Genomic DNA, 57,671 nt, shown 5'->3' with positions numbered 1-57,671 from the left:
AGCTTGGTGTCAGGTGCGCGTAATATGATCGGCATCGGTGTCGCGACAGCGGCAGCGGGTACGGTTGTCGGAGTGGTAACACTAACCGGTATCGGCCTTGTCATGACCGATTTCGTTCAGTTTATCTCTGGCGGTAACATCATTCTAATGTTGCTATTCACAGCAGTGATCAGCTTGATCTTAGGTATGGGCTTACCAACAACAGCGAACTACATCGTGGTATCTACCTTGATGGCTCCAGTCATTGTGACCCTAGGTGCAGCGCACGGTTTGATCATCCCATTGATAGCCGTTCACTTGTTTGTGTTCTATTTCGGTATTCTAGCGGATGATACACCTCCGGTAGGTCTGGCAGCATTTGCCGCCGCCGCCATTGCTAAATCAGACCCAATACGCACTGGTATTCAAGGTTTTACCTACGATATTCGTACTGCAATCTTGCCATTCATGTTCATTTTCAATACCCAACTACTGCTGATGGGCATTGAGTCTTGGTGGCACTTAGCACTCACTATTTTCTCTTCTGTGACTGCGGTACTGATCTTTGCCGCAGCAACACAGGGTTGGTGGTTCACCAAGAACAAATGGTGGGAATCGGTGCTATTGATCGTTCTGACCTTCTCTCTCTTCCGCCCTGGTTTCTGGTGGGACATGGTTTATCCAGAGAAAGTTCTTTCACCTGGAGTTGAGATCGCTCAAATCACCGAAGATCTATCTGTGGGACAATCACTAGAATTGAGAGTAGGTGGCGAAAACTTAGCAGGTAACTATTCTGAAAAGACCGTTCGCCTTCCGTTCGACGATTCTGCAATAACCAGTGAAGACCGCATCGCTTCAATGGGCTTGATGCTGATACAAACTGACGACAAGATGATTGTCGATATGGTTGAGTTTGGCAGCCCAGCAGAAGCCGCTGGTATTGACTTTGATTGGGAAATTAAATCCGTTATTCAAAATGCAGAGCGACCAATGAAAGAGTGGGTATTCTTACCTGCCCTGCTGATTTTGATTGCTTTAGCGATGAATCAAAGAAGACGTGCTCGTCAGAATGAAATTAGTGCGTAATAAATAGAGCCACTCTATTTAGCGTCTTACTTACGTAGAAAGATGATGACAGCGCTTAGTATGGCTAAGCGCTGCTTAAAAAGAGATGAATACATGTATAGACAAATCCTTGTTCCTGTTGATCTTAACGACAAAGGCTTTTCTGATAAAGCCGTCGAGCTGGCAGTATGGCATGCAAAACACAGCAATGCTGAGATCCACCTTCTGAACGTACTGCCGGGCATTCATATGTCAATGGTCGCGTCCTACTTCCCAAAAGATGCCGCTAACCAAATGAAGCTCGATGTTAAAAACCAGCTCAAAGAGTTTGCCGACAAACACATCGATGATGACGTGGTGTATAAGGTTCACATGGCTGAAGGTAAAACCTACACCACAATTCTCGACTACGCAGAAAAACTGGGGGCTGACCTTATCGTGATGCCGAGCCACAAGCGTTCGAAAATCGATAAAGTTGTGTTGGGTTCCGTCGCGAGCAAAGTGGTACAGAACTCACCAATCAATGTGTTGGTGGTTAAGCCTCAAGGCCAACTGATTTAGTCGGTAGGAAATAGGTTGACGAAAAAGGTTGGCGAATGACCAACCTTTTTTATGTCTGCCGTTTGGTGTCCGGCGTTGATGATGTGTATTAAATCACTAAATTTTGCGGCGTACCTGCGACAAATCCATCAATGTTATCCATTAAAATATCTGACAACTTTTGAATAGCACTATCACTGCCCCATGCGACATGCGGGGTTAACAGCAAGTTTGGCAAGTGACTGTTGGCCAGTAATGGATTCGACTTGTCTGCGGGCTCTTGTGTGAACACATCGCTACCGGCACCTGCAATCTCATGATCTTTCAAAGCTTCAACTAAGGCTTGTTCATCGACTAACCCACCACGTCCAGCATTAATCAATACCGCATTGGGTTTCATCATGGCTAGCTCTTGCTGTGAAATCAGGTTGCGAGTCTCATCGTTCAATGGACAGTGCAAACTGATCGCATCCGAGCGCTGTAAGACGGTTTCAAAAGGTAAATACCCTTCTCGACAAGACTTGGCTCCTTTACGCTCTGCAAATATCACCTCCATGCCAATTGCCTTCGCCAGTGCCGCCGTTGCTCGTCCTAAGCTACCGCTACCAATTAAGCCTAATGTACTGCCAGCAATGTCTTGAATCGGATGGGTAAAGAAGCAGAACTGCTTACTCTTTTGCCACTCACCCGCCTCGATATCTTGATGATAACCAACAAGGTTGCGCTTTAGTGTAAACAGCATTCCAATCACGTGCTCAGGGACCGATTGAGTCGCATAGCCTTGCACGTTAGCGACCGCGATATTGTGTGTTCGGCAGTACTCAACATCAACATTATTCACCCCGGTCGCAGAAACAGCGATCAACTTAAGCTGCTGTGCCTGCGTGAGGTTACTTTCATTAAGCACAACCTTATTGGTGATCACAACATCCGCCCCCGCGACCCGCTCAGACACTTGCTCTGGCGAGGTGAAATCATACTCAACCCATTGATAATCAAAGTTGAGTGGCTTTAGGTGAATTTGCGATGGGATGGTGGCTCTGTCGAGAAAAACGACTTTCAATTTAGGCATTGTGCATCCTTAAATAGGTATTCATAACACCATTCTAAGCTTTTAGCTTACTGTAGTCTGGAAGCTCTGGCGCAATTTCAAAGTGCTGCTCGATTTGTGGTAAAGCCTGAGGGTAAAACTCACACGGCACAAAAGCCTTAAATAGACGATGATTGACAGGGTGATAAAAGCTGAGTTCGCAAGCGTGCAGAGCAAGCCTGTCACTATAGCGAAAAGCCTCTGGCATTGCATAAAACTCATCACCCACAATAGGGAAACCGAGCGCCATACAATGCACTCGTAACTGATGAGAGCGCCCCGTAATAGGCAGTAGCTTCAATAAGGTTGTTTGTACCTCCTCCTGCTCAACCACATAGCGAGTCTGAGATGGCTTACCCTGCTCGAAACAAACTTTCTGTCTAGGTCGATTCGGCCAGTCGCACATAAGAGGCAGGTCAATCAAGCCTTCTTTCTCTTCAACCTTACCCCACACTCGTGCGTAATAGAGCTTATGAGTCAGTCGATATTGAAATTGCTTCTTCAAATAACGCTCAGCTTGTTTGTGTTTAGCGAACAGCATCAAACCAGAGGTCGACATGTCCAGTCGGTGTACAACCTGAATCTCCGGAAATTCGGCAACCAAGCGACTCCACATACTGTCGTAATGCTCTGGCAACCTTCCCGGAACAGAAAGCAGGCCTGCAGGCTTGTTCACCACCAGAATATCGTCATCTTGATAAACAATATCCACCCAAGGATCTCGTGGGGGAGTGTACTCTTGTAACGCCATTTCAGCCTCTGGTTATGGATATGGATATGGATATGGATATGGATAAATAATTTTTGGTCATTTTGTATATTTAAAAATACAATTTGCACCATTTTAGTACATATATGTTGACGACTTTACAAAACGTGGTATTGATAAGGGAACGGATAACAAGCAGTCAGCCCCAAGGAAACATAATGGAAAGCACGGTTAAAACCACCCCCGAAAAAGCAGTAACCTCCGCCCCGCTATCAAGCTTAATTAAATCTCTTGGCCCAGGCGTGATGATGGCTGCCGCAGCTGTCGGTGGCTCACACTTAGTCGCATCAACCAAAGCCGGTGCAATCTATGGTTGGCAGTTGGCTGCACTGATTATTCTTGTAAACCTGTTTAAGTACCCATTCTTTAGAGCAGGTATCCAATATACGCTAGGGACAGGTCAAAGCTTAGTGGAAGGCTATTCCAACCTAGGCCGCCCTTACCTTGTGATATTTTCGATCCTGAGCACCGTTTCTGCAATCGTCAACACCGCGGCCTTGCTGCTATTTAGTGCAAGCCTGCTCAGCTACTTCATCCCGTTTGATTTGGCGACCACCACCTTGTGTATGATCGTGCTCGCGACCTGCTTGATCATTCTGTTTGCTGGCCATTACCGCGCACTTGATACGCTGTCTAAAGCGATCATGGCGATCCTAATCATCACTACCTTAGTCGCTGTTGCGATCGCGATTGGCTCACCAGTCGAACCAGATGCGGCTTTTGTTCCACCTTCACCATGGTCATTAGCGGCCATCGGCTTTATCGTGGTGACCATGGGTTGGATGCCAGCCCCTATCGAGATCTCAAGCATCACCTCAATGTGGCTAAAAAGCCAAAAAGAGAAGCAACAAGTGACGGCACAATCGGCACTGTTCGACTTCAATGTTGGTTACATTGGCACTGCATCACTGGCGCTGGTATTTGTTGCGCTAGGCGCTCTAGTATTGCATGGAACAGGCGTTGAACTGTCTCGCTCCGGTGTTGGCTTCACTCATCAGTTAGTGGGAATTTACGCCTCTACCATTGGTGAGTGGTCTCGTCCTTTAATCGCGATTATTGCCTTCTTCTGTATCTTTGGTAGTACGATCACCGTTATCGACGGCTACTCACGTGTACTGGCCGAGTCACAGCGTCTGTTATTCAAAAAAGAAGCAAGTTCAGCCATGCTGCAAGGCTGGATCGTCATCGTATCGATCAGTGCGCTTGCGATTGTGATGTTCTTTAGCGCAGCACTGATGCCAATGCTTGATTTTGCCATGGTACTCGCTTTTGTCACGACGCCCTTCTTCGCACTGCTTAACTTCATTTTGGTAAACAAAGCCAAGCTGCCTGAGGCGCTAGCGATGGGTAACAAGCTCAAGTGGCTTTCGATTGCAGGCCTTATTTACCTGTTTGGTTTCTTAGCGGTGTTTGTCTGGTGGAAATGGTTAATGTAATCCCTCAGCCAATACATCTTTCAACAATCAATACATATTTCAACAGTCAATACACCTTTCAAACGCTAGATATAAATAAGGCCTTCATGATGAAGGCCTTATTTCATTGAAGCATTTCGCTAATTCAAAACTAGTTGTGGGAAACCACAATCAGGCGTAATGAATCAAGCTGAACCTGAGCCTTACCGATGTAACCCGTCAGTTCGTTGATTTGAGCTTCGATGACTTCTAGCTCTTCATCACGAATGTTAGGGTTAACCGCTTTAAGTGCTTGTAGGCGCTCTAACTCACCGTTCAAGTTGGTCTGCATCTCTTTCTGAGCTTGCTGACGAACCTCTTCTACCTTCGGCAGTACGTGCTTCTCACCCGCTTCGATGAGCTTGTGAATCTCACCTTGTACCGAGTTAACCAACTTGCTCGCTAAGTGACGGTTTACCGGGCTGAGCTGGCGGTTGAAGCTATCGAACTCAACCTGAGCAGATAAGTCGTTACCACGGCCATCCATCATCAAGCGAATCGGTGTTTTAGGTAAGAACTGGCTAATGCCGCTGCGTTTTGGTGCTTGTGCATCGACAAGGTAAACCAACTCAAGCAGGATAGTTCCCACGGGTAGCGCTTTATTTTTCAGTAGCGATACCGCAGATGCACCGACCCCTTCGCTCAGTAGCAGATCAATACCGCCCTGAATCATTGGGTGTTCCCAGCTAATGAAGTTCATGTCTTCACGAGAAAGCGCTGTATCACGGTCAAAGGTGATGGTTGCGCCTTCGTATGGTAAGCCCGGATAGCTTGGCACCATCATGTGTTCAGATGGCGTTACCACCAACGCATTTTCGCCCTTGTCGTCTTGGTTCAAGCCAATGGTGTCGAACAGGCTCAGTGCAAAAGAGACTAGGTTAGTATCACCGTCAGTCGACGCGATCTTTTCTGCGATCTCATGCGCTTTGTCGCCGCCGTTTGAGTGCATCTCAAGTAAGCGATCTCGGCCTTTTTCAAGATCCGATTTCAGGCTTTGATTAAGCTTAGCGGACTCTTCAATCACTTCATCAAGCTGCTCGGTGTTACCAGAAGCCAGCATCTCGATCAGCACATCAGAGTACTTATCATAAACCATACGACCCGTTGGGCACGTCTCAGCAAATGCGTTCAGACCTTCGTCAAACCAACGCGCTAGAATCGCCTGCGATGTCCCTTTCAAATAAGGAACATGAATGTCGATATCACGCAGCTGACCAATACGATCCAAACGGCCAATACGTTGCTCAAGCAAGTCTGGGTTGAACGGTAGATCAAACATCACCAATTGGTTGGCAAACTGGAAGTTACGACCTTCAGAGCCAATCTCGCTACAGATAAGAACCTGAGCGCCGCCCTCTTCTTGAGCAAAGTAAGCCGCGGCTTTATCACGCTCTAGAATCGACATCCCTTCGTGGAATACCGTGGCACGCACTCCTTCACGTTCACGTAGCGCTTGCTCTAATTGAAGCGCCGTGCTTGAACGCGAGGCAATGACTAAGATCTTTTCACTGCGCTTATCTTGGATCTTTTCGATCAGCCAATTGACGCGTGAATCAAACTGCCACCAGCTTGAGTCTTCACCCTCAAACTCTTGGAAGATCTCTTCTGGGTACAGCATCTTAATCGCACGTGCTTCGGGAGCCATTTTGCCACCGATCATGCCAGAGACACGCATCGAAGTGGTGTACTGGGTTGGAATGTCCATCGGCAGTAGGTTGACGTTACGCTTAGGGAAGCCTTTGATTGCCGCACGCGTGTTTCTAAATAGAACACGGCCTGTACCATGGCGATCCATCAGGTTATCGATCAATTCTTGACGTGCTAACGACTGCTCTTCTTCGCTGCTGTCGCCTTCGATAATGCGGAACAACAGTTCCACATCTTGCTCAGAAAGCAGTTCAGTTATCTGATTTTTCGCGCTATTTTCAAGCTTCAGCCCAGAGAAGAGTGACGTAACGGCATCAGCCACAGGTGCGTATTGATCTTCTTCTTCAACGAACGCTTCGTAATCATAGAAGCGATCAGGATCAAGCAGACGCAGACGGGCAAAGTGGCTTTCACGACCAAGCTGTTCTGGGGTTGCGGTTAGCAGCAGCACACCTGCGGTATTTTCAGCTAAACCTTCAATCACTTGGTATTCGCGGCTTGGCTTGTCTTGACTCCACTCAAGGTGGTGCGCTTCATCGACCACCAGTAGATCCCACTCACCTTCAAGCGCTTGCTCATAGCGTCTGCGGCTCTTACGCAGGAAGTCCAAAGAACACAGCACGTATTGCTGAGTATCGAATGGGTTATCCGATTCCGCGAAGGCCTCAATACAGCGCTCTTCGTCAAAGATAGAGAAGTGCAGGTTGAAACGACGCATCATCTCGACCAACCATTGGTGTTGCAGCGTTTCAGGCACCACCAACAAAATACGTTCAGCACGGCCAGACAACACCTGTTGGTGAATGATCATGCCTGCTTCAATGGTTTTACCTAGGCCGACTTCATCGGCTAGTAGCACACGTGGTGCGTGACGACGACCCACTTCATGAGCAATGTATAACTGATGTGGGATCAAGCCAGCACGCATGCCACATAAGCCACGCATTGGGCTCTTGTGTTGCTGGTATTGATTGGTCAGTGCGCGGTAACGCAATACGAAGTTGTCCATGCGATCAATTTGACCGGCATACAACTTATCTTGCGGTTTGTTAAAGCGGATCTGGTTGCTAAGGAAAATCTCACGCAGTGCCACGTCCGCTTCTTGGGTGTCTTCACGAGAACCCAAGTAGGTAATTAATCCTTTATCTTCAACAACTTGCTCAATAGATAAAGACCAACCTTCTTGGCATTCTATGATGTCGCCGACATTAAATGTTACTCGGGTTACGGGAGCATCAGTGCGTGCATAAACACGATTCTCTTCTGATGCGGCAAACATTAGTGTCACTGTGCGAGCATCCATTGCTACTACGGTACCTAAACCTAAATCGCTCTCCGTATCGCTTATCCAGCGTTGCCCCAAAGCAAATGTCATGAATCGACTACCTCAATCTTATAGTTGGAATATGGCCATGTTAACTGCAGTTTCAATCAAGAGCATTGTCGCTCTTGAACTAAAAATATAGCCAAAAATGCCTAGTTTGCTGCCACTTTTTAATCGCGCTCGCAATAATAAATATATTGAGAAAGTGGTGCAGAAAAAGGTCGCTAATCTTACTCGATGCCGTGATTTACGTCACGCTTAAAGGCCATCATTTGCTGCTTTTTTTCTGTTTTCGCCTGTGCCATCAAACTGTCAAAAATCCATGGTTAATCTATAGATAGCAGATTGCTGCTCTCAAACGAATGCCCCATATCCACTGACAAGGATAGGGCATGATTCCTCTAGATGAAGCCTAGGTGAATCGTTGACTACCACCAAAGTGAGCAACTAATCTTTAGATGAGCTTTAGCTACGTTCTATGAATGCAAAGCAAGCCGCGCAGCGGCAAGGAGATGCTATGGGCGAGACCAACCGCAAGCTATTTGTTTTAGACACCAATATCTTACTTCACGAACCCTTCGCTATATTTTCTTTCCAAGAGCATGATGTGGTTATCCCGATGACCGTGCTGGAAGAACTCGACAGAATCAAAGACAGTAAAAGAGACGTAGCTCGAGATGCAAGAGTGGCGATTCGAACCCTCGAAGATTTATTTCGCGACACGACCCCTGACCAAATATCAGAAGGCATTCCCTTTTCTAAAGAGATCAACGCGTCGGGCAGTCTTTCTATCCTCGCTGACTACGAACTTCAAGAAAGCATCAAAGCCTTTGCCGATGACAAGGCCGGCGACAATCGAATCCTCAATGCGGTTCTCTATCTGCAAAACAAACGCGCGCCCCGTGAAGTGATTCTCATCACCAAAGACATCAACATGCGCTTGCGAGCAAAAGGGGCTGGTGTTCGCTTTGTTGAAGACTATCAAACCGACCAATTGATTGATGATATCCAATACCTGACTAAAGGCTTTCAGCAACTCAAAGGTTCATTTTGGGATGGTATCGACAATGTCGAGAGTAAAATGTTAGCTGGCAAGACGCTGCACACCCTCGCAAGAGCACCTTTCGAGCCAACCTTCCTTAACCAATATGTGATTGACGAGGAGAGTGACTTTGCCGCTCGCGTCGAAGAGATTGAACCAGAAAGCATCACGCTTAGAGACCTCAGTCGTGAAAGACTGATGAACCGTAGAGCGTGGGATATTACGCCAAAGAACGTCTATCAAGGGATGGCGATTGATGCCTTGCTCGACCCTGATATTGATCTGGTGATCCTGACAGGTGCGGCAGGCAGTGGTAAGACGCTGTTAGCCATGGCCGCTGCACTTGAGCAAACCATTGAGCGTAAGCAATTCGATAAGATCATCGTCACCCGCAATACTCCCGATATCGGCGAGTCGATAGGTTTCCTTCCCGGTACCGAAGAAGAAAAAATGCTGCCTTGGTTGGCCGCGGTGACCGATACACTGGAAGCGCTGCACAAGAATGACCACTGCGCTGAAGGCTCAATGAAATACATCTGTGATAAAGCCAACATCCAGTTCAAATCGATCAACTTTATGCGTGGCCGTTCCATTCAGAATGCGTTTGTCCTGCTGGATGAGTGTCAAAACCTCACCGCTTCACAAATCAAAACCATCATCACCCGCTGTGGTGAAGGTACTAAGATCGTCTGCTCAGGCAACCTAGCGCAGATCGACTCTTCCTACTTAACCCCTGTGACCTCAGGGCTCACCTATATGGTCGAGCGTTTTAAAAACTTCGAAGGCAGTGCCAATATCCACCTCAACGGTGTGGTGCGTAGCCGACTGGCTGAGTTTGCTGAAGAGAATATGTAAGTGCTTACTCACGAGGTTGTTATCGAATTATAAACGACTCTCAACTTGTAACCTAATCTCCATCGACAACCGGCCTCCACCGCTAACCCAGAAACAAAAAGCGCCTCATATTGGAGGCGCTTTTCAATCGAATGCTTTGCGTAAATATGGCTACTTTACAGAAGCTTACTCAGTACCACCGACGGTTAGCGAGTCGAGTTTCAATGTTGGTTGACCAACCCCCACTGGCACACTTTGACCCGCCTTACCACACACACCAACACCACGGTCGATGCTTAGGTCATTACCGACCATAGATACCTGCTGCATGGCTTCGATACCAGAACCGATTAGTGTCGCGCCTTTCACTGGGTGAGTGATCTTGCCGTTTTCAATCATGTAGGCTTCTGAAGCTGAGAATACAAACTTGCCAGAAGTAATATCCACCTGACCACCACCAAAGTTCGGTGCGTAGATGCCTTTCTCAACCGTAGCAATGATCTCTTGCGGCGTGTGCTCACCCGGTAGCATGTACGTATTGGTCATACGCGGCATTGGCAGGTGCGCATAAGACTCACGACGACCATTACCTGTCGGTGCTACACCCATTAGACGAGCGTTGAGCTTATCTTGCATGTAACCCTTTAGGATGCCGTTTTCGATGAGGGTGTTGTACTGACCGTTAACCCCTTCATCGTCGACGTTCAATGAACCACGCAGATCGGTTAATGTGCCGTCATCCACAATAGTGCATAGGCTTGATGTCACTTGCTCACCGACTTTGCCAGAGAACACAGAAGACTCTTTGCGGTTGAAGTCACCTTCTAAACCGTGGCCTACCGCTTCATGCAGTAGAACGCCCGGCCAACCCGAACCAAGAACAACCGGCATCGCTCCCGCAGGCGCAGCCACTGCTTCAAGGTTAACTAATGCTTGTCGAATCGCTTCATCGGCAAACTGGTACGCAACCTGAGTTCCGTCAGCATCACTTAAGAAGAAGTCGTAACCAAAACGACCACCGCCACCAGCACTACCACGCTCACGACGATCGCCTTTTTGTGCCAGTACGCTAATAGACAGACGCACTAGTGGACGAATGTCGCCAGCGTAAGTTCCATCAGTAGCAGCGACCAGCATCTGCTCATGCACACCACTTAGGCTTACCGACACCTCTGTTACCATCGGCTCTTTAGTGCGAATGTAAGCGTCTAACGCTTTAAGCAGTTCTGTTTTCTGTTGTTTTTCCCAACTTGCTAGTGGGTTAACTGCATCATAGTAAGCTTGGTTAGAGTTGCGCTTGAAGGCTTGCACCTTGCCGTTTTGGCCTTGTTTAGCAATACCACGAGCGGCCATGGCACTCTGCTTTAGGCCATCCAATTGGATCTGGTCTGAATAAGCAAAACCGGTCTTTTCGCCCGATACGGCACGAACACCAACACCGCAATCGATATTGAAAGAGCCGTCTTTGATGATACTGTCTTCTAGCACCAGCGACTCATGCCAGCTTGACTGAAAATAGATATCAGCATAATCAATTTGACGGGTAGCAATGCTCGCCAATGTATCTGCGATATTTTGCTCTGTAAGCCCTGTCGGGTTCAGTAGCGCTTCTTCAATTTGATTAATGCTCATAGATGGCTCTTGTTTGTAATTAAAATTGATTGGTAAATCGAGTGTGTTGCGCGATGGGCATATTCTGCCTGATTGAATCGCAACTGGATATGTCTATCTCGACCACCATACTTTTAGGATCTTGGTCTAGCTGTGCAACCACTCTTCCCCATGGATCAACCACCATGGAGTGCCCCCATGTTTCTCTTTGGCAAGGGTGCTTTCCACCTTGCCCTACCGCCACGATCCACGACTGCGTTTCGATGGCACGGCAGCGTAATAAGGTTTCCCAGTGTGCTTGTCCTGTCACGGCAGTAAACGCGGCAGGCACCACAATCACCTGCGCCCCTTGCTGACGTAGCTCAGAATACAGGTGAGGAAAGCGCACATCATAGCAAATACTCAAACCTAAGCGACCAAAAGGCGTTTCCGCTGTCACAACTCGCTCACCGGTAGTGAAAATATCCGACTCTCGATAGCATTTATGGGCATCGGCGACATCAACATCGAACATGTGTAGCTTATCGTAGTGCGTAACTAAGCTACCAAAATCGTCAATAACCAAGGTGGTGGTGGTCACGCCTTTATTTGTGGATATCGGCATACTGCCTACTACGATCCAAATCCGATGCAGCTTAGCGAGCGCTGACAGTCTCTTTTGCAGTGGACCTGCATTTAATGGCTCAGCGTACTGGTGATAGTCAGCCTTACCTCCAAAAACTAACGCGTTTTCAGGGCAAACCACCCACTTAGCCCCCAATGCTTTGCACTTTGCTACTTCTTGAGCAAGGTAATCAAAGTTCAACTCAGGACTCGGGCCAGATGTCATTTGAATCAACCCAACACAATCCATGTGCATCGCTCCTCCGTTCATTCTGATATCAAAATCAGTATTTCACTGTCTATTCTGTATTTCACGAATCTATATCAGTATCTTACCTATTAACTAACTAGCGTATTAACCACTATTCAGCCAGTTTTCTTAGCTTTTCTGGTAACTTAAACTCACCCGAACTGCGTGATAACTCACTGACAGTGGGGGAATCCAACGGCCCTTTGACCGAGTAATTCACCTGAGTAAAGACCTCAACCACAGGTGAAATAACCGTGGTCACCGCCAATACGTACAGTGCCGTTTGCGGAGCAACCGCAAAGGCCGTTAACACTGGAATGCCCGAGGTAATATCCGGGGTAAAGTTCACTTCGGCGTCGATCTGACGAGTATTGAGATCAGCGATACCTTTGATCTTCATCTCTCCGGCGACCGCATCCATGTTCAGATCGTTGGTCAGGAAGATCCCGTTTTGAATCTTGCCCGTTCCGGTAATCGAGTTGAATGCCATGCCGTTATCAAACACATCCGAGAAGTCGAGCTGCATTTTGCGAATGATCGAATCCAAGCTAAACAGACCCAGCAAACGAGCCGCACCACTCACATCGGAGATCATGCCTTTACCAAACTTGGTTTCAACGTTGCCATCAAGGGTATCCATTCTGATCCCCCAAGGCGAGCCGTCCCAACTCAGTTTGCCTTCCAAAGCGAAAGGTGCTTTTTGAATCCCAGAAGTAATGCCGAAGCGCTCCATTAACTCACTGTTGTTTTCACCTTCAATATCAACCGTTAAAACTGAATGACTGTTATCCTCTTTCAGCTCCCACCAGCCAGTGACATCGGCTTTGTTGCTACCGCTTCGAACTTGGATTTTCTTCCACTCAAGACGATCTTGCTGCCTAACCAATTCAATATCGACCTTGCCAACTTTATAGCCTTGAAGCCAAAAATCTTTCAGAGTCAGTGTCACATTCGGCATCACTTCATGGATTTTTCTATCCAAGTCAGAAATCAGTAGCGCCTGTTGATCTTTGCGTTTCAGCAATTGATCTTGCTGTGTCTGATCGCTCCACTCAGGAACAAACAGATGTAGGCGATCCAGTGACACCGTTAAGTCATAAGGAGCCAGATAGTTAATATCGCCTTCTAGCTCTTGGCTAGAGACCTCTATCTGCCATGCTTGCTTGTTCTTGCGTGCGCTAAAATCGACGTCATTCCAAGCAATACCGCCTAAAATCAGCTCCTTACTTTCAAGGGTAACACGACTCGGTGATGGAATGATTGGCGTGTTCATTTGGCTTAGCACCGCGTCGGATGGCTGCACTGGCTCCATCACCACTGCCAACCAATCGTCAGCATTAAAGTGATCGGTACGGATCAACGCGCGATGCCCTACCACTGGGCTAATTTTATAGCCTCCTCGACCCAGCACGAGATTGGTTGCCGTGAGTTTTGGTACGTCACCTGTGATATCAATCTCTGCTTGGTATTTGGTATTTGGTAGTTGCAGACGTGTGGTAATCGCTTCTTGATTACCCGACGCTTGCAACCTTGCCGAACCACTTTCGCGTAACTTCTTCGCTAATGGATAAGGGTAATCACTGGCCAAATATTTGAGATCCGACTGTAAATCGAGTTGGTAAGTAAAGCCGACATCATTGAGCAGAATATCGATCTGACTGTGCCATTGCGCATGGCCTGACAAACGACTTAACCATTGCTCCCCGACATAGGGTTCGAGAGGCTCGACATCCCAATCGCCCAACACATCGATATCAACAGCATAACTCGGGCCATTATTCTTCCCTTTGAAATCGATAGAGATACCTTGCTCAAGCAACTCTGCGGCGAGTCCGTTTGCAGTCACTACATCGTTATCAAACTCAATTCGCCCAGTCGCGTTTTCAAGCTGCATCGGCGGCGCTTCAATCTTAACGTGATTGTCATTGAGGTCGGCATAACCCCACGCTCTGGCTTCGTTTTCAGAATCAAAGGGAATATTGAGCTGAAACTCAGAAGAGACATCACCATTGACTTGCAGGGCAGTTAACGCCGCCCCTACCGAATCAACCAGTGGCGAGGCCATCATATAGTCACGCACCGCATTGCCAGACGCAGTCGCCTTGGCTTCTATTTCAATATGCCCGCCAGGGCCTAAAACTGGGATGCGCCCGGTAATGCGATCCGCCGTCACATCCATCAACTGTGCCGATCGCGAATCTAGATGCATCGCGTCATTTTCAAACAACAGATCAAGTTGAAGATCGGTGATCAATGGCCACGAGGTATCGAAACTGAATTGCGCATCTTCCAGCCCAACCCAAACCTGGAAAATACCATCATGTTTGGCATATGGGTATTGAGCCAGCTCACCGTGCCATAGCAGCTTCACCGTATCGGCTTTACCTGCTTGAATCGCCGTAGACAGGTAATCCGTCAGGTCTTGCCCCAGTGCCAGTGTCGGCAGGTAACGCCATGTTTCACCGACATTGTAAGCGTCCGCTTCGCCGTAAAAAGACAGCTGTGGGCTGGCATCATTCGGAAAATCTAAACGAAAAGCGCCCAACACTTGTAAGTCTGGCGTGGCGGCCGTGACCTTGTCTGACCAAAGCTTCCAGCCGTTATCATCTTGCTGCCAAACAATCTCAACCTGACCTTGCTTGATATTCAGCGGCGCTTGAAAAACATCACCATACGGAAACACGTCATCAATCACATGCAGGCTGGCTTTCGCTTCTGATGCCGAGCCAAACACGCTGCCTGACACCTGACTAAACCCTGGGACTAACTCCCATTGCTCAATCGCCAGCTCAGAGAAATTGGCGGAGTAACGCATGCTTTCGACGCCCGAATCCATCGATACACGAATATCCGACACCAGACCACCCGGCGCTAATAAATTGAGCATCTTGCTTGATTGCTCAGTATCTGGCATCAATTTGACTAATGGCGTCAGCGTTTCAATATCAAGCTCAGAGACATTGAGCTGCCACGGCCCATTATGCCACTTGAACGCGAAATCAAGCTCTGGCCATGGTCTGTCATCGGTTCTTAGGTTGAGTGAGTGACCATTTACTTGCCAGCCATCATCCACTGGCAGCAACTTAAAGACTCCAGACTCAATCAGTAAGTCGTGCTGTCCCTCTTCGTCCCACGTCAACTTAGAGGGTAACACCTCAACGAAGGCACTGACGGGGATGCTGTTTTTGAGGGTCAGCCAGCTATTGAGGCTGACCGTACCGGTTTCAATGCCAGACTCTTGCTGCATATAGTGAGTGAGCCACGGTTCAACTGAGATGCTGTCAGCACTAACATAGAACTCACCCGAGACATCAGTGAGCGAGCCACCGTCAACAAAGTTAGCGCTTACTAACAAGGAGTTAAGGTTGGCGTCTTTAATGCTAACCACCCCTTCAGCAAGGTGGTGTTGTCCAGAGTTTTGCCACTTTAAGGTCTCAATATCGAGCTGACGCTCCTCACCGGAAACCGAGTGGTAGAGAATGGAAGAATCTTTGGCGGTGACATCAACCAGCGTTTTGAGTAATAGGCTATCGAGCTCTTGCATGATCCGCCGTGACGAATCGGTCGACTCCTCATCAGCATTACTCTGAGCGGTAAACAGATCCACCGAACGTATATCGAGATACATTTGATTCATCACCAACTCAGCAACCACTGGGCGCATTTGCAGCAAAGATTGAATCAGATCGAACTCAACCTCGATACGCTCAACAGAAAATATCGCCTCTTCGGTATTGGGAAGGTTGGCTTGAACGCCTTGCAGCGCTATTGAAGGGTGAGTATTGCGCCAAAAACCACCGACATCTTGAATTGAGAACTCAAAACCGGAATGTTGGTTGACCCAAAGCTCAATCTCAGATTGATACTGATTTAAATTAGGTAAGGCTACGCGCAGTGTGGTGACCGCAATGGCTAGTGTGACCAGCAGAGTAACCACTAACCAAAGACATGCACGTAGAATCAGAGTGACACTTGAACTCACAAAATATCCATTACATCATGACAACATCAAACTGCTCTTGTATGTACAAAGGTTCAGCCTGGATTTTAACTTGTTTACCAATAAAGACCTTAAGCTCAGCCAACGCATGAGACTCTTCACCTTCAAGCGCCTCAACAACCGATGCCGCCGCATACACCACGAAGTTGTCAGAGTCGTAGGCACGGTTGACACGGGTGATCTCTCTAAGTATCTCATAACACACGGTTTCAACGGTCTTCACAGAGCCTCGACCTTCACAAGCCGGGCAACTGGTACATAAAATATGCTCAATACTTTCACGAGTCCGTTTGCGCGTCATCTCAACCAAACCAAGCTGTGTGAAGCCATTGATATTGGTTTTCACGCGATCTTTGCTCAGCGCCGCATCCAAAGAAGTTAGCACTCGCTTACGGTGCGCCTCCGACAACATATCGATGAAGTCGATGATGATAATGCCACCCAAGTTACGTAAACGCAGCTGACGGGCAATCGCTTGGGTCGCTTCAACATTGGTATTGAAAATCGTCTCTTCGAGATTACGGCGACCAACAAAGGCCCCCGTATTGATATCGACGGTGGTCATCGCTTCGGTTTGATCGATAATCAAGTAACCGCCCGACTTCAGCTCCACCTTACGATCCAATGAACGCTGAATCTCGTTCTCGGTATCGTACATATCAAAGATAGGTTTATCACCTTCATACAGCTCAAGCTTCTCGGTAAGCTCAGGGACGTACTCAGAGGTAAACTCTTTGAGGTTTTCATATTCAAGACGAGAGTCGACCTGAATTTTACTCAATTCTGTCCCGACAAAGTCACGTAAGATGCGTTGACTTAGGCAAAGCTCGCCGTAGAGACGAGTGCGCGCTTTGTGCTTACCACGACGTTCTAATACCTTTAACCACAAGCGTTTTAGGAATGCCGCATCTTGGGCTAATTCATGTGAGTCAGCGCCTTCTGCCGCCGTGCGGATAATGAAGCCACCGTGTTCATCACAGTAACGAGACACGGCTTTTTTAAGGCGGTGACGTTCTGACTCGCTATCAATACGTTGAGAGACGCCAACATGGCTTGCTCCCGGCATAAACACCAGATAACGAGAGGGTAAGGTAATATCTGTGGTTAGGCGCGCCCCTTTGGTGCCAAGCGGGTCCTTGACGACTTGAACGACAATGTCTTGCCCTTGACGAACCAGTTCTGAAATATCACGAACCTGAAATTGTTTCTTTTCATTTTCAGCCACGCATTCAGTGTGCGGGACAATATCGGAGGCGTGTAAAAAAGCTGCTTTCTCAAGGCCGATATCGACAAACGCGGCCTGCATTCCCGGAAGAACACGGCTGACACGACCTTTATAGATGTTTCCTACGATACCGCGCCGCGCGTCTCGTTCAACATGGATCTCTTGAAGAACTCCGCCTTCAATCATGGCCACACGAGTTTCACTCGGGGTCACATTAAGCAACAATTCAGCACTCATGGTACACCTCAGATTAGTAATTATAAGAATTCTTGCAGTAGCTGATCCGTTTCAAATAAAGGTAAGCCGACAACGGCGTAATAGCTACCTTCGATTCGGGTAACAAAACGTCCCCCTAAGCCTTGGATCCCATAACTTCCTGCTTTGTCGCATGGCTCCCCTGTTTGCCAATATTGTTCTATTTCTTGCTCAGAGAGGGGTTTAAACCATACATCGGTAGTAATGATGTCTGTCTTTTGTTTTTGATTCGAAACCACAGAAACCGCCGTCATCACTTGATGGCGCTGGTTCGATAGCTGAGTCAGCATCCGCCGACAATCAGCAAAATCCGTCGGTTTTTCGAGAACTTGCCCTTGGCTGACGACGACAGTGTCAGAACCCAGAACGACAGCGTTAGCGCCTAAAGTTGCATTATCAGAACTAAGATCTACACCTACAGCACCTAGCGCTGCATTAGCAGAACTAAGATCTACACCTACAGCACCTAGCGCTGCATTAGCAGAACTTGGAGTTGTGGCGTCAGAGTCTAGAGCTGAATTATCAAAACGAGGACCTACAGTATCAGAACCTGCAGCGACATGCTGCTTTTCAGCGGCATTCGCTGTTAATAAAGATAACGCGGCCAAAGCCTTATCTAAAGAGAGTCGCTTAACATACTGCTCAGCGGTTTCTTGAGGATGCTTACACTCTTCAATATCCGTGACAAGCACTGAAAACTCATAGCCCAACTGAGAAAGCAACTCTTTGCGGCGTGGTGAGCCAGATGCCAACACTAACGGTTTCTTGTTCATTATTGGGCTACCTAACATGCCAATGGCGACGCACGCGTCTCATCAATAAAAACACCCAAGGCCAAAGTATACAATTTATCAATGCGCTCCATAGTGATAATGGATTGAATACAACATCTTGAATCATATATTCACCAAAGAATACCAACATTTCAAATAACACAGATAACGCGGCAATGATCATCGCTTGCTGCCACAACGCCATATTCCGGATCACCAGAAAGTTCAGAGCAACAATGTACATCATAATGGCCATCATCATGCCGCGAATGCCCAATGTCGAACCAATCAAAAGATCCCACAATAAACCAAGAACTAAAGCGCTGCCCACATTCACTCGGTGAGGAACAGCCAGCACCCAGTAACAGGTTACCAACAGTAACCAAGAAGGCCTGAAGAGATCTAAGCTGCCGGGCCAAGGGATGGTTTGCAGAATAAGCGCTATCAATAATGAGCAACCAATTACCGCCTTGCTTCTTAACACGCTATTGGCCATTTTCGCCCTCTAACATTGCTTGTTCGATACTGGATTGATCCGCTTGTCTTTGTTTGTTTTCGTCTGGCCACACCAGCAGCAAGTATCTGAGCTTATCAAACTCAACCACCGGCTCGGCTTTAATGACCGCAAACTCACGTTCTGGATCGTAATCAACGGCAGAAATGTAGGCCACAGGGTAGCCCTCTGGGTAGACGCCACCTAATCCCGATGTCACCAACAGATCTTCGGGTTGAATATCGGTACTGGTAGGAATGTGCTCTAGCTGGATCTCATCAATCTTGCCATTGCCGGACGCAATCACACGGATATCATTACGGATCACTTGTACGGGAATAGCATTATTTGCATCGGTAAGCAGCAACACACGGCTATTGTGTGCGGCCACAAAAGTGACTTGACCGACAATGCCTTTCTCGTTGATCACTGGCTGACCTTCATACACCCCGTCAATCTGACCTTTATCGATCACCACTTGATGGCGATACGGCGAAGTATCGACGGCCATTACCTCTGTAACGACTTTCTTCTCATCACGGATAAACGGAGAGCCCAATAGCTTACGTAAGCGTTTATTTTCCTCTTGATACTGATCAAGAAGCGTTAATTCACTCTTAAGACGTAGGGTTTCACGTTTCAGGCTGTGATTGGATTCGATCAACCCTTTACGCGTGCTAAAGCGGTCGTATACACCATCGAACATAGTGCGAGGTAAGTTGGCTGCATACTGAATAGGTGCAACCATGCTGTTTAATAGATAGCGGACACTTGAGAAAGCATCTAAACGACTATCAGCCAGCATAAGGCTGGCTGATAAAATTACAGCAAAAAACAGGCGCAATTGTAGAGAGGGACCTCTACCAAAAATTGGCTTCATTCTATATTTGATCCTAGAGCTACATTTGATCCTATAGACGGGTCCTAGGCTCTTTACACCAAACTAGATAACCAAAGAGCCTAACACTGAATATTATTCTTCGCTGAACAGATCGCCGCCGTGCATGTCGATCATCTCTAGGGCTTTACCGCCACCGAGAGCAACACAAGTTAACGGCTCTTCTGCAACCACAACAGGGATGCCAGTCTCTTCCGTTAGCAGACGATCAAGATCTTTAAGCAGCGCACCGCCACCGGTCAGTACCATGCCATTTTCTGAGATATCAGAAGCCAGCTCTGGTGGACACTGTTCAAGTGCAACCATCACCGCCGATACGATGCCTGATAGCGGCTCTTGAAGTGCTTCAAGGATTTCGTTTGAGTTGAGGCTAAAGCTACGCGGCACACCTTCAGCAAGGTTACGGCCACGCACTTCGATTTCTCGTACTTCATCGCCAGGGTAAGCTGAACCGATTTCGTGTTTGATCTTCTCTGCCGTTGCTTCACCGATCAAGCTGCCGTAGTTACGACGAACGTAGTTGATGATCGCTTCATCAAAACGGTCACCACCGATACGTACAGAAGACGAGTAAACCACACCGTTTAGTGAGATTACGGCAACTTCAGTGGTACCACCACCGATATCGACCACCATTGAACCCGTAGGCTCAGATACGCGAAGACCAGCACCAATCGCTGCCGCCATAGGCTCATCGATAAGGTAAACCTCACGCGCGCCCGCACCTAATGCTGACTCACGAATCGCACGACGCTCAACCTGAGTTGATCCACAAGGCACACAAACCAAGACGCGAGGGCTTGGTTTAAGAACACTGTTGTCATGCACTTGTTTAATGAAGTGCTGAAGCATTTTTTCGGTTACGTAAAAGTCGGCAATGACACCGTCTTTCATCGGACGAATCGCTGAAATGTTACCCGGTGTACGACCAAGCATTTGCTTAGCAGCATGACCAACAGCCGCGACACTCTTTGCCGATCCCGTACGATCTTGACGGATAGCGACAACGGAAGGCTCATCAAGAACAATGCCTTGGCCTTTTACATAAATAAGGGTATTGGCTGTACCTAAATCAATCGATAAATCGTTTGAAAACATGCCACGAAGTTTTTTAAACATATTCTTCGCTCATCCTGCAAGAATTAGAAGACAAAAATTGCACTAAATGTACCAATGCCTTGCTGTCACGGCAAGGCATTGAGGTGTAAACATGGACTGAAAGCCGCAATTTCTTACACATTCCTAACTTAAGGGGTAAAAATTATATTATTACTGACCTGTTAAGCCACTTTCACCTCGGTAGATCACACGATCGTTACCACGATAGATACCAAACGTGACCACGGTGGAAGGATCTTGCTCTCCACTCACATCCGGTACTTTATCACTATTCCAATAGTATCTAAGCCATGGAGTATCATCCATGCTTTGCCACAACTGCACTTGCTCACGAATACTGACATCTTCGCCTTGAGAAGCCGTCAAGTTGCGAGACTCTCCATCAGAGATTTGTCCGCCATCAGAGAGTGCTACTGTAGTGGGCGAACCATCATCTTCAGACCAAATAACATCGCTAGCGCTCGTGGATGCATCAACACGTGTCGCGCTATCATCGTCATTGACAATAAAACGGCTACCGTTCCAATATTCGGTACGCAACGGAATCGCTAATTCAGCGCCGGTATTACCACCAACACTATCAAGGTTAACTCTGCCAAATCTGATATCGGGTTGCTCTGTTAGACGTTGAGGATCTCTATCCCCTTCCTCATTACGATAAGCAACGGGATCATCACTTACAGAACCTGTGTGAGTAATTGATATATCTGTTGAGTGGCCATTTGCACCGTTGTAGGGACCATCCTCATAATTGTTAGCCGTTGATAATTTTTCTAGACATAGTTCTGAATCACAGTTTGTTGAAGGAGAACTTTGACTTAATGTAAAAGTACCGATACTTCGATGATCAGAAGTAGCAGCCCACACTTTGTTAGGCACTGGAGAATGAAAACGGTCAATAAAATTTGGCTCAAATAATGAGAAACCTGCCGTTAACGTGGTATCAAATGATGCATAATTTTCAATCGCGTTTCCTAGAGCATTTAGCGCCTCAACTTGAAATTCAACACCATCAAAAGGTTGATTCATATAAGCAAAGCGTTGCTCACTTTCATCGCTTCCCGGATAATCCCAAACTGGAGTGCCGGTTGTTAAAAAATATTTCGGATAAAAACGACCGATAACTTGAGCGTCTTCATCTAACACCATCGTTAGGTACGTGGCGCTGGTCTTAAACTCAACCGAACCCACATCATCCCAAACATAATTAGAAACAACAAGCTCTGAGGAGCCACTAAAGGGACCTACATTTGGGGGAGTAATATTTAAGTTGTTATCGATAATATCTGGATAGGCTAATTCAAAAGATACATCTATAGGACCAGAATCGAGTGCATAATTCGCGGTTACGTCTAAATGACACTCATCACCGCTACCAAATATGATTGGTCGATAAGTAACAGAAAAACTCTCGCCCGAAGCCATAAAACCAGGCGCTCCCGTCGTTGTAGCCGGGTTTAGGTTGGTAGGTGCTGACGTCTGTTTAACGTCACAAATCGCAACTTTCCATGGCCTAACATAGACATTAACCACACCTTCCAATGCCTCCCAAGCTCCCCCCGTATCATCTTGACAGTCATACCCATCTGGACATTCAAATGTTGGGTCCGAAAGCTTAAAGCTCACACTTCCCGATTCATTGTAAATAATAGAGCCTGTTGCTTGGGCTGAAGAGCTGAAATTGAAAACGACAGAGCTATCACTCCAATCCCCCTCACTTTTGACCTGCAAATTCCCATCAAAAGCTCCCTGAGCGCTGGTTGGCTGAACCAATGAAAAGTCCGAAATGCTTAGGGTCTTATCCCCTCGGTAACTAGAAACAGGCGTTGCTGTCGCGTCTTTGCAAGCTAAAACGGTCAAATCAAAGTTTGCACTCTGCCCCGCCACAGCGTAAACATCACTCGCTTCAAACTTATACAGTGAGACCAAAAAGTCACCAGCGTCGTTTTGGGTTGAATCAGAGGCTAATTCTGCCTCAATGGTATAGGTACCTATTGTCGCAGTATCAAGTTCAAGAATTAATACCCCAGACGAGTTAGTCAAATAAGAGTTGCCACCGTTGTTGTTCCCTTCTATAACATCAGAGACTGTAATATCGTTCGGGATGGTCATAGTGACTTCAACCGGCTGCGTTGGTGAGTTGCCCTGAGTATCCGTCACGGTGACGGTCACTTGTGGCTTTTCACACAATAGCGAAAAATCTTTGTTCGGGGTCAAGCTCAATTGATAGCGTACTGGAGAGCTATAACAACTATTCTGCCCAAAGATAACGGTATTCGCATGATTGATAGTAAGATCATTGGTCACCACCGACCCGCCTATCGCTCCCCCTTCATTAAGCCGAATAGAATCAAATAAAAGATGCGCATTCACCACAGTTCCAGACGCAACCTTTAACGTTGCATCAGCATTAGGACCATAGAAGATCAAGTCATCCGTAGCATAATCATTACTGACCTCGACAGGGCTATTGAAAGCTAACGAGTCTTTAATCACAATCGTAGACTTCGAATTCACCTTGATTGTATTGTTGCGGCTATTAAGTGTGAGATTTCTAAAATAGTGGTAGCTATTAGCCCCAACAGACAACGTAATATTTTCGCTATTAGACAATAGCGTACCAATATACACTGTCTTATTATCAGGGAAGCGATATTCGATTGGGTATGTCGAACCATTGTGATTCAGTGTCAATGAGTTAAGGTCCGTGTTGATATCAATGACACCATCTCCTTGACCAACTGGGTGACATACGTCTCCGACCAAAGCCGCCTCACAACTACCGGTATGATCAATCTCATCAGGGCGAGCATTATTGAATACGACATCACCGCTCAAGCTTGGGAAATTAATGGAACGGAAATTAGTATCATCGACTTTTTCGCCTCCTGTCGTACAACGCCCCGTCTGGCATGTGTATGAATAACGAGAGTTATCGGTTAAATGATCAAATCCCATACGGATATTTTGGCAGTCAGTTTCACTCGGCGAGCAATATTCTCCCCCCCATCCGCCAATGAAATACTTCACAGTCTCGTCGCTAGGAAAGCTCGGCGAGCTATTGAATGTCACTTGAGAATTATCTTTCCAAGAAATAGCCGGTGCAGGGAAAATTTCACAAATATCTAGTGAGATATCGTTAACTTCAAAGGCAAAGTAACCCACTTCCTCAGGAATATGTGTACGGTCTCTAAAATCTTCATCAACAACAAAGCTAACCTGGTTCGTGTTGATATTACATCGGCGTAACCAGCCTCCGTGTCCACCTGCCCTTTCTTGCTTATTCGCAATGATCCCATCGATATGGTTCAAAGAAGTGGTTGCGTATTTATCCTCACAACCATCAAGCATTGGGTCATTACCGCTTTGACTTGGCGTATCATACCCTCTTGCAAATTGAACCTTATACCCATCAACCTCAAGATTGGAGTTGGTTGGCAATGTTGCTAAAAATGCGATCTTCTCGTCTTCATAATCATCGTTACTGCTGTGAGAAGCGCTTAACTCCAAAAACAAATCAATGTATGACGTTTCATCGGTTCGCCCAACCTTGCCAGAGGTCATCCATTTATCATGGTTATTTCGAGTTTGAATTTGATGCAATACCACCGGATTGGAAGAAAAGCCGACTCCGCCAAAATCGCTATAAAGGACTCTATCATTACTATTGGAGCCTGATTTAGCACTGGCTGCATCAGTGTTCAAATAACCCGCAATGACTTGATGGCCATTAAAATCGGCCACACCGGGCTCAATCGCAAGGTAACTGACTTCTGTTATCGGTTGGCTGTCTAAATCCGAACCGCCGCCATTCTTGGGGGCTTTAACCTGCTCGATGGTCGCTTCGGTTTTACTTACCTCGGTAACCATTAACGTTGCCGGAGCATCCGCGTCAGGGGCGCTTGAATCAATGGTGGGCATCACAAACACCAGTGGCGTGTTGGTATACGACTGAGTTAGTGAGATCTTACATTCTCCACCAGAGCACTGAACGATACCAAATTCATACTGGGCATCGTTTGAATAAACCGGCGGCGGCTCGATATCTGAGCTATCACAGACCAGGTCAGTACTGTCCCCACTATTAATATCGACGCTTTGCGGGTGAATACCTTTAAAATCTGCGGGATAATTGCCTAAAAAAGTAAAGCCCATCCCATCATCAACGTAGTAGTCTGCGGTTCCTACATTATTTCCCGATCCCGGCTGATAAATTAGTTGGACACTATAGTCGCCCCCAACAACCATGTAACTGGGATCGCGAATAAAGGGCGTATCCCCCACCGTAGGTTCATTAATATCATTGGTCCAGATAGTGTATTCCGGGCGGTTATTTCCAGACTCTTGTTCGGCCATCACAGACTCAACAAGCTGAGCGGAATTGATATTAAATGATATTTTAAATTCACCGCTCGGGTCTACGTTACAAGTCGACGCGGTCGCGACCAAAGGGAATAGGCTAAAACAAGCAACTAAAATATATCTCCATGCTTTCATCGTATTTACTCCTTCACCCACACTTCTTGATTACGTTGCACTTGGTTAACCTCTGAACCACAGACTACCGATGACTCTAAAACATAAAAAAACACCCCCTCTAACTCCCCCCGACTTGAGCATTGCAACTGATGAAGTGAGCAGCTCATCGCAGCCTGGTCTACCATAGAGCTGGCAACCGTATAAATACTGCCGCCGACATTGAGTTGATTGCCGTTACACACAGCAGCAACCTCTGAAGGTAACTGTGGATCGGGGTAAAACTGGGTCAACACATACTCATTGACGGAATGGCTGAGTAACCAAGCTTGCGTGCCAAGGAGGGTTCGAGTGTTGGAATCATTATCAGACCAGCTGGTTCGACTTAGGCTGGTCGCCAAAAAACCAAGCACCACAATGACAAAAATGACGATGATCAGCGCGCTGCCGTTTTGGGATGAGTTACGGGACATTGATCACCTGTATATCTTGCTCAAACAGCGTCGATTCGTTATTTTCGGCAAACTCCAACACCACCTCAACCAAACCGTTGCTTTGTACGGTCGCCGGTTGATAACTCAGATCACTGTTTTCAACCACGATACGATCACTGATCGTCATGCCATTTCGCGTCAAAAAGTGGTTGGCAGCCAAGCAGTATTCGACCAGATTATTTTTATCAAATACGTAATGGCGGTTACTTACCGAGCCGCCAATCAGGCTCACTGCGCCACTGGGGATAGTGAAAAAATCTTGTGTCGACAGCGAGGTGACATCTGTCAAAGCAAACACATTATTAACCCCGCCACTGGTCTCTGAATCCAACCTCAACGGCGTCTGTGGCTGGGTCGGATTAATCACCAAAGACAGCGCCTGTAGCGATGCACTGGTTGCCCCTGTATCACTGACCAGAAAATTAATATCACTGCCCGACACACTATAAAAACCAGAATCGACAATAGGATAGAAAGACACACAACCACTGCTGACTGCTGATGGGAAGATATTTGGCACGGCATGTCGCACCTCACGCGAGAGCTTCTCCAGAACAAAGCGCGCTTCTGTTTGCAATCGAAAGCGCTCAACCGAACCAAAATAGCCGCGAATGCCCAGCTCAGTAAAATTAGCCACACCGAGCAGCACAATGCTGGATACCACGATGGCTAAAATCATCTCTATTAAGGTAAAGCCTTTGTCCCTCATTGGTAGTCCCCCTTATAGGCGACCAAGGTAATCGGCGGGTTGTTACTGGCGGTGATGGTCAGGGTAATTTTTTGCATGGATTGGCTTGGTGTGGCATTACTCACCGCTAAATCAACGTCAAAGTTACGATAACTGTCACCCAGCTCTATCGGGGTGCCCGAGCTTACTGTGCCAAAATCACGCGCCAACAGGTCCGTCATGATGCTCTGGCCCAGTGCTGAGGCGCGGTTGGAGTAATTCACTTGCCCAGAAAGCGCCGATTGTGGTGCCAAGAAGGTCGAAAAGGTGAGCATCGCAAAGCCAAGCAGCACGATCACAATGATCGATTCCATCAGCGTGAAGCCACTCGCGTACGTGTGTTTGTTCATGGGCACACCTGATTGCTAGGGTAAATAAAACCTTGCGAATTAACACAAACCCAAGCGCTGTCTGAGCTGCTATTCGATGAAATAGTTATTTGAATGCCAGCCGAGGCGCTGTTTTCGGGGTTGCCTAACAGGCTAAATTCGATCGGTGAGTCCGAGCTCGATAGGGGCACAGAGGAGAAGCTGAAGTCATCGCTCTCAATCACATCACTTCGGGTTTGGCTAAGGTTGTCACAGGCCGATTGGGATCCAAGGCAGCTGTCCGAGGCAACTAAGCGTAAGCGTTCCGCTCCCGATAGCGACATATCCATATTCGATTGCATTCGATTCAGTTGCACCTGACGGATAACCGAGGTCGCCTGTTGTTGCAGGGCATACAATTCATAGCCTTGTCGACCACCAAAACGGCTGATCGCGGTGGCGGCAATAATGGCAAGCAACAGGATCACTACAATTAATTCCACTAAGGTGAAACCGCTGTTTGACTTTCGATCCATAGAAGCCCTAAGTGATTAATTTGTCTGTGTAGATTATAAGTTAGGAAATAAAACGTGAAGATTGAAGAATTGTTTAAAGCTCAAATAGGTTGAGAAGGCTGGTAAGAATACCAGCCTTACTAAAGGTTATTAACAACCGTCACCATATGTAATAAAAGCAGTTGCCGCAGAAGCTGCTGTTGGACCAGTTGCCTGGTTATAAGTTACAACACAAGTTACATCTGTAGCATTAAACCCAAAACTAATACTATCTGCTAATGCGCCTGAAACCGTACCAGTAACTTGTGTCCAGTCTGTACCTAAGCCAGTTACAGCTGCAACAATACCTGCAGACGTTGCTGCTGGGTAACCAAATGCGGTAGCAATGCCTTCAACAGCCACCCCTGATGAGACAGACTCTTCGCCTTCAATAGCTGACTTACCGTAAACAATACCCGCAGCTCCATCAATTGCGCCTTTTAAACCTTGTAACGATGAAGCTCGAGCATCATCTTGCAGGTTTAGGAAACGTGGCGCTGCGGTTACCGCAAGAATACCCAGAATTACAATTACAACCACTAATTCAATTAGGGTGAAACCGCCTTGTTTTTTCATCGTTAAGTTCCCTCTATGTTTCATTTACGCAGACTTACTGCAAAGTTACGGTCACACGACCTGTTTTAATTTCGTAAACAAATTGGTGCTCGGTATTACCTTCTAACTGAATGTAAGTACAGGTTGAATCACCAGAATTTGCTTGCGCTGAATATTTATAATTTGAGTCGCTATCAACATCATCAACAGGCCCCACTTTCGGTGGATTCTGCAATAAGTTTTCCATCAACTCAGAACAGGCTTGGTCTGAAATATCGCCAGGTGCCGCTGAAGAATCGTTATTCAGCGCCCATGGATAGCCGTCTCGAAAGTCGGTATCGACATTGTTACTATCCCTTGATCTTGTTAACCAAAAATCAACACCATCGTAGTTTACAGTATTGTATGTTTCAGCACCAATCTTCTCTGAAGGTCTTGCTTCGGCTTCCCATTGGGCCCTGGCCGATAAAACAGCGGTGGCAAAACCACCCGCTACACCCTCAATACTGGATTTTTTAGCCTCATCGGTCACATCTAAGAAGCGTGGTAAAGCGGCAACCGCCAATAAACCAACCACAACAATCACAACGACCAACTCGACAAGGGAGAAACCCTTTTGATTTTTAAGCATTTTATATCTCACCACCTAACTATTATCGCGCATTATACCTGCGCATAAGTAGAAAACCATACCAACAGCGCCAATATTTTCACAAAGCCAAAATATTGGCATTTACGCTAAATGTTTTCTTATTTAGTAATATATCTACCTGATAGTTATCACTATAATGATAACGGCAGTGAAATTTTATGTTATCACTTTTATTTTCAACACTGGGTGAATTCAGCCCAAAAATGTGACTTTGGGGATACCATTGTTGTAGCCAATGGTGGTCGTTTCGCTCAGTTCCTTCAATCGGCAGGCTGCGTCCACACCATCAGAAAACAGTCAGCGCACAATCAGCGCACTCCAAATAGCAAAACGTGAGCCTTGCTGGCTGTCTAGCATTGGCTAGCCTTTTATTGCATCCAGCATTCCCCACATTGGGAGGAAGATCCCCAGCGCTAAGATCAGCACCATACCCGCCACAATGGTTAACAGGATCGGTTCGATTCTAGCGGTTAAGGTTTTGAGATCATAATCCACTTCTCGATCATAAAAATCGGACACTTCGAGCAACAGCTCATCAATACGTCCCGTCTCTTCACCCACTGAGATCATCTGTATCACCAATGGTGTAAAAATTTCACTGTTGATCGCGGTGGAAGAGACAGTACTGCCGGCCTCAATCGCCGATTTCATCGCCTGAATACGCAGTTCGAGAAAGCGATTATCCAACGCTTCTGCCGATAGCGACAGTGACCGATTGAGCGGTACACCCGCTTTCAGCATCAAAGCAAAGGTGCGAGAAAAGCGTGACAACAAGGCTCGATTCACAACGCCACCGATGATCGGTATTTTTAGACGCAACCTGTCCCACTTCTCCAGACCCTTATCGGTTTTAACCCACGCCTTAAAAGCGAAAATAAGCCCAAAGATCACGCCAAGCATTAAGCCCCAATAATTAACAAAAAAATCCGACATACCAATCAAGATCCGAGTCGGCAGCGGCAGGTCAACGCCAAAGCGCGCGAACATCGTCGAGAACTGAGGGATAACCTTGACGTTGAGGATAAACATCGAGATCAAAATAAAACTGATCACAAAGGTTGGGTAACGCATCGCAGTTTTGATCCGCTTACGAGTCTCGACCTCTTGTTCATAATACCCAGCCAATTGCAGTAAGGCCTGATCTAAGCGACCCGTATTTTCGCCAACACTGACCATAGAGACAAATAGCGAGCTGAACACCTTGGGGTGCATCTGCATCGACGCCGCCAACGCGCGACCATTGGTTAGCTCTGCCACCACCTCTTCCAAAGCGGCCTTTAACTGCTTATTTTCGCAGTTCTGCGTCAGGCCTTTCATCGACCTCAGCAACGGCACCCCGGCCTTGGTCAAGCTGTATAATTGTCGGCAAAACAGCACCAGCACCTCAAGAGGGACGCTGGGAGAAAACAGGCTCGTAAGATCCATATCCAATACGGATCCACCGTTTTTACCCTGCTTAATCGACGTTGGAATAATGCCCTTGCTCATCAAGCTATCAGCAGCAAGGTCTTCACTATTCGCCTCCAACTGGCCAGTCACTTGGCTGCCATCGGAACTACGACCTACATAACGATAGGTTGGCATATCACGCTACCCTTAAAGATAAATCGGATCGGTTGCACCGGAAGCATCGCCCTCACCAAGGTGCATGACCTCATCGAGACTCACCACACCTTGCAGCGCAAGCTCCATTGCAGAAGCCAGTAGTGGCTTATAGTTATTGGCTTTTCTTGCGGTTTGAGCAAAGCCAACCGCGTCATTGGATCGCAAGGCATCCATCATATCTTGGTCGAGCTCTAGCATCTCAAACACACCAATACGCCCACGATAGCCGGTTAAGTTACAGTTCTGACAACCTCGTCCTTTTACAAATGGCGCGCCGACCTGATTGGGAAAGCGCCCACTCAGCCACTGTTTACGCGCTTGATCGAGTTCATCATCTACCTGACAGTCACTGCACACTTTACGCACCAAACGCTGTGCAACCACGGCTCGAACGGCACTTGCCACCAAGTAGCCCGGCGCTCCCATGTCCATCATCCGCAGCGCACTGTCGACGGCGTCATTGGTATGGAGGGTGCTTAAGACTAAGTGACCCGTTAGTGCGGCTCTTAAACCAATTTCCACCGTTTCTTGGTCTCGCATCTCACCAATCAAGATGATATCGGGATCCTGACGCAGGAAGGTTCGAAGAATCGTCGAGAAGTCGAGATTGATCTTCGGGTTAACCTGCACCTGATTAACACGCGGAAGGCGGTATTCGACCGGGTCTTCTGCGGTAATGATCTTTTTACCCGGCTCATTCAGCTCACTCAATGCACCGTATAATGTGGTAGTTTTACCCGAGCCTGTCGGACCCGTTACCAAGATCATCCCATGTGGGCGGCGCAACTGCTGGCGAAGGCGCACCAACAGATCACTAGGTATCCCTGACTCTTCAAGTTTACGTAGCCCTGCCGACTGGTTTAGCAGACGCATCACCACCGACTCACCATGTTGTACTGGCATGGTCGACATACGAATGTCGACCGACTGTCCTTTGGCGCGAATATTAAAGCGGCCATCCTGAGGCAGACGCTTCTCTGAAATATCAAGGTTAGCCATCAGCTTCAAACGCAATACCAGTGCCGGAGCGATATTCACTTCATTAAGCAAGGTTTCATGGAGCACACCATCAATACGCTGACGAAGGCGCAGCAAATTTGCATCCGGTTCAATATGAATATCCGAAGCACCGACTTGAATTGCATCTTCAAACAGCGAGTTAATCAGCTTCACCACCGTCACTTCATCACTGTCTTCTGCGGCAATATCGAAATCAAAGGCTTCATGAACTTGGTGCTCAGCACCCAGCTGCTCGGCAAAAGAGGCAATCTCTTTGGTTCTTCGATAGTAGCGGTCAAAACCTTCAACCAACTGCCTTTCAGGCGCTACCACGAACTCTAAAACGTAATCACCCAATTGCCCCAACAGTGACTCTTGAGCGAACAGATCGGCAGGATCGCTCATCGCAATGCGCAGCGTATCGCCTTGACGCCCGATCACTAATGCCCGAAGGCGACGAGCGTGCACTTCAGGCAGAAGTGGCACCGCATCGATATCAACATTAGCTCGGCTAAGGTCGATAAGAGGAATAGCCAACTGCTGCGATAAGAAGGTTAGCATCTGCTGCTCAGATAAGAAGCCCAGCTCGATCAGGGCATCACCCAGTTTACGACCCGAACTTTTCTGCGCAACCAGCGCTTGTTCGACTTGCGCTTCGGTGATGATGCCCTCTTCGACAAGCAAATCACCGAGCCTTTTTCTTAATCTAATTTGCATCACCACTCTCCTCTAACGCCTTGAGTATTTTTAATCGGTCACGGACAAAATTTTGTGATTGAGATGAGATCCCGACCCGAGTTAGCGCCCCTTGGTATGATGTTTTTGCCGCCGTAAAGTCCAACTGACGCTCTTGTTGAATCGCAAGACCTAACCACCAGCGAGCATTTTCTGAATCTACTTCGACCAGCTTTTGATAGCTCTCTAAGGCAATCTCTTGATGCTGTGATTTTTGACTGAGCGCTGCACGCATCGCTAAATAACCTTGAGTCGGATTAGGTGGCAGGTGAATTAACGGGCTTAACGCCGCTTCTTCCTGCTTGGCTTTAACCAGCAGTTTGGATAAGCCTAAGCGCAGCTTTTCACTGTTGGTATTGAGTTTTATCCCCGACTGAAACAGCTCGTAAGCTTTACGGGTATCACCCTTACCAAAATAGAGCAGCGCCAGTTTTTGACGAGCCTCTTCATCTCTTGGGGTGTAACGCAAAGCTTCGATATAGCCTTTCAGAGCCCCATTAAGATCGTTGGCATCCAGCGCCTTCTGCGCTCGAGCTTGTGCATTAGCCGACAGTTGCTCAGCCGTTAACTCAACATGCTCAATCAGCATTCCGCTCTCTTCCGAGCCTTGTGTATCGTCAGAGCTCGATGTTGGGCGGCTTTTCGCCACGCTTGCAATCAAGATAGGTTTGGGGACCGACTGAGGCTGGGCCACGTGCTCAGGGGGCGATACTGTCTGAGGTGTGGTTACCTGAGATGCTGTTACCTGAGAAGTCGCCGCTTGAGCAGGGTTCGGTGTTTGCTTATTCGATACAGGCACTGCCTCAACTTGAGCGCTTGCGACTTGCTCAAGAGGGTTTGCAGGGAGGTTTGCTGCAAGGTTCACTGAATCTGACGACACCAATTTCTTGGTTGGTGATACCAAGGGTTGAGTCACAGCCGTCTCACTGAAATCATTCGGGCTATCAACGACCAAGACCTCAATGTCTCGGGTTGAGATCGAGTTATCAACCACTGGACCTTGTGATATCGCCCATCCGCCCATCGCCAAACTGAGGGTAAAGCCAGCGGCGATCCACACTAGCGGCGAGCGTGTTTTGACTTTCGGTACCACAGCAGCTTCAACTGACGTGGTTGATTCTTTCTTTGCCAATTCAGACAAGGCGTTATTAATCACGCTCATAATAAATTCCAGCCCCACAGTATTGGCGTTTTAAATTTAGGTTTAGATACATCGTATGTGTCATGCATGGCTGAAAACAGATGTTGATTGTCGACGCTTCGCTTATCTTCACTGAACGAAAGTAACAGCGCCTTGTGACAGATTTGATTGATCAATCTTGGGATCCCTAACGAAGAGCGGAAAATCGCCTTTTTTTGGTTCAAACTGAACAGCTCTGGGCTGCCACCAGATTTCGACAGCCGGCTATCAATATACGCCGCCGTTTCATCGAGAGTCAGCGGCCTTAGCGTTGAATTAAAGGTGATCCTCTGACGAAACTGCCGAAGATGATAAGCCTCTAATCGAGCATCTAATTCAGGCTGTCCCAGTAACACGATTTGCAGGAGTTTTTTGTCTTCCGTTTCCAGATTGCCAAACAGCCGCAATGTTTCGAGCGCTTCATCCGATAGCGCTTGCGCCTCATCAAGAATCGCGATCACCCTTAAACCAGAGGTGTGCAATTCAATTAATTTATGTTGGATGCGATCAACTAAGGTCGCTGGGTTGTCGATAGTCAAACCCAGCTCTTTCGCCACTGCTTGGCGTAACTCAGCACCAGAAAGTACCGGATTGGGCAGGTAGATTAAGGCCGTACAGTCGTTGAGGTGATTCACCAGCATTCGACAAACCATGGTCTTCCCGGTGCCTACTTCTCCGCTGACCTTAATCAGCCCCTCGCCCATCTCTAACGCCGATATAACGGTCTGAATCGCTTCAAAGTGAGGCGCTAAACCATAAAAGAAATCGGTGTTTGGCGTGAGGGAGAATGGCAGCTGTTCAAAACCAAAGTGAGCTTGATACATACGGCAACCTAGCTTAGTGAGACACTGCCAATCTGGATTGAGAAAATGACCCGTTATTTTTCATCGGGAAACCACTGCTGGATCAGATCTCGAGAACGCTCTAACTCTGTTTGCCAAGTGTTCACACCAACAATGGTTGGTTTTAATAAAATCACCAGCTCGGTTTTTTGCGTCAGTTGAGTGGTATTACGGAACAAGTGGCCCAATGCGGGAATGTCACCAAAGAATGGGACTTTAGAAGTCACATCCGTGGTATTGGATTTCATCAAGCCGCCAATCACGACCACATCGCCATCTTGAGCACGAATCACTGAATCCGATTCACGAATCGAGCTTTTTGCTAAAGGAAGAGACACGAGACCTGTCGTTGAACCCAAATTCAGCTCTTTCACCTCTTCATCAACTTCAATAACTGCAGGGTGTACATGTAAGAACACGCTGCCTTTATCATCAATTTGTGGGGTGACATCCAAAGAAATACCCGAGAAGAATGGGGTTAGCTCAACCTCAGGGGCAACGTTGGCGTTATCACCACTGCCAACGGCACTGGATAAATCCGTCACGAAGTACTCATCCGTACCGACTTTAATCACGGCCTTTTGGTTATTCGCCGCGGTCACTCTTGGACTAGAAAGTACGTTAAGATCACCTTGCGTGTCCATAAAGCTCAGAACGGCCTCGAAACTGCCATCCGAAATAGTGACATTGGTTTGCCCACCGAGCAGTGAACCGATCGCATCTAGCGGCGGCAAGGTACTGAGCGGACGGTCAATAACCACCCCACCACTGCCTATCGATTTGGATAAATTCGACCAACTGATGCCCTGTTGATAGCCATCACTGAGCGTCACTTCCATGATCTTAGCTTCCAAGATCACCTGACGTTGTAAACGCTTCTGAGAAATACCTAAGAACTCGCGAACTTCACGAATCTCATCCGGGTAAGCACGTACCGTAATCACACTGGCCTGCGGGGTCACCACCACACTTTGTCCATCGCCACTGCCAATAAGGTGTGCTACCGCGGCCTCAAGTTGCGGCCAAAAATCGCTTTCAGAGGTGGTCTCAATCTCAGTCCCCCCACTTGATGTCGAATCTGATGAGCTTGAAGAGTTAGATGAACTTGACGAATTCGAGCTTGAAGAATTGGAGTCTGAGTTGGTGATCGTCCCGTTGGTGATGGTCGTCAATGAGCGACCAGAACGCTTCACTTGTAGATAATCCACAGGGATCGTCACCGTTCGCAGGCCCGCAGGGTAAACCTGAATCACTTTGCCACGCTTTTCAATATCGTAGCCATACATATCTTGAGCAACCGCCAGCACTTCGTCTAACGTAACATCGGTCAGGTTTAGGGTAAGCTGACCAGCCACGCTTGGGTGAATCGCCGCACTGTACTCGGTGCCTTTCACTAAGCTCGCAAAAAAGGTTCTCGCTTCGACATCTTTGGCCTGAATACGAAAACGCTTAACCGTTTCCACTCCTGACGCCATATCCTCAGCATTGAACTGCGGCATCAGGTCATCTTGTACCGACGAAGGGAGTTCATGCAGCGCTTTGCTGTTGGATTCATTAATCGATTCGTTTAAAGACTCTTTGATCTCAACCGGGTCTCGATGTCCCATCGAACAGCCGACTAAAGATGACACTAGAATTGCTACTACAAGTTTACGCATGTCTTATCTCAAACCTTAATTTTTCTTAATATCTAAAGAGAACATCTCTAACTTCCAATGTTGAGAGCTTCTCTGCAGAGTGACGTACTCTGGATTAATGTTCTTAACTCGATAGCCTTTGATCGCTTCTCCTTGTTCAAGGACGTGACCGTTCATGATGGCATAGCAAGGTGCATCGCCTTTACACACAATGCTTTCCAATGAAGGCAAGCGATAACGAGTTGGTGCCTGTTTGGTTGGCGCTGCTTTTTGTTGCGGCGTTTGCCAACCAAGCGGTGCAGTTGGATCTTGCGCAGCCCAAGCGATTTGGCTACTACTGACAACTAAGGACAACAATATCGTTCTAACCACCGATAAACTCCTGTCTGGTACCTAGCGTGTAGACCTCAAACACCAACCGAGCTTTAGGGTACTCTTCAACCGTATATTCAAAGGTGCGCCAGTAATAGCTTACTGGTAGAGACTCGAGTGCTTGAAGGTAATTTGAGATATCAAAATAGCTGCCCGTTAATTCCATTCTCACAGGGTGGAGAAAGTAGCCGGAATACTCACTGGTCTCTTTATTCTTTGAGATCGATTCAGGCTTTAGTGACTCAAGAGATTCAAGCTTGAGCCCACTGCCTGCGCTCAGAACGCTTTCCAACAATTGCGACATTTGAGAAGGTGAAATTAAGCCATCAACAATCTCAGCCAATTCCAGTGAAAGATCTTGGCTCTCCACCAGCAGCCTGTTTAACTCGAGATCAATCTCTTGGTCTGGATCTTTGTTTAACTTCGCCTGTAGAAGCAGTTGCTCACCCTGCAGCCTCTGATTCGACTGAGTGAGGCTCATCGTCTGAGCTTTTTTCGCCTGTAAATCGAGATACACAGGCTCAACCAGTAACGTGAAGATCAGCATGGTAAAACCAACTAAACCAGATATCAGGATCAGCCACTTTTCTCGCTGACTTAATGCAAGAAACTTATCGCTAAACTGTTTCCACTGCTGCATTATTTGCTCTCCCTACGGGTACTTAACTCAAACGTCACCACATCTTGTTCATTACGACCTATTTTGAGCTGCTCAAAGGTACGTCCGACCAGATTAAGTTCACCTTTAAACTGACCAATCCAGTTGGGGACGACATTCGCATTACGAGCGAGACCACTCAGATCTAACGTATTGTGATTCATGTAGATATGCGAAAGAGAGATGTCATTGCGACCTAATTTAGCCAGAGAATTCATCACGCCTGAATAGCCAATTTGTTGCGATTGATCGTATTGTCCAACCGCCTTCAGTGCCTCTTTTTTTGCCTGAGTTTCCCGCTTAAGACGCGCTACCGCTGCCACTTTTTCCGGAGACGGTTTATGCTTGACTAGCTGGCTATTCAACTGCTTCACTTGCTGATTAAGCTGATTCGACTCTTGCTGCAGCGCGGCTAATGCTTGACCTAAATTAGCCGCTTGATAGTGCATCACAAAGTAGTAGCCCAGCAGCAAGACACTGATAAGCCCCCAACTTGCGACAACATTGGTCAGGGTAAAATACTCTTTTTGAGGCTTTAGGTGTTCTGGGTAAAGGTTAACCTTAAACGCGTCTTTTTCAGCCGCTAGCTTAGTCAACAGGCTTTCCGAGCTTGGTCGCTGCCCTGCGACTGACAGATCTTCAGCTACCTTACTTTCAACTCGCTCTCCCTCAACCCGCTGACTCTCAGCTAACGGTCTCTCAACTCGCTCCGTCTCAACTAACAGAGAGACGCTCGAGCTCAGGGTGTTGTTTAACGCACTTTGTAGTTCTGCTTCATCTTCTTCATCACAACAGATTTTCAGCTGATGGAGCTGAGTACCTTTGATTTGAGAAGAGAGATAATCAATGGCACGTTGCAACTCTAAAGCAAGGCCGTCTAACTGCAACGCACTGGATGCTACTCCAGTTAAAGGCGGGACGACGCTACGAATCGTTCTTTGAAAACACAGGGTATGGTCAACAAATGCGCCTAGTTTAAAGTGTGAGTTGGCGCTTCTCTGCAACAGCAAAAAATTCGAGAGTTCACCGGCACTGTCACCCCAAACTTCATCTTCAGGGGCGATCCCTTTAAGCTCAACTTGCGCTGATGCCGCGACAGTAACCAGCTTATCTAACAGTTTTGTCGGTAACACATACACTTGTAACTTATTTGAGGTAGGCAACGCGACCGCACTCGCGGTGATATCTGTGACCCTTTCCGTCACCAGGTCTTTGAGTAAGAAAGGCAGTGCAACCGACCATTCACTCTCTGGGAGCTCGGGCTTATCAATCTGATAGGTTTGGTAGTAACTGGCACAAACAATCAATTGCAGGCTGTGGCTGGTAAACGCTTCGCTCTGCAGCGATTGTTTGAGTGCGCTTTCCCAATCCCCATTGACCAGTGGAATACGGGTGATGTGCAGGTCTTTATCTTTATCTGTCGATGAAACATAAACAGTGTCATTGCCCAGCAGGACCACTTGCGAACAGCCTTTGCTATTTGCGGGCTTCAGCTTGTCTAACATCGCTTTAAAATTCATGCTTAACTACTACTCTTACGCCATCGGTTTCTTCGACCCACTTTTACTACGGATTCTGTGTTCACGGTTTTTACTGCATTTTCTGCTCGATTGGGCTCAGGGATCATCTGTTTCTCTGCATCGAAATATCGACCTTGATAACCATTAATGCCGAGCTCTATCAAGGTATTCTTCTCTTGTTTGGTCTCGACCCCAACCGCGATCACTTGCGTGGCAGCGTCACCGCACGCGCCTATTAAACTGCGAACAAACAGTTGGTTCTCATGCCTCTGATCGATTTTCTTAATAAGGCTTCGATGCAGCTTAAGATAATCGACCTTTAAGTCTTTGATGTAGTGAGTGCTGACAATCGTTCGTCCAGACTGACCCACAATCACTTTACAGCCTAAGCCCCGCAACATTTTCACTACAGGTCTCATATAATCAAGATGGGCAATGAGGTGCCCCTCTGAAAACTCAAAAGCGAGCTGAGAACGGTGCTGATGAGAGAGCTGTAATAACTCATATCTGAACCACTTCAAATACGATTTGTTGGCAAATGGGGTGACATTGAGATTCACCGAATAGTTTGCGGTGCTGGTTGATTTTTTCAACGTCGCCAACAAAACTTGCAAAACGGATTGATCCATTTGAGCCTGATAGCCAATTTGCTCTACCGCAGGCATAAAGCGCGAGGCTTTTAACAAACCTTTGTCAGGATCATGAATTCTAGTGAATACTTCCCTATGCAATTCATTGGCTTGACCAATCTCTGACACAAGATAACACCGCTGAACAAATATTACTAAATTATCTGGTAGCAGTGCTTTATCAAGCAATGTTCGCCAACGAACGCTGCCTCGATCACTCTCATTGTTATTTAATTTAGGGTAACGGCTCCAGTTATTAATGCGCTCCAGTTGAGCGCTTTTTAAAGCGGTTTCCGTCTCATTCATGATCTGGCTATGACGCTCACCCTCTATGTACATGGTCACACCAATATGACACCAATTGTCAGATGCTAAAGGCTCGGGTGGGGTGAGCTTATCGAGCTGCCTTAAACATTGCGCCGCCAAAGTCGCGACTTCCTTTGCGCCTTGATGAGGAATAAATACCGCAAAGTCCGCTTCATAGTAGCGAGAAAAAATTACATCCGGGTAACGCTGAACAATATTCGACAGCACCTCACCCACTTCAATAATAAAGCCGTCGGCGGTTGGCTTATCATTGGCATCACGCACCTGCTCCCATTCATCGATACGTATTAGTAAGATCCCACCTCGGGCGCCACTTTCTTGCAGTGCGGATTCGAGCTTATTATCAAACAGCACACGATTGGCGGTACCAGTGAGTTTATCAAGGAAGGTATGAGTACGAATAAAGGTGTCGAAGCGACTGCGCTCTTGGCGAGCATCTTGCAGCTCTTCAATCAGCACATCAAGGGCTTCACTGGCGGTATAGGGCCACTCTCGCTCATCCCCTTTGGCATGCGCTTCGACCTGACCAGCGAGCAACATCCGGCCTCGCTCCTCGAGCATTTCTGACCCCATTAACTGCTCTTTCAACCAGTGAACACCACGAACGAGACAAAAGATGATCAAAGCGACCGCCAAAGTTATCGACCACATCGCTTCCATTGAATAGCTATAACCAATGTACGGAGGCAGGGCTTTGAATTCGATTCGATAGCCTTCATTGCGCTCTAAGGAAAAGCTTTTTTCATAAAGAAGGTTGGGATCAATTTGCGGGGAGGTATCTTTGAAGCGATAAACGATGCCAGTCGTGTTTGAGAACTTCATCTCAACAATATTACTCGCCTGTAGCATCTTTGGCATCCAACGCTGCATCGAGTATGCCGCGTCTGGGTCTTCCATCTCTTTATCGACAACCTCGACAATACCCACCAAGTAATGGTCTAAATACTCTTGCCCGATACGCTTAAACGAAAGCGTGGCACCAATAAACAGAATGAACATCGCACTGATAACGATCACAGTGACAAATGCCACCAATCGAGTACTCAACTTGAGTGTGGGGGTATATCTCATGAATAACGAAATCCTTTTCAACTCACATTATACCGTACTGCTACTTATACTATATTTTGCGGTTGTAAATAAAGCGTTAACACTTTTAGGTAACAAAAAGCCGCGACGAACGCGGCTTTTTCCAATTTAATGCTGTTTCTACGACAGATGAAAAACAGGATTAGAACGGGATGTCATCATCAAAGTCCATTGGCGGCTCATTGTATTGAGGTTGAGCCTGCTGGGGTGCTTGTTGAGGAGCTTGCTGCTGTTGAGCAGGTGCGCTGTATTGCTGCTGTTGTGGTTGCTGCTGTTGCGGCTGCTGAGGTTGACCCCAACCACCTTGCTGTTGGTTACCCATACCACCTTGAGCAGGAGCACCACCTTGAGCGCGACCGCCTAGCATTTGCATAACACCATTGAAGCCTTGAACAACCACTTCAGTGGTGTAGCGATCTTGACCGCTTTGATCTTGCCATTTACGCGTTTGAAGTTGACCTTCAATGTAAACTTGAGAACCTTTACGTAGGTATTCGCCTGCAACTTCTGCCAGCTTGCCAAACAGAGCAACACGGTGCCATTCTGTTTTTTCGCGCTGTTCGCCCGTTGCTTTATCACGCCATGACTCTGACGTTGCAATGGTAATGTTCGCTACTGCACTGCCATTAGGCATGTAACGAATTTCAGGGTCATTACCTAGGTTACCCACTAATATAACTTTGTTAATTCCACGGCTAGCCATGATTTGCTCCGTCTAAATTCATAGTCTCAGAAAAATTTTAGCGCATAAGAATAGCATGCTTTTCTGCTGCGATAAATCGCTTCCTATTTTCACGCCACCACGAACAATAAAAGTGTAATAAATCATGATATTTAGAGCGATGTTGCTTTTTTCGCCACTTATAAACCACTCATTTACTTTCTAGATTGATACTCAACGCAATTCACAATTAAGCCACTAGAGAAGCGTTACCGTGCATGACAACGTGGAATCTCATCGGTCTTACACAAGGAATTTCAATGGGAACCTCTCGACACGCTCGTACTTTGCACTTTATTTGCTTCGACCCAAGCGACAACTACTTACACATAAATGAGATAGAAAAGCACCTATCGATTAACCTCCACAAGATGACGCCAGACGATTTGATGCTATTCGATAGAAAACAAAACAATCGCATCTTGCTTGTTGACTACAAAGAGGTGCCACAACTGCTCACGCGACACCTTAACCTACACGTAATGTGGAAAAATCATGAAATCATTTTATTCAATGTCCCCCAGCCACTGCCAACCTCAGAACTCCTGGGTTATGGCGTACTGAAAGGGCTGTTTTATCAGACTGTAGCCAAAGACAAAATCGCCCACGGCCTGCAGCAAATCGTTGATGGCGAAAATTGGTTACCAAGAAAAGTCACCAATCAACTGCTGTTCTATTACCGAAATATAGTCAACATCAACACCACCCCGACCAATGTTGATTTAACCATTAGGGAGCTCCAAGTGATCCGCTGCCTTCAATCAGGTTCGTCAAACATTCAAATCGCCGACGATTTGTTTATTAGTGAGTTCACCGTCAAATCTCATCTCTATCAGATATTTCGCAAATTGGCGGTCAAAAATAGAGTTCAAGCTATCGCATGGGCAAACCAGAACCTGCTTGCATAACGGAACAGCCTCTTAAGTGAGTGATAATCTTGAGTGAATCACAGGGAAAGCAGGCGTATTGTTACTGATTTGTCGGTAAAACTTATGCTAGAGTTGCCCTCAGAAATATCAACGATTCAAGTTGAACTCATAATTATTATAGATAAAGGGTCTTATCATGATCAAAAAATGCCTTTTCCCGGCAGCTGGCTACGGTACACGTTTTTTACCAGCTACCAAGTCAATGCCGAAAGAGATGATGCCTGTCGTCAACAAGCCACTGATTGAGTACGGTGTCGAGGAAGCAATCGAGGCAGGTATGGACGGAATGTGTATTGTAACGGGGCGTGGTAAGCATTCGATCATGGACCACTTTGATAAGAACTACGAACTGGAACATCAGATCAGCGGTACCAATAAAGAAGACCTGCTAGTCAACATTCGTGAAACGATTGAAGCAGCAAACTTCACTTACATCCGCCAACGCGAGATGAAAGGTCTAGGTCACGCAATCCTAACAGGTCGCGAGCTCGTCGGTGATGAACCGTTCGCAGTGGTGCTTGCTGATGACCTTTGTGTCAACGAACAGCAGGGTGTGTTGGCTCAAATGGTTGCACTATACAAGCAGTTCCGCTGTTCCATCGTTGCAGTTCAAGAAGTACCCGCAGAAGAGACACATAAGTACGGTGTTATCTCTGGCGAAATGATCAAAGACGATCTTTTCCGTGTCGATGATATGGTAGAGAAACCAGAACAAGGTACAGCACCAAGCAACCTAGCGATCATTGGTCGTTATATTCTGACTCCAGATATCTTTGAGCTGATCGAACAGACTGAACCAGGTAAAGGCGGCGAGATCCAAATTACCGATGCATTGCTAAAACAGGCAAAAGCAGGCTGTGTATTGGCGTATAAATTTAAAGGCCAACGCTTTGACTGTGGCAGTGTTGAAGGCTACATCGAGGCAACCAACTACTGCTTTGAAAACCTATACAAAAAAGACCAAAAGCAAGTTGAGCTAAGTAAACACTCAACACAAAAAGAAGCATAACGACTCTCTAAGAAGTAACGTTTCGAATTTTAAAAGGGTGGCTCATTGAGCTGCCCTTTTTTGTTTACTGTTTTTTTATCCAGTAAAACTTTGCACAAATCTCACTCTATGTAATACTTTAGCCACTTAAAATTACATGGTCTATTGAGATGGATAAAATAGAAATAAGAGGCGCTCGTACGCATAACCTCAAAGACGTTAACCTAACCATTCCGCGTGACAAACTGACCGTCATTACCGGATTATCGGGATCAGGAAAGTCGTCACTTGCGTTTGATACCCTCTACGCCGAAGGGCAGCGACGCTACGTTGAATCTCTGTCTGCTTACGCTCGCCAGTTTCTATCTCTCATGGAAAAGCCCGATGTCGACCACATCGAAGGCCTGTCTCCGGCTATCTCAATCGAACAAAAATCAACGTCGCATAACCCTCGCTCAACCGTCGGCACCATCACGGAAGTCTATGACTACCTAAGGCTGCTTTACGCGCGCGTTGGCGAACCACGCTGTCCTGATCACAACATCCCTCTTGCGGCACAAACCATCAGCCAAATGGTCGATAAAGTGCTAGAGCTGCCTGAAGGCTCGAAGATGATGTTGATGGCTCCGATCGTCAAAGAGCGCAAGGGTGAACATGTTAAAACACTGGAAAACTTAGCTGCACAAGGCTTTATCCGTGCGCGCATTGATGGTGAAACCTGCGATCTCTCCGATCCTCCGACACTGGAACTGCATAAGAAACACACCATTGAAGTGGTGGTAGACAGGTTCAAGGTGCGCCCAGACCTTCAACAGCGTTTAGCCGAGTCATTCGAGACCACACTCGAGCTCTCTGGCGGTATTGCAGTCGTCGGTTGGATGGATGACACCGAGCAAGAAGAGATCGTATTCTCCGCTAATTTCGCTTGTCCAAAATGCGGCTACAGCATGCAGGAGCTTGAGCCACGCCTGTTTTCATTTAATAACCCAGCAGGTGCCTGTGGTACGTGTGATGGCCTTGGCGTTCAGCAGTATTTTGATCCAAGCCGAGTGATATTGGATGAAAACATCAGTATTGCTGAAGGTGCGATCAAAGGTTGGGATCAAAAGAACTACTACTATTTCCAGATGCTAACGTCGCTGTCTGAGCATTATGGTTTTGATCTGTATGCGCCATTTAACTCCCTGCCGAAAAAGACTCAAGAGATCATTCTAAAAGGATCAGGCCGTACTGAAGTGGAATTCAAGTACATCAATGACCGAGGTGATATTCGAGTTAAACGCCATCCATTTGAAGGGATTTTAAATACGCTTGAACGTCGTTATCGAGATACCGAATCCAACGCGGTGCGTGAAGATCTTGCTAAATACATCTCTACCAAGTCCTGCTCTAGCTGTAATGGTACGCGCCTGCGACTAGAGGCGCGCAATGTCTTCATTGGCGATACCACACTCCCAGAAATCGTTGAACTCAGCATTGCTGACGCACTTCAATTTTTCAAAGAATTGCAGTTAGACGGTCAGCGTGGACAAATCGCAGATAAAGTGATGAAAGAGATCAATGATCGCCTGCACTTCTTGGTCAACGTGGGCTTGAACTATCTCAACCTATCACGCAGCGCTGAGACATTGTCTGGTGGTGAAGCGCAACGCATTCGTCTTGCAAGCCAAATCGGCGCCGGGTTAGTTGGCGTTATGTATGTATTGGATGAGCCATCAATTGGCCTCCACCAGCGCGACAATGAGCGCCTACTGAAAACCTTGGTTCATCTGAGAGACTTAGGTAATACGGTACTTGTTGTGGAGCATGACGAAGATGCGATTCGCTGCGCGGACCATGTTATCGATATCGGCCCGGGCGCTGGCGTCCACGGTGGGCACGTGGTCGCAGAAGGCACCATGCAAGATATCATCGACAATCCGAACTCATTGACCGGGCAATACCTGAGCGGCGCTAAAGAAATTGCCGTACCAGAAAAGAGAACGCCTATCGACAAGAAAAAGGTTGTGGAGATCGTAGGAGCGACTGGCAACAACCTGAAAAATGTTACGGCAACCATTCCTGTGGGCTTATTCAGTTGCATTACCGGAGTCTCAGGATCAGGCAAGTCAACGCTGATCAACGATACCTTCTTTAAGGTTGCTCACACCCAACTAAACGGGGCAACCACAGCAATTCCGGCTCCCCATAAGAAGATTAAAGGGTTAGAGCATTTCGATAAGGTGATCGATATTGATCAAAGCCCAATCGGTCGTACACCAAGATCAAACCCGGCAACCTACACGGGGATCTTTACCCCGATCCGTGAATTATTCGCGGGCACACAAGAGTCACGCTCCCGTGGTTATAAACCGGGACGATTCAGCTTTAACGTACGCGGCGGACGCTGTGAAGCTTGTCAGGGGGATGGCGTTATCAAAGTAGAAATGCACTTTCTACCCGATGTGTATGTCCCCTGTGATGTGTGTAAAGGTAAGCGCTATAACCGTGAAACTCTAGAAGTTCGCTATAAGGGTAAAACCATTGATGAAGTGCTTGAGATGACCGTAGAAGATGCACGTGAGTTCTTTAATCCAGTGCCCGTGATTGCACGTAAACTGCAAACCCTAATGGACGTCGGCCTGTCTTACATTCGCTTAGGACAAGCGGCAACGACCCTCTCTGGTGGTGAAGCTCAACGTGTTAAATTGGCACGTGAGCTGTCGAAGCGCGATACAGGAAAAACCTTGTACATTCTCGATGAGCCAACGACTGGGCTTCATTTCCACGATATCCAACAACTGCTCACGGTATTACATCGACTGCGTGATCACGGCAACACGGTTGTGGTGATTGAGCATAATTTAGATGTGGTGAAAACAGCTGACTGGATCCTAGATCTCGGCCCAGAAGGCGGTCAAGGCGGCGGTGAAATCGTTGCTCAAGGCACACCTGAAGATGTGGCACTGGTCGAAGGTTCGCACACTGCCCGCTTCCTTAAGCCTATGTTAAACTTGAACTCGGTGTAAAATAGCACCCTGCGAACAGTAATAAAAATGTTAAAGTAACAGAGCTTGTTTCATAAGGAACAAGCTCTGTTTTTATAAGGTTAGGGATTTATGGCAACAATACATACTAGCGGCACCCAGCTAGAGAATCAGATCACTCCGCTACCACTCAACAAAGCCTTTCTCGGTTCATTAGCGGTCGTCTTCTTATTCGCGATGCATTTTTTTATGCCTAATCCAGGCGGCTCGGGCCTTGCTTTATCGTTTAACCCAACAACTTGGTTAGCGCTGAGTTTTACCTTAGCGATTGGCTTTTACCAGCTCGCCACCAATCGGGTGCTCAAGTATTCCAAGTTAACCGTTGGCTTATTGGTCAGCTGCATTATTATCACTCTGCCTATCTTATACAGTAATGCCGCACCTCAAGCCGCATCAGGTCGCTTACTGGGACTGTGGGCAGGCTTCGCCTTGTTTGTTGTGCTGCAGCAATTTAAATTCAGCAATAAACACAAGCAACGCATGTTATGGTTCATCGTACTCGCCGTCCTCATCCAAGCGCTGTTTGGTTATGTGCAATATTTTTGGTTAGAGCCTGGCAACCTATTTGGTTATAACAGCGAGGCAAATCGACCGTATGGGATCTTCCAACAACCCAATGTCATGGCAAGCTTCCTTGCGACAGGCTTTGTGCTTTCCGCTTATCTTTTAGCGAGGCAACCCACGAAATACGACCACAAGATTAGTGAATCATTCCTACTCTATTTGACGCCAACCTTAACCGTTCCATTACTGATCATCATTGCCTCTCGCACCGGGTGGTTAGCCGCTGTAATAGGGTTGATCTGCATCCTGCCTTACCTGTATAAATTTTCGACCCAGAAACGCTTTTACGGTTGGTGTGCTTCGGTTGCGGTTGGGGTTGTAATCGCATTTTCGGTGATCAATCTGAGTACGACCGATAGTCTCGCGAGTAAGCGAGCCCATCTAGAAAGCCCGCGCGCTTATACCTTTCCACAAACCTTAGACATGCTGATCGAGAAGCCTTTTACCGGTTACGGCTACGGCAAGTTTGAATCAGAATACACTCTATATACGGCTCGTCAGCATCAACTCAACCCGAGCTACCCCCCAGGGCTTCCTTCGATGGATCATCCACATAATGAGTTCTTATATTGGGGCGTGGAAGGTGGAATTGCGCCTATCATAGGTATTCTGATTGCAGCGATATTGGTGATGTCGCGCATAGCAAGTTCTGCAAAGGGAACGCGACTGGCACTGCTGGCACTGTTCATCCCAATCCTGCTGCACTCTCAGCTAGAGTATCCGTTTTACCATTCTGCAATTCATTGGATCACCTTTGTTATCTTGATTTACTGGGTCGATCAACGCGCGTCTCGTCACTATCAACAATCGTTTAGCATCATCAGTAAAACTCTGTTTCGGGTGATCAGTCTAGTGCTCCCGATCTTGGTCAGCGTTTATATGTTGAGCGCTCTGCATACCAACTATGTGCTGACTAAGTTTGAGCAATCCAAGCCGAAGAACCCGGACATTCTCAAGCAGGTAACCAATCCGGTAGTGTGGAAAGATCGCTATGATTGGGATATCTACAGTACCTACCTCAATATTGGTCTCTATAAAGCCGATACTAGCCTGATCCAGCCTTATATTGATTGGTCGCTAGAAATCATAAAAAGCAAGCCAAGACCCGCTTTCTACAGCAATCTAATTTTGGCGTATCAAGGGCTTAACGATGACAGTAAAGCCGAGCAAATTCGTCGAGAGGCGAGCTTCTTATTTCCAAACAAAGACTTTTCAAAGGTTCAGTATAAGAAAGTGTCACAAGCAGAGGATAACGTGTCGTCTGCTGAATAATGTTTAGGAGTCGCAGCACAAGCACCATTTAAATAGGTGCTTGGGGAAGAAACAAAAAAGCGCACGATCTCTCGTGCGCTTTTCTTTTTAATTTCAGTTCATTACCGCTATTTCAAAACATCTTTTAGCGCTTTCAGACACAAGGCGACATTCTCTTTGCGCGCCCCATAGCCCATTAAGCCAATGCGCCACGCTTTCCCCGCCAAAGAGCCCAGCCCGGCACCAATCTCAAGGTTATACTCTTCCAATAACTGAGTTCTGATTTTGGCTTCATCAATGCCTTCAGGGAAATACAGTGCATTAAGCTGCGGCAGACGGCTCTCTTCATCAACCACAAACTTCAAGCCTAACGCTTCTACGCCCTGCTTTAGCTCTTGATGCATCGCATGGTGACGAGACCAAGCATTGTCGAGACCTTCATTTTTCAGTAGCACCAGTGATTCATGCAGTGCGTAAAGGCTATTGACCGGAGCCGTATGGTGGTAACTGCGCTTGCCCTCACCACTCCAGTACCCCAATACTAGGCTCTGATCTAAGAACCAGCTTTGTACTGGTGCTTGGCGCGTCGTCATTTTATCAACAGCACGTTGAGAGAAGGTCACTGGCGATAGGCCCGGCACGCAAGAGAGACACTTTTGGCTTCCAGAATAAACCGCATCAAGCTGCCACTCATCCACCAGCAATGGCACACCACCAAGTGATGTCACTGCATCAACAATGGTTAACGCATCAAATTGGCGTGCGATGGCTGAGATCGCTTGAGCGTCAGATAATGCTCCGGTCGATGTTTCTGCATGGACAAATGCGACAGCGACGGCATCTGGGTTACCCGCGAGTGCCTTGGCAACCTTTTCGACTGAGACAGGTTTGCCCCATTCATCATCAACTAGGATTGCTTCACCCCCACAGCGCACCACATTCTCGCGCATTCGCTCACCGAAAACACCATTGCGACAAACGATTACCTTCTCACCGGGCTCAATCAGGTTAACAAAACAGGTTTCCATGCCTGCGCTGCCCGGAGCAGAGACGGCAATGGTAAATTCATTCTCAGTCTGGAAAGCATATTTAAGCAGCTGTTTAACCTCATCCATCATGGCAATAAACAGTGGATCGAGATGCCCAATGGTTGGGCGGCTTAGAGCCTGCAATACTTGAGGTGAAATATCAGAAGGGCCCGGTCCCATCAACGTGCGGTGAGGTGGGTAGAAGCTATCGATAGCAGAAGTGGTTGTGACATTAGACATATGCATCCCTGCGTTAATGGTATGGACATTCCACCCTAAAGCAAATCGAAGAGCTCAGCAATTCGCCACCGGTCTGACGGGCGAACCACTGTCACATAATTGTTAAAATTATTTTTTCAATTATCTCACGTTACGGATTGACATTATTGCTGCAAACACGTTCAATGAAACCGCTATCTAGCAGAAGAGGAGCACTGCCCAGGCAGGTGTTTTGTGGAACCGCATTTCCAATACAAAGCACTGATGGGGAGCAGTGCCGAGATAATAAAAGGATGCCGGACCTTTATTATCGGTTGAGTGGGCTGAATCCCTTCAACTGTCACCATTTCTATATGGTGAAGAGCTTCTGAGGTGACTATTCAAATCATTCCTCTCTTTTTGCTCTGAAACTCTCTTCGAAAAACATTGGACGTTGGGTTAACCAACCGTAATTTTATTTTAGGAAGTCGTGGGAGATATATCGTGAGTGCATCTAATGTAGCTGGTTCTTTTAATGTCGCTAAGTTTGGTGGAACAAGTGTTGCCAACTTTGAAGCAATGAGCCGTTGTGCTGCCATTATTGAAAACAACTCAAATACGAAACTAGTCGTAAGTAGTGCTTGTTCTGGCGTGACCAACTTGCTTGTAGAGCTCGCAAATGGAGTTCAAGACAAAGCTCGCCGCCAAGAATTGATGACGCAATTAGCCGACATTCATAACGCGATCCTTGACCAACTTGCTGACCCAATCAGCATCGAAAAAGAAGTTCATAGCATTCTTGATGATATCGCGAGCGCTGCTGAGGCCGCATCATTTCAAGCAAGCACCAAACTAACGGATCACCTGGTTGCGTGTGGCGAGCTGATGTCGACACATATCCTCGCGCAAATCCTACGAGAGCGCGGTACACCTGCCGTTCGCTTTGATATTAGAGAGGTACTGCGCACCAATGATGAGTTTGGTAAAGCAGAGCCACAACTTGTTGAGATTGCTGCTCTAGCGCAAGAAAAGCTGATTCCACTGTGCCAACAACAAGTGGTGGTGACGCAAGGCTTTATCGGTGCTGATAGCGAAGGCAACACCACGACTTTAGGCCGCGGTGGCAGTGATTACTCAGCGGCACTGATTGCCGAATCGGTACAAGCGATTGGCTTAGAGATCTGGACGGATGTTCCGGGTATCTATACTACCGATCCACGTATTGCACCTAAAGCTTCTCCTATCCCAGAGATCAGCTTCAGTGAAGCATCGGAAATGGCAAACTTCGGCGCGAAGATCTTGCACCCTTCGACTCTCGTTCCTGCACTGCGCCATCAAATTCCAGTATTTGTCGGTTCTTCAAAAGCGCCAGAATTAGGTGGAACTTGGATTCGCCAGCAAGTAGAAAGCTCTCCTCTATTCAGAGCCCTTGCCCTACGCTGCAACCAAACCATGGTTACGCTCCGTAGCGCTAACATGTTCCAGGCTTACGGTTTCCTTGCGAAAGTGTTCGAGATCCTTGCTAAACATAAGATTTCCGTCGATCTTATTACCACATCAGAGATCAGCGTTTCGCTTACGCTGGATCAAACGGATACATCAGGTGGCGCTCCTGAATTACCAGAAGCAGCGCGTATTGAGCTTGAAGAACTGTGTTCTGTCGATATTGAGCACGATCTATGCCTCGTTGCTCTTATTGGTAACAACATGAGCGAAAGCAAAGGCTATGCGAAGCAAGTATTCGGCACTCTAGAAGATTTCAATCTGCGTATGATTTGTTACGGGGCAAGTCCTCATAATCTGTGCTTCCTTCTGAATGAGTCTGTTTCTAAGCTAGCAATTCAGAAACTTCACCAAGAATTATTTGAATAGAAAGTCCGTTTATCATCGACAGATCAATAACTAGATCACACATACAAAAAGGGTTGCTATTTAGCAACCCTTTCTCTTTTTTACTTTACGAATCAAAGCTCGTTATAGCTAATACCAATCACAGTAAGTAAGTGATCAGAAATAGCGCAGGAAAAATGCTTGAGAACAAGGCGGGATTTTTCGATCAGTAGTTATTCTACAATCAAAAATTCTAACGCAGTTATCGAGCGTTTTAACAAGCTAGGGTGACCAGTTATTTACTACGATTGGTATAAAATGCTAGTTAATGTTTGGACCTAACCACTTCTCAGCTTCTAACATATCCCAGCCTTTACGATCGGCATAGCTATCCACTTGATCCTGTTGAATCTGTGCAATAGCAAAGTATCGAGCATCAGGGTGTGAGAAGTACATACCAGACACAGAAGCACCAGGCCACATCGCATAGCTCGACGTTAAGGACATATCAATCGCTTTTTCAACATCCATTAACTCCCACAACGTACCTTTCTCGGTATGCTCTGGGCAAGCAGGGTAACCTGGAGCAGGACGAATACCTTGGTATTTCTCACGAATCAAATCATCGTTCGATAAGTCTTCATCTGGCGAGTAACCCCAAATATCCTTTCTCACTTCTTTATGCAGGTATTCCGCGAACGCTTCGGCCAATCGGTCGGCAACCGCCTGAATCATGATAGCGTTGTAGTCATCACCATTGGCTTTGTACTCATCAGCCAGCTCGCGCTCACCAATCCCACCCGTTACCGCAAAGCCACCGATCCAGTCTGCTTTACCGCTCTCTTTAGGAGCAATGTAATCCGATAGGCAATAGTTAAAGCCTTTTGGTTTCTCTGTCTGTTGGCGAAGGTTATGTAGAACCTTCAATACCTCAGTTCGAGATTCATCGGTATACACTTCAATGTCATCACCGACACTGTTGGCAGGGAACATCGCACACATACCGCGAGCTTCAAGTAGTTTCTCTTTCTCCACACGGTCCAACAGATCGTTAGCGTCTTTGAATAAACGTTTCGCTTCTTCGCCCACTTCTTCATGCTCAAGAATCGCAGGGTACTTACCGACTAAAGACCACGTCATGAAGAATGGCGTCCAGTCGATGTACTGACGTAACGTCGCGACATCAAAATCATTGAAGATATGCACGCCCGGTTTCGCGGGTGCAGGTGGCGTATAAGCATCCCAATCGATAGCAACTTTATTCGCTCGTGCTCTTTCAAGTGTCACAGGCTTAGTGCGAGGCTTCTTACGATTATGTTGATCACGAACGCGATCATAATCGATATCCAACTTCTCGACGAACGCAGGTTTCAATTCATCAGAGAGAAGTGAGGTACACACACCCACAGCACGAGAGGCGTTGTTTACATACACTACTGGCTCAGAGTAGTTTTGCTCAATCTTCACCGCTGTGTGCGCTTTAGAGGTGGTTGCACCACCAATCAAAAGAGGAAGCTTAAAGCCTTGTCTTTCCATCTCTTTGGCAACGTGCACCATTTCATCAAGAGATGGTGTGATCAAACCAGACAAGCCGATAATGTCGACGTTCTCTTCTTTAGCGACCTTAAGAATCTTTTCACAAGAAACCATCACACCTAAGTCGATAATTTCGTAGTTATTACACTGCAAAACCACACCAACGATATTCTTACCAATATCGTGTACGTCGCCTTTAACGGTCGCTAACAGAATCTTACCGTTAGTCGCCCCCACTTCTTTGGATGCATTGATGAACGGTTCTAAGTGCGCAACCGCCTGCTTCATTACACGCGCAGACTTAACTACCTGTGGTAAGAACATCTTACCTTCACCAAATAGGTCACCTACCACGTTCATGCCGTCCATTAGGGGGCCTTCAATCACTTCAATTGGACGCGAGGCATTGACTCGAGCCTCTTCAGTATCTTCAACGATAAAGTCAGTGATACCTTTTACCAAAGAGTGCTCCAAACGCTTCTCGACAGGCCAGGTCCGCCATTCTAGAGCTGATTTATCTTCAACTTTACCAACGGCTCGCTCTAGGTACTCGGTTGCCATATCAAGCAAACGTTCCGTCGAATCGTCACGGCGGTTCAATACAACATCTTCAACAGCATCACGCAGATCTTCTGGAACGTTATCGTAAATTTCCAGCTGACCGGCGTTTACGATGCCCATATCCATACCGTGTTTAAAACAGTGGTATAGGAATACTGCGTGGATTGCTTCACGAACGTAGTTATTGCCACGGAACGAGAAGGACACATTCGACACTCCGCCCGAGATCATCGCATGCGGGAGATCGCGTTTGATGTCTGCTACCGCCTCAATGAAATCGACCGCATAGTTGTTATGCTCATCAATACCAGTCGCAACTGCGAAAATGTTTGGGTCAAAAATAATGTCTTCAGGTGGGAAGCCAACTTCATCAACCAGAATGTTGTAGGCATTAGTACAGATCTCTACTTTTCGTTCTCGAGTATCAGCTTGCCCAACCTCATCGAACGCCATCACGATCACTGCCGCACCATAACGGCGAACCAGCTTCGCTTGCTCAACAAACTTCTCTTTGCCCTCTTTTAGCGAGATAGAGTTAACGATACCTTTACCCTGAATGCACTTCAGGCCCGCTTCAATCACTTCCCATTTCGAAGAGTCAACCATCACGGGTACTTTCGATATTTCTGGTTCAGAAGCACATAGATTCAGGAACTTAACCATACACGCCTCAGCGTCTAGCATCCCTTCATCCATGTTGATATCGATGATCTGAGCGCCGTTCTCGACCTGCTCACGAGCCACACTCAACGCTTCATCATACAGCTCTTCTTTGATAAGGCGCTTAAAGCGAGCAGAACCAGTCACGTTGGTACGCTCACCCACGTTGACGAACAGTGACTCTTTCGCGATCGTCAGAGGTTCTAATCCAGAAAGACGACAAGAGACCGGCAAGTCAGGTAACCGGCGCGGTGTTACACCTTCAACGGCTTCGGCCATTTGGCGAATATGCTCGGGCGTGGTACCACAACAGCCACCAATTAGATTCAAGAAGCCGCTTTCCGCCCACTCCTTAACGTGTTCAGCCATCTCTTCAGGAGAAAGATCATACTCACCAAAAGCATTGGGTAAGCCAGCATTTGGGTGGGCAGAAACGAAACATTCCGAGATGCGAGACATTTCGCTGACATACTCTCGCAGCTCGTCAGGGCCCAGAGCACAGTTCAAGCCAAATGAAATAGGCTTAACATGGCGCAGTGCGTTATAGAATGCTTCCGTTGTTTGACCTGAAAGCGTACGACCGGATGCATCTGTGATGGTACCGGAGATCATCACTGGCAGAGTGATACCCACTTCTTCAAACACCGATTCAACCGCAAAAGCACACGCTTTCGCATTTAGGGTATCGAAGATAGTTTCGATAAGAATTAGGTCTGAACCACCTTTGATAAGTGCACGGGTCGACTCAGAGTAAGCCTCAACCAGCTCATCAAAGCTCACATTACGGTAACCAGGGTCATTAACATCTGGCGAGATAGAACAAGTACGGTTAGTTGGGCCTAATACACCGGCGACAAAGCGCGGTTTGTCAGGGGTCTTTGCGGTCCATTCATCAGCGGCTTGACGAGCCAACTTTGCCGCAGCGAAGTTAATCTCCTCACTCAGGCTTTCCATATCGTAGTCGGCCATCGCGATGGTTGTCGCATTAAAGGTGTTGGTTTCGAGGATGTCGGCCCCCGCTTCCAAATATTTTTCATGGATATCTTTGATAAGCTTGGGCTGGGTAAGTACCAAAAGATCATTGTTACCTTTTAAATCACTATGCCACTCAGAAAAGCGCTCACCACGATAATCGTACTCTTCTAATTTATAGTCCTGAATCATGGTGCCCATGCCACCATCGATCAGTAAAATTCGCTGCTTCAACAACGCGTCAATCTTTTGCCTTACATTACTTCCCACGATACAACCTCATTCCTTTAATTATCTCTCCATCCTACCACACATTAAAAAGGAGTCTAGACGTCTAAAAGTTAAATTGATTGACTAAGCCATGACAAAAAAGTGTTTGCTATTTATCCATCAGACAAGGAAAATTTATCTATATATTTTGTTACATATTGAGTGCCCAATGTCGATCTATCAAACCCTATGCTGCCTATCTGCTGTCGCTATGCTCATTGCATACGTAAATAACAAATTTGGTAAAATGCAGACAACCATCGCCATCACAGCTGGCTCAATGATGCTGTCTCTGCTCATTATTATTGCCGGGCAAAACAACTGGTTCCAATTAGCTGATTTCGCCTCGGAGACAATTGCGAAGATTGATTTTGAAGACTTCCTACTGAAAGGAATATTGGGATTTTTGCTGTTTGGTGGTGGTCTTGGGATTAAGTTGCCAAACTTAAAAGACCAAAAATGGGAGATCGCAGTACTTGCCTTAGGTGCCACGCTATTCTCCACATTCTTTGTTGGCTTTGCCCTCTACGGCTTCTGTCAGTTAATCGGTATTCAATTCGGCCTGATTTACTGCTTAATTTTCGGTGCACTGATATCGCCGACCGACCCAATAGCTGTGTTGGCCATCGTAAAGAAACTCGACGCTCCAAAACGCATTTCGACTCAAATCGAAGGGGAGTCATTGTTCAATGACGGTTTTGGTCTGGTCATTTTCACGACATTATTTGCTATCGCATTTGGAACAGAGACTCCTACCATCGGCAGTGTCGGTATGCTGTTTATCCAAGAAGCTATGGGCGGTATTGTCTACGGCTTGGTGCTGGGTTTAATTTTCCACTACTTGATTAGCAACACCAATAATCACTCGATGGAATTGTTGCTCACTATCGGCATTCCAACAACAGGCTATGCCTTGGCAGACCTACTCGGGGTGTCTGGCCCACTAGCCATGGTCGTTTCAGGGATCATGATTGGTAACTGGACAAGATTCACTGGCTTCTCAAAAGAGAGTGAAGACCACTTAGATCATTTCTGGGAATTAATCGACGAATTCTTAAATGGTCTGCTATTCCTGCTGATTGGTATGTCGATGCTGCTGTTCAAATTCCATCAAGAAGACTGGATTTTAATAGCCTTCGCTATCCCACTAGTACTAACGGCTCGCTATCTCAGTGTTTTCCTATCCTATATCGGATTTAAACGCTTTAGGAATTACAACCCACAGTCGACTAAGATCCTGACTTGGGGTGGCTTACGCGGTGGCTTAGCACTAGCGATGGCGCTTTCCATTCCTTCTGGTATCTGGGTGATTGAAGATAAGCTTATTGATGTTAAAGAGGTGATTCTGGTCATGACCTATGCGGTTGTTGTGTTCTCAATACTGGTTCAAGGCTCAACCATCACTCCTATGATAGAGAAAGCCAAACAAGCAGAGAAAGAGTTAGATTAACCTTTATAAAAACCAAAAAGGTCGCTTTATTAAGCGACCTTAATTATATGGCCCGCCTCACCCTCAAGTCCTACACTTCGAGTAGGCTCTCAGAATGAGAGAAATCATATGTCTTTATCTACACCTCAAGTCGCACTGTTTTAATAGTCGTACAACACGATACTTCCATATTAGGCAGTGATGATTGATTATAATATGAGAGCTATGACACGATTATACCAATTTAATTATTTAATTGGTCAGCTCAGTCCAACTTCGGTAGCACATAGATATAACCTTCTCAGTCGACTCACGAAAGCAACCTGAGTCCGAGTTTATGAAGGAGCCTGTAAATGTTGTGCACACCATACTTAACGTTGAACTGCTCTTCGATGTATGCAACAAAATCTTCTCGCTGCAATCGACCACCATCAGGCTTTATAGCTGATTCAGTGACATACTTTTTAAACTGCTCCAGTTGTTTTTGCTTAGGCTACAAGGGCGACCTGGATGATGTTTACCAGCTAAAGCATCCAAACCAAACTGCTGGTAAGTTGCCACCCAAGTATTAACACTTGTACGACTAACTTTGAGAATCCTTGCTATTTCAGTACGTGACATTCCATCCTCAAAATGAGAGACAGCCAAATAGCGTATGCGTAGTCTAGCGTTAGGTGTGGAACGGATCAGTTGAGGGAAATTAATGTCCATATAGTACCTCCGAGCAGAGTTACTCTTAGAGCAGAAATTTAATCAGATTGGTATTAGCAGAATCCGCTGCTCTGCCAATTGGCTAATTGATTAAGCGGCAAATGAAAAAGGCTCCAGTCTTTCGACTAGAGCCTTAGATATGGCAGGGGTGGAGAGATTCGCCCCCCCCAACACGCGCTGTTTTGGGTATTCGGGGAATCCGCTGCTCTGCCAATTGGCTAATTGATTAACCGAACAAAATGAAAAAGGCTCTAGCCTTTCGACTAGAGCCTTATACCAATCTAAGTAAAAATATGATCTAATTGAGGCTGTTACTTCTTCGTGAAAAAAGACGCTATGGACAGCCTCGATACAATTGATTTCAAAAAGCTTGCTAGCCAACAAAAATCTATTCAAATGAAGATGCGATTGCTCGCATTGGCCCACTTTAAAGATGGTCACTCTCGAACCCAAATTGCTAAGTTCCTTAAGGTAAGCAGAACTAGTGTGAATAAATGGGTACAAACATTCCTTGAAGAAGGGCTTGAAGGACTGCAAGAGAAACCAAGAACGGGCCGCCCAGCATTCCTCAATACTCAGCAACGTGAACAGCTAAGCCAGTTTATAAAGGCACGTGCCGAAGATTCATCTGGGGGGAGGTTAACAGGTACTGATATTCATGCTTATA

43 protein-coding genes, 1 pseudogene and 1 riboswitch (1 of these 45 running past the window's edge) are annotated in these 57,671 nt (G+C 46.9%); of the genes and pseudogenes, 11 read left to right on the top strand and 33 right to left on the bottom strand.

The window, feature by feature from the left end:
• Both Q1A70_RS04900 and Q1A70_RS04895 read left to right on the top strand, forming a co-directional pair.
• Positions 1–1,065: the end of a TRAP transporter permease gene (locus tag Q1A70_RS04900; RefSeq protein WP_299685687.1), read on the top strand. It extends 1,515 nt beyond the left edge of the window; 1,065 of the gene's 2,580 nt are visible here — the last part of the coding sequence; the start codon falls outside the window, past its left edge; the stop codon is at positions 1,063–1,065.
• Between the two features lie 93 nt (positions 1,066–1,158).
• Positions 1,159–1,605 (top strand): universal stress protein, encoded by a 447-nt coding sequence (locus Q1A70_RS04895; protein WP_299685690.1) that lies wholly within the window; start codon positions 1,159–1,161, stop codon positions 1,603–1,605.
• Positions 1,606–1,693: 88 nt separating this feature from the next.
• Here Q1A70_RS04895 and Q1A70_RS04890 read toward each other — a convergent pair whose 3' ends face one another.
• Positions 1,694–2,656 carry a D-2-hydroxyacid dehydrogenase gene (locus tag Q1A70_RS04890; RefSeq protein WP_299685693.1) on the bottom strand — a complete coding sequence of 321 codons (963 nt, stop codon included), beginning with the start codon at positions 2,654–2,656 and terminating at the stop codon, positions 1,694–1,696.
• A gap of 34 nt (positions 2,657–2,690) precedes the next feature.
• Positions 2,691–3,425, bottom strand: coding sequence for a pseudouridine synthase (locus tag Q1A70_RS04885; RefSeq protein ID WP_299685696.1), 735 nt, complete (start codon positions 3,423–3,425; stop codon positions 2,691–2,693).
• 176 nt (positions 3,426–3,601) lie between these two features.
• On the opposite strand from Q1A70_RS04885, the gene Q1A70_RS04880 reads away from it, so the two are divergent.
• Positions 3,602–4,879 (top strand): divalent metal cation transporter, encoded by a 1,278-nt coding sequence (locus tag Q1A70_RS04880; protein WP_299685699.1) that lies wholly within the window; start codon positions 3,602–3,604, stop codon positions 4,877–4,879.
• A gap of 130 nt (positions 4,880–5,009) precedes the next feature.
• On the opposite strand, the gene rapA is transcribed toward Q1A70_RS04880, so the two are convergent.
• On the bottom strand, positions 5,010–7,919 hold the full coding sequence (gene rapA, locus Q1A70_RS04875) for an RNA polymerase-associated protein RapA (protein WP_299685702.1): 2,910 nt from the start codon (positions 7,917–7,919) through the stop codon (positions 5,010–5,012).
• A 466-nt stretch (positions 7,920–8,385) separates the two neighbouring features.
• Here rapA and Q1A70_RS04870 point away from each other — a divergent pair, with 466 nt between their 5' ends.
• On the top strand, positions 8,386–9,765 hold the full coding sequence (locus Q1A70_RS04870; protein ID WP_299685705.1) for a PhoH family protein: 1,380 nt from the start codon (positions 8,386–8,388) through the stop codon (positions 9,763–9,765).
• Between the two features lie 165 nt (positions 9,766–9,930).
• Here the strand turns inward: Q1A70_RS04870 and tldD are convergent, their stop codons facing one another.
• From tldD to Q1A70_RS04740, 26 genes and pseudogenes are all read right to left on the bottom strand, one after another.
• Positions 9,931–11,376: a metalloprotease TldD gene (gene tldD, locus Q1A70_RS04865; RefSeq protein WP_299685708.1), complete on the bottom strand. Its 1,446-nt coding sequence runs from the start codon at positions 11,374–11,376 to the stop codon at positions 9,931–9,933.
• Positions 11,377–11,395: 19 nt separating this feature from the next.
• On the bottom strand, positions 11,396–12,208 hold the full coding sequence (locus Q1A70_RS04860; protein ID WP_299685711.1) for a carbon-nitrogen hydrolase family protein: 813 nt from the start codon (positions 12,206–12,208) through the stop codon (positions 11,396–11,398).
• Between the two features lie 112 nt (positions 12,209–12,320).
• Complete coding sequence (locus Q1A70_RS04855) at positions 12,321–16,190, bottom strand: YhdP family protein (RefSeq protein WP_299685714.1); 3,870 nt, start codon at positions 16,188–16,190, stop codon at positions 12,321–12,323.
• Positions 16,191–16,200: 10 nt separating this feature from the next.
• Positions 16,201–17,670, bottom strand: a complete 1,470-nt coding sequence (rng, locus tag Q1A70_RS04850; RefSeq protein WP_299685717.1) for a ribonuclease G — start codon at positions 17,668–17,670, stop codon at positions 16,201–16,203.
• A 20-nt stretch (positions 17,671–17,690) separates the two neighbouring features.
• A complete protein-coding gene (locus Q1A70_RS04845; RefSeq protein WP_299685720.1) occupies positions 17,691–18,461 on the bottom strand; it encodes a Maf family nucleotide pyrophosphatase in 771 nt (256 codons plus the stop codon).
• A gap of 7 nt (positions 18,462–18,468) precedes the next feature.
• On the bottom strand, positions 18,469–18,957 hold the full coding sequence (gene mreD / locus Q1A70_RS04840) for a rod shape-determining protein MreD (protein WP_299685723.1): 489 nt from the start codon (positions 18,955–18,957) through the stop codon (positions 18,469–18,471).
• Entirely contained in the window at positions 18,947–19,834 is an 888-nt protein-coding gene (gene mreC, locus Q1A70_RS04835) for a rod shape-determining protein MreC (protein ID WP_299685727.1), read from the bottom strand. Before mreC ends, mreD begins: the two co-directional genes overlap by 11 nt.
• A 93-nt stretch (positions 19,835–19,927) precedes the next feature.
• On the bottom strand, positions 19,928–20,971 hold the full coding sequence (locus Q1A70_RS04830; RefSeq protein ID WP_299685730.1) for a rod shape-determining protein: 1,044 nt from the start codon (positions 20,969–20,971) through the stop codon (positions 19,928–19,930).
• 150 nt (positions 20,972–21,121) lie between these two features.
• Positions 21,122–25,468 carry a DUF6701 domain-containing protein gene (locus Q1A70_RS04825; protein WP_299685733.1) on the bottom strand — a complete coding sequence of 1,449 codons (4,347 nt, stop codon included), beginning with the start codon at positions 25,466–25,468 and terminating at the stop codon, positions 21,122–21,124.
• Between the two features lie 5 nt (positions 25,469–25,473).
• Positions 25,474–25,920 (bottom strand): MSHA biogenesis protein MshP, encoded by a 447-nt coding sequence (locus Q1A70_RS04820; RefSeq protein WP_299685736.1) that lies wholly within the window; start codon positions 25,918–25,920, stop codon positions 25,474–25,476.
• Positions 25,910–26,650: a prepilin-type N-terminal cleavage/methylation domain-containing protein gene (locus Q1A70_RS04815; RefSeq protein WP_299685739.1), complete on the bottom strand. Its 741-nt coding sequence runs from the start codon at positions 26,648–26,650 to the stop codon at positions 25,910–25,912. Before Q1A70_RS04815 ends, Q1A70_RS04820 begins: the two co-directional genes overlap by 11 nt.
• A complete protein-coding gene (locus Q1A70_RS04810) occupies positions 26,647–27,018 on the bottom strand; it encodes a type II secretion system protein (RefSeq protein WP_299685743.1) in 372 nt (123 codons plus the stop codon). The genes Q1A70_RS04815 and Q1A70_RS04810 overlap by 4 nt, the downstream gene beginning before the upstream one ends.
• Positions 27,015–27,512, bottom strand: a complete 498-nt coding sequence (locus Q1A70_RS04805; RefSeq protein WP_299685746.1) for a type II secretion system protein — start codon at positions 27,510–27,512, stop codon at positions 27,015–27,017. Before Q1A70_RS04805 ends, Q1A70_RS04810 begins: the two co-directional genes overlap by 4 nt.
• Positions 27,513–27,641: 129 nt before the next feature.
• Entirely contained in the window at positions 27,642–28,106 is a 465-nt protein-coding gene (locus Q1A70_RS04800; RefSeq protein ID WP_299685749.1) for a prepilin-type N-terminal cleavage/methylation domain-containing protein, read from the bottom strand.
• A gap of 34 nt (positions 28,107–28,140) precedes the next feature.
• Complete coding sequence (locus Q1A70_RS04795) at positions 28,141–28,716, bottom strand: prepilin-type N-terminal cleavage/methylation domain-containing protein (RefSeq protein ID WP_299685752.1); 576 nt, start codon at positions 28,714–28,716, stop codon at positions 28,141–28,143.
• Between the two features lie 79 nt (positions 28,717–28,795).
• A pseudogene (locus Q1A70_RS04790) lies at positions 28,796–29,008 on the bottom strand (MSHA biogenesis protein MshF); the annotation flags it as partial.
• 89 nt (positions 29,009–29,097) lie between these two features.
• Positions 29,098–30,321 (bottom strand): type II secretion system F family protein, encoded by a 1,224-nt coding sequence (locus tag Q1A70_RS04785; protein WP_299685755.1) that lies wholly within the window; start codon positions 30,319–30,321, stop codon positions 29,098–29,100.
• 12 nt (positions 30,322–30,333) lie between these two features.
• A complete protein-coding gene (locus tag Q1A70_RS04780) occupies positions 30,334–32,058 on the bottom strand; it encodes a GspE/PulE family protein (RefSeq protein WP_299685758.1) in 1,725 nt (574 codons plus the stop codon).
• Positions 32,048–33,238: an MSHA biogenesis protein MshN gene (locus Q1A70_RS04775; protein WP_299685761.1), complete on the bottom strand. Its 1,191-nt coding sequence runs from the start codon at positions 33,236–33,238 to the stop codon at positions 32,048–32,050. Before Q1A70_RS04775 ends, Q1A70_RS04780 begins: the two co-directional genes overlap by 11 nt.
• Complete coding sequence (locus tag Q1A70_RS04770) at positions 33,235–34,080, bottom strand: AAA family ATPase (RefSeq protein ID WP_299685764.1); 846 nt, start codon at positions 34,078–34,080, stop codon at positions 33,235–33,237. Before Q1A70_RS04770 ends, Q1A70_RS04775 begins: the two co-directional genes overlap by 4 nt.
• 53 nt (positions 34,081–34,133) lie before the next feature.
• Positions 34,134–35,756: a pilus (MSHA type) biogenesis protein MshL gene (gene mshL / locus Q1A70_RS04765; RefSeq protein WP_299685767.1), complete on the bottom strand. Its 1,623-nt coding sequence runs from the start codon at positions 35,754–35,756 to the stop codon at positions 34,134–34,136.
• Positions 35,757–35,771: 15 nt separating this feature from the next.
• Positions 35,772–36,107 (bottom strand): MSHA biogenesis protein MshK, encoded by a 336-nt coding sequence (locus tag Q1A70_RS04760; protein ID WP_299685770.1) that lies wholly within the window; start codon positions 36,105–36,107, stop codon positions 35,772–35,774.
• Entirely contained in the window at positions 36,100–36,747 is a 648-nt protein-coding gene (pilO, locus tag Q1A70_RS04755) for a type 4a pilus biogenesis protein PilO (protein ID WP_299685773.1), read from the bottom strand. Before pilO ends, Q1A70_RS04760 begins: the two co-directional genes overlap by 8 nt.
• Positions 36,747–38,285 carry an MSHA biogenesis protein MshI gene (locus Q1A70_RS04750; RefSeq protein WP_299685776.1) on the bottom strand — a complete coding sequence of 513 codons (1,539 nt, stop codon included), beginning with the start codon at positions 38,283–38,285 and terminating at the stop codon, positions 36,747–36,749. The genes pilO and Q1A70_RS04750 overlap by 1 nt, the downstream gene beginning before the upstream one ends.
• A 2-nt stretch (positions 38,286–38,287) precedes the next feature.
• Entirely contained in the window at positions 38,288–40,312 is a 2,025-nt protein-coding gene (csrD, locus tag Q1A70_RS04745; protein ID WP_299685779.1) for an RNase E specificity factor CsrD, read from the bottom strand.
• A 160-nt stretch (positions 40,313–40,472) separates the two neighbouring features.
• Complete coding sequence (locus Q1A70_RS04740; RefSeq protein ID WP_299685782.1) at positions 40,473–41,033, bottom strand: single-stranded DNA-binding protein; 561 nt, start codon at positions 41,031–41,033, stop codon at positions 40,473–40,475.
• A gap of 278 nt (positions 41,034–41,311) precedes the next feature.
• Here Q1A70_RS04740 and Q1A70_RS04735 point away from each other — a divergent pair, with 278 nt between their 5' ends.
• From Q1A70_RS04735 to Q1A70_RS04720, 4 genes are all read left to right on the top strand, one after another.
• Entirely contained in the window at positions 41,312–41,959 is a 648-nt protein-coding gene (locus tag Q1A70_RS04735) for a LuxR C-terminal-related transcriptional regulator (RefSeq protein ID WP_299685785.1), read from the top strand.
• Between the two features lie 157 nt (positions 41,960–42,116).
• Positions 42,117–42,989, top strand: a complete 873-nt coding sequence (galU, locus tag Q1A70_RS04730; RefSeq protein WP_299685789.1) for a UTP--glucose-1-phosphate uridylyltransferase GalU — start codon at positions 42,117–42,119, stop codon at positions 42,987–42,989.
• Between the two features lie 149 nt (positions 42,990–43,138).
• Entirely contained in the window at positions 43,139–45,976 is a 2,838-nt protein-coding gene (gene uvrA / locus Q1A70_RS04725; protein ID WP_299685792.1) for an excinuclease ABC subunit UvrA, read from the top strand.
• A 90-nt stretch (positions 45,977–46,066) separates the two neighbouring features.
• A complete protein-coding gene (locus Q1A70_RS04720; RefSeq protein WP_299685795.1) occupies positions 46,067–47,830 on the top strand; it encodes a PglL family O-oligosaccharyltransferase in 1,764 nt (587 codons plus the stop codon).
• A gap of 107 nt (positions 47,831–47,937) precedes the next feature.
• On the opposite strand, the gene Q1A70_RS04715 is transcribed toward Q1A70_RS04720, so the two are convergent.
• Positions 47,938–49,077 carry an alanine--glyoxylate aminotransferase family protein gene (locus Q1A70_RS04715; protein ID WP_299685798.1) on the bottom strand — a complete coding sequence of 380 codons (1,140 nt, stop codon included), beginning with the start codon at positions 49,075–49,077 and terminating at the stop codon, positions 47,938–47,940.
• A 176-nt stretch (positions 49,078–49,253) separates the two neighbouring features.
• Positions 49,254–49,431: riboswitch (Lysine riboswitch) on the top strand.
• 108 nt (positions 49,432–49,539) lie between these two features.
• Between Q1A70_RS04715 and lysC the strand changes: the two genes are divergently transcribed.
• A complete protein-coding gene (lysC, locus tag Q1A70_RS04710; RefSeq protein WP_299685801.1) occupies positions 49,540–50,907 on the top strand; it encodes a lysine-sensitive aspartokinase 3 in 1,368 nt (455 codons plus the stop codon).
• A gap of 279 nt (positions 50,908–51,186) precedes the next feature.
• Here the strand turns inward: lysC and metH are convergent, their stop codons facing one another.
• The gene (gene metH, locus Q1A70_RS04705) at positions 51,187–54,864 is read right to left on the bottom strand and encodes a methionine synthase (protein WP_299685804.1); all 3,678 of its coding nucleotides are present in this window, start codon (positions 54,862–54,864) and stop codon (positions 51,187–51,189) included.
• A 169-nt stretch (positions 54,865–55,033) separates the two neighbouring features.
• On the opposite strand from metH, the gene Q1A70_RS04700 reads away from it, so the two are divergent.
• Entirely contained in the window at positions 55,034–56,314 is a 1,281-nt protein-coding gene (locus Q1A70_RS04700) for a sodium:proton antiporter (RefSeq protein ID WP_299685807.1), read from the top strand.
• Positions 56,315–56,603: 289 nt separating this feature from the next.
• Here Q1A70_RS04700 and Q1A70_RS20855 read toward each other — a convergent pair whose 3' ends face one another.
• Positions 56,604–56,714: a winged helix-turn-helix domain-containing protein gene (locus Q1A70_RS20855; protein ID WP_363318231.1), complete on the bottom strand. Its 111-nt coding sequence runs from the start codon at positions 56,712–56,714 to the stop codon at positions 56,604–56,606.
• Between the two features lie 17 nt (positions 56,715–56,731).
• Positions 56,732–57,004 (bottom strand): helix-turn-helix domain-containing protein, encoded by a 273-nt coding sequence (locus Q1A70_RS04695; RefSeq protein ID WP_299696641.1) that lies wholly within the window; start codon positions 57,002–57,004, stop codon positions 56,732–56,734.
• 321 nt (positions 57,005–57,325) lie between these two features.
• On the opposite strand from Q1A70_RS04695, the gene Q1A70_RS04690 reads away from it, so the two are divergent.
• A partial coding sequence (locus Q1A70_RS04690) for a helix-turn-helix domain-containing protein (RefSeq protein ID WP_299696639.1) occupies positions 57,326–57,671 on the top strand: 346 nt, incomplete at its 3' end.

Origin of the sequence: uncultured Vibrio sp. (genome assembly GCF_947488985.1) — a bacterium.
GTDB lineage: Bacteria > Pseudomonadota > Gammaproteobacteria > Enterobacterales > Vibrionaceae > Vibrio.
Note: the sequence above shows the minus strand (reverse complement) of the source record. Positions and strands in the feature narration are given on the sequence as shown.

What these genes read in the sequence shown, in the direction of transcription:
- Q1A70_RS04715 (WP_299685798.1), bottom strand. Translation starts at nt 49,077, where the DNA reads ATGTCTAATGTCACAACCACTTCTGCTATCGATAGCTTCTACCCACCT.
- galU (WP_299685789.1), top strand. Translation starts at nt 42,117, where the DNA reads ATGATCAAAAAATGCCTTTTCCCGGCAGCTGGCTACGGTACACGTTTT.
- mreD (WP_299685723.1), bottom strand. Translation starts at nt 18,957, where the DNA reads ATGGCCAATAGCGTGTTAAGAAGCAAGGCGGTAATTGGTTGCTCATTA.
- Q1A70_RS04815 (WP_299685739.1), bottom strand. Translation starts at nt 26,650, where the DNA reads ATGAGGGACAAAGGCTTTACCTTAATAGAGATGATTTTAGCCATCGTG.
- Q1A70_RS04720 (WP_299685795.1), top strand. Translation starts at nt 46,067, where the DNA reads ATGGCAACAATACATACTAGCGGCACCCAGCTAGAGAATCAGATCACT.
- tldD (WP_299685708.1), bottom strand. Translation starts at nt 11,376, where the DNA reads ATGAGCATTAATCAAATTGAAGAAGCGCTACTGAACCCGACAGGGCTT.
- mshL (WP_299685767.1), bottom strand. Translation starts at nt 35,756, where the DNA reads ATGCGTAAACTTGTAGTAGCAATTCTAGTGTCATCTTTAGTCGGCTGT.
- Q1A70_RS04700 (WP_299685807.1), top strand. Translation starts at nt 55,034, where the DNA reads ATGTCGATCTATCAAACCCTATGCTGCCTATCTGCTGTCGCTATGCTC.
- Q1A70_RS04785 (WP_299685755.1), bottom strand. Translation starts at nt 30,321, where the DNA reads ATGCCAACCTATCGTTATGTAGGTCGTAGTTCCGATGGCAGCCAAGTG.
- Q1A70_RS04780 (WP_299685758.1), bottom strand. Translation starts at nt 32,058, where the DNA reads ATGCAAATTAGATTAAGAAAAAGGCTCGGTGATTTGCTTGTCGAAGAG.
- rapA (WP_299685702.1), bottom strand. Translation starts at nt 7,919, where the DNA reads ATGACATTTGCTTTGGGGCAACGCTGGATAAGCGATACGGAGAGCGAT.
- Q1A70_RS04845 (WP_299685720.1), bottom strand. Translation starts at nt 18,461, where the DNA reads ATGAACAAGAAACCGTTAGTGTTGGCATCTGGCTCACCACGCCGCAAA.
- Q1A70_RS04860 (WP_299685711.1), bottom strand. Translation starts at nt 12,208, where the DNA reads ATGGATTGTGTTGGGTTGATTCAAATGACATCTGGCCCGAGTCCTGAG.
- Q1A70_RS04770 (WP_299685764.1), bottom strand. Translation starts at nt 34,080, where the DNA reads ATGTATCAAGCTCACTTTGGTTTTGAACAGCTGCCATTCTCCCTCACG.
- Q1A70_RS04885 (WP_299685696.1), bottom strand. Translation starts at nt 3,425, where the DNA reads ATGGCGTTACAAGAGTACACTCCCCCACGAGATCCTTGGGTGGATATT.
- Q1A70_RS04880 (WP_299685699.1), top strand. Translation starts at nt 3,602, where the DNA reads ATGGAAAGCACGGTTAAAACCACCCCCGAAAAAGCAGTAACCTCCGCC.
- Q1A70_RS04695 (WP_299696641.1), bottom strand. Translation starts at nt 57,004, where the DNA reads ATGGACATTAATTTCCCTCAACTGATCCGTTCCACACCTAACGCTAGA.
- Q1A70_RS04750 (WP_299685776.1), bottom strand. Translation starts at nt 38,285, where the DNA reads ATGAATTTTAAAGCGATGTTAGACAAGCTGAAGCCCGCAAATAGCAAA.
- mreC (WP_299685727.1), bottom strand. Translation starts at nt 19,834, where the DNA reads ATGAAGCCAATTTTTGGTAGAGGTCCCTCTCTACAATTGCGCCTGTTT.
- Q1A70_RS04870 (WP_299685705.1), top strand. Translation starts at nt 8,386, where the DNA reads ATGGGCGAGACCAACCGCAAGCTATTTGTTTTAGACACCAATATCTTA.
- Q1A70_RS04735 (WP_299685785.1), top strand. Translation starts at nt 41,312, where the DNA reads ATGGGAACCTCTCGACACGCTCGTACTTTGCACTTTATTTGCTTCGAC.
- Q1A70_RS04795 (WP_299685752.1), bottom strand. Translation starts at nt 28,716, where the DNA reads ATGCTTAAAAATCAAAAGGGTTTCTCCCTTGTCGAGTTGGTCGTTGTG.
- Q1A70_RS04895 (WP_299685690.1), top strand. Translation starts at nt 1,159, where the DNA reads ATGTATAGACAAATCCTTGTTCCTGTTGATCTTAACGACAAAGGCTTT.
- Q1A70_RS04740 (WP_299685782.1), bottom strand. Translation starts at nt 41,033, where the DNA reads ATGGCTAGCCGTGGAATTAACAAAGTTATATTAGTGGGTAACCTAGGT.
- Q1A70_RS04890 (WP_299685693.1), bottom strand. Translation starts at nt 2,656, where the DNA reads ATGCCTAAATTGAAAGTCGTTTTTCTCGACAGAGCCACCATCCCATCG.
- Q1A70_RS04805 (WP_299685746.1), bottom strand. Translation starts at nt 27,512, where the DNA reads ATGGATCGAAAGTCAAACAGCGGTTTCACCTTAGTGGAATTAATTGTA.
- Q1A70_RS04775 (WP_299685761.1), bottom strand. Translation starts at nt 33,238, where the DNA reads ATGAGCGTGATTAATAACGCCTTGTCTGAATTGGCAAAGAAAGAATCA.
- Q1A70_RS04820 (WP_299685736.1), bottom strand. Translation starts at nt 25,920, where the DNA reads ATGTCCCGTAACTCATCCCAAAACGGCAGCGCGCTGATCATCGTCATT.
- rng (WP_299685717.1), bottom strand. Translation starts at nt 17,670, where the DNA reads ATGAGTGCTGAATTGTTGCTTAATGTGACCCCGAGTGAAACTCGTGTG.
- Q1A70_RS04825 (WP_299685733.1), bottom strand. Translation starts at nt 25,468, where the DNA reads ATGAAAGCATGGAGATATATTTTAGTTGCTTGTTTTAGCCTATTCCCT.
- Q1A70_RS04800 (WP_299685749.1), bottom strand. Translation starts at nt 28,106, where the DNA reads ATGAAAAAACAAGGCGGTTTCACCCTAATTGAATTAGTGGTTGTAATT.
- Q1A70_RS04810 (WP_299685743.1), bottom strand. Translation starts at nt 27,018, where the DNA reads ATGAACAAACACACGTACGCGAGTGGCTTCACGCTGATGGAATCGATC.
- csrD (WP_299685779.1), bottom strand. Translation starts at nt 40,312, where the DNA reads ATGAGATATACCCCCACACTCAAGTTGAGTACTCGATTGGTGGCATTT.
- uvrA (WP_299685792.1), top strand. Translation starts at nt 43,139, where the DNA reads ATGGATAAAATAGAAATAAGAGGCGCTCGTACGCATAACCTCAAAGAC.
- pilO (WP_299685773.1), bottom strand. Translation starts at nt 36,747, where the DNA reads ATGCAGCAGTGGAAACAGTTTAGCGATAAGTTTCTTGCATTAAGTCAG.
- Q1A70_RS04830 (WP_299685730.1), bottom strand. Translation starts at nt 20,971, where the DNA reads ATGTTTAAAAAACTTCGTGGCATGTTTTCAAACGATTTATCGATTGAT.